This window comes from Citrobacter sp. Cpo109, assembly GCF_030332565.1.
Lineage (GTDB): Bacteria > Pseudomonadota > Gammaproteobacteria > Enterobacterales > Enterobacteriaceae > Citrobacter > Citrobacter portucalensis.
The window spans coordinates 57,672-115,342 of sequence record NZ_JAOWHQ010000056.1; the positions used below are offsets into that span (position 1 = coordinate 57,672).

At 53.0% G+C, this 57,671-nt stretch carries 53 protein-coding genes (2 of these 53 cut by a window edge); 27 read left to right on the plus strand and 26 right to left on the minus strand.

Features of this window, described 5'->3' with window-relative positions:
- On the minus strand, window positions 1-812 hold the 5' portion of the coding sequence (locus OGY71_RS09915) for a benzoate/H(+) symporter BenE family transporter (RefSeq protein WP_286613236.1). Its footprint begins 355 nt before the window's first position; only the first 812 of its 1,167 coding nucleotides appear in the window; it begins with the start codon at window positions 810-812; its stop codon lies beyond the left edge, outside the window.
- A gap of 105 nt (window positions 813-917) precedes the next feature.
- Between OGY71_RS09915 and OGY71_RS09920 the strand changes: the two genes are divergently transcribed.
- Both OGY71_RS09920 and rlhA read left to right on the plus strand, forming a co-directional pair.
- Window positions 918-1,454, plus strand: coding sequence for a helix-turn-helix domain-containing protein (locus OGY71_RS09920; protein ID WP_003833150.1), 537 nt, complete (start codon window positions 918-920; stop codon window positions 1,452-1,454).
- A 79-nt stretch (window positions 1,455-1,533) separates the two neighbouring features.
- The gene (gene rlhA / locus OGY71_RS09925) at window positions 1,534-3,495 is read left to right on the plus strand and encodes a 23S rRNA 5-hydroxycytidine C2501 synthase (protein WP_003833148.1); all 1,962 of its coding nucleotides are present in this window, start codon (window positions 1,534-1,536) and stop codon (window positions 3,493-3,495) included.
- Between the two features lie 3 nt (window positions 3,496-3,498).
- Here the strand turns inward: rlhA and OGY71_RS09930 are convergent, their stop codons facing one another.
- From OGY71_RS09930 to OGY71_RS09945, 4 genes are all read right to left on the minus strand, one after another.
- Window positions 3,499-3,729, minus strand: coding sequence for a DUF2554 family protein (locus OGY71_RS09930; protein WP_003020233.1), 231 nt, complete (start codon window positions 3,727-3,729; stop codon window positions 3,499-3,501).
- 189 nt (window positions 3,730-3,918) lie between these two features.
- The gene (locus tag OGY71_RS09935; RefSeq protein ID WP_003020230.1) at window positions 3,919-4,044 is read right to left on the minus strand and encodes a DUF2474 domain-containing protein; all 126 of its coding nucleotides are present in this window, start codon (window positions 4,042-4,044) and stop codon (window positions 3,919-3,921) included.
- Complete coding sequence (cydB, locus tag OGY71_RS09940; RefSeq protein WP_149280980.1) at window positions 4,044-5,054, minus strand: cytochrome d ubiquinol oxidase subunit II; 1,011 nt, start codon at window positions 5,052-5,054, stop codon at window positions 4,044-4,046. Before cydB ends, OGY71_RS09935 begins: the two co-directional genes overlap by 1 nt.
- Window positions 5,054-6,457 (minus strand): cytochrome ubiquinol oxidase subunit I, encoded by a 1,404-nt coding sequence (locus OGY71_RS09945; RefSeq protein WP_003833142.1) that lies wholly within the window; start codon window positions 6,455-6,457, stop codon window positions 5,054-5,056. Before OGY71_RS09945 ends, cydB begins: the two co-directional genes overlap by 1 nt.
- Window positions 6,458-6,767: 310 nt before the next feature.
- Between OGY71_RS09945 and OGY71_RS09950 the strand changes: the two genes are divergently transcribed.
- The 6 genes from OGY71_RS09950 (at window position 6,768) to patD (ending at window position 13,872) form a co-directional block, all read left to right on the plus strand.
- Complete coding sequence (locus OGY71_RS09950) at window positions 6,768-8,177, plus strand: aminotransferase-like domain-containing protein (RefSeq protein ID WP_148361941.1); 1,410 nt, start codon at window positions 6,768-6,770, stop codon at window positions 8,175-8,177.
- A 326-nt stretch (window positions 8,178-8,503) separates the two neighbouring features.
- Window positions 8,504-9,649: a putative ABC transporter substrate-binding protein YdcS gene (ydcS, locus tag OGY71_RS09955; RefSeq protein WP_003833138.1), complete on the plus strand. Its 1,146-nt coding sequence runs from the start codon at window positions 8,504-8,506 to the stop codon at window positions 9,647-9,649.
- A gap of 16 nt (window positions 9,650-9,665) precedes the next feature.
- Window positions 9,666-10,682: an ABC transporter ATP-binding protein gene (locus OGY71_RS09960; RefSeq protein WP_003833135.1), complete on the plus strand. Its 1,017-nt coding sequence runs from the start codon at window positions 9,666-9,668 to the stop codon at window positions 10,680-10,682.
- Entirely contained in the window at window positions 10,683-11,627 is a 945-nt protein-coding gene (locus OGY71_RS09965; protein WP_003833133.1) for an ABC transporter permease, read from the plus strand.
- Window positions 11,617-12,423 carry an ABC transporter permease gene (locus OGY71_RS09970; RefSeq protein WP_003833129.1) on the plus strand — a complete coding sequence of 269 codons (807 nt, stop codon included), beginning with the start codon at window positions 11,617-11,619 and terminating at the stop codon, window positions 12,421-12,423. Before OGY71_RS09965 ends, OGY71_RS09970 begins: the two co-directional genes overlap by 11 nt.
- A 21-nt stretch (window positions 12,424-12,444) precedes the next feature.
- Window positions 12,445-13,872 (plus strand): aminobutyraldehyde dehydrogenase, encoded by a 1,428-nt coding sequence (gene patD, locus OGY71_RS09975; protein ID WP_063940775.1) that lies wholly within the window; start codon window positions 12,445-12,447, stop codon window positions 13,870-13,872.
- A gap of 193 nt (window positions 13,873-14,065) precedes the next feature.
- On the opposite strand, the gene OGY71_RS09980 is transcribed toward patD, so the two are convergent.
- The gene (locus OGY71_RS09980) at window positions 14,066-15,193 is read right to left on the minus strand and encodes a multidrug effflux MFS transporter (protein ID WP_071445619.1); all 1,128 of its coding nucleotides are present in this window, start codon (window positions 15,191-15,193) and stop codon (window positions 14,066-14,068) included.
- Window positions 15,194-15,294: 101 nt separating this feature from the next.
- On the opposite strand from OGY71_RS09980, the gene OGY71_RS09985 reads away from it, so the two are divergent.
- Window positions 15,295-16,074 carry an AraC family transcriptional regulator gene (locus OGY71_RS09985; RefSeq protein ID WP_048214153.1) on the plus strand — a complete coding sequence of 260 codons (780 nt, stop codon included), beginning with the start codon at window positions 15,295-15,297 and terminating at the stop codon, window positions 16,072-16,074.
- 119 nt (window positions 16,075-16,193) lie between these two features.
- On the opposite strand, the gene yncL is transcribed toward OGY71_RS09985, so the two are convergent.
- Window positions 16,194-16,289, minus strand: coding sequence for a stress response membrane protein YncL (gene yncL / locus OGY71_RS09990; RefSeq protein ID WP_071524268.1), 96 nt, complete (start codon window positions 16,287-16,289; stop codon window positions 16,194-16,196).
- Window positions 16,290-16,481: 192 nt separating this feature from the next.
- Between yncL and OGY71_RS09995 the strand changes: the two genes are divergently transcribed.
- Window positions 16,482-16,655, plus strand: coding sequence for a GhoT/OrtT family toxin (locus OGY71_RS09995; protein WP_003020198.1), 174 nt, complete (start codon window positions 16,482-16,484; stop codon window positions 16,653-16,655).
- Window positions 16,656-16,674: 19 nt separating this feature from the next.
- Here the strand turns inward: OGY71_RS09995 and OGY71_RS10000 are convergent, their stop codons facing one another.
- From OGY71_RS10000 to OGY71_RS10010, 3 genes are read right to left on the minus strand one after another with little or no spacing between them, the layout of a single operon-like run.
- Entirely contained in the window at window positions 16,675-18,837 is a 2,163-nt protein-coding gene (locus OGY71_RS10000; protein WP_286613240.1) for a virulence factor SrfC family protein, read from the minus strand.
- On the minus strand, window positions 18,834-21,815 hold the full coding sequence (locus OGY71_RS10005) for a virulence factor SrfB (RefSeq protein WP_126957581.1): 2,982 nt from the start codon (window positions 21,813-21,815) through the stop codon (window positions 18,834-18,836). Before OGY71_RS10005 ends, OGY71_RS10000 begins: the two co-directional genes overlap by 4 nt.
- A gap of 4 nt (window positions 21,816-21,819) precedes the next feature.
- Window positions 21,820-23,127 carry an SrfA family protein gene (locus tag OGY71_RS10010; protein WP_206159549.1) on the minus strand — a complete coding sequence of 436 codons (1,308 nt, stop codon included), beginning with the start codon at window positions 23,125-23,127 and terminating at the stop codon, window positions 21,820-21,822.
- A gap of 282 nt (window positions 23,128-23,409) precedes the next feature.
- Between OGY71_RS10010 and OGY71_RS10015 the strand changes: the two genes are divergently transcribed.
- Together OGY71_RS10015 and OGY71_RS10020 are read left to right on the plus strand one after the other, a co-directional pair.
- Window positions 23,410-25,008 (plus strand): ABC transporter substrate-binding protein, encoded by a 1,599-nt coding sequence (locus OGY71_RS10015; RefSeq protein ID WP_149335307.1) that lies wholly within the window; start codon window positions 23,410-23,412, stop codon window positions 25,006-25,008.
- Between the two features lie 17 nt (window positions 25,009-25,025).
- The gene (locus OGY71_RS10020; RefSeq protein ID WP_003020183.1) at window positions 25,026-25,259 is read left to right on the plus strand and encodes a YdcY family protein; all 234 of its coding nucleotides are present in this window, start codon (window positions 25,026-25,028) and stop codon (window positions 25,257-25,259) included.
- A 64-nt stretch (window positions 25,260-25,323) separates the two neighbouring features.
- Here OGY71_RS10020 and OGY71_RS10025 read toward each other — a convergent pair whose 3' ends face one another.
- Window positions 25,324-25,773: a DMT family transporter gene (locus OGY71_RS10025; protein ID WP_149335308.1), complete on the minus strand. Its 450-nt coding sequence runs from the start codon at window positions 25,771-25,773 to the stop codon at window positions 25,324-25,326.
- Entirely contained in the window at window positions 25,770-26,288 is a 519-nt protein-coding gene (locus tag OGY71_RS10030) for a GNAT family N-acetyltransferase (protein WP_003833100.1), read from the minus strand. Before OGY71_RS10030 ends, OGY71_RS10025 begins: the two co-directional genes overlap by 4 nt.
- 37 nt (window positions 26,289-26,325) lie before the next feature.
- Here OGY71_RS10030 and OGY71_RS10035 point away from each other — a divergent pair, with 37 nt between their 5' ends.
- The 4 genes from OGY71_RS10035 to OGY71_RS10050 all read left to right on the plus strand — a co-directional run bounded on the left by OGY71_RS10035 (window position 26,326) and on the right by OGY71_RS10050 (window position 29,667).
- Window positions 26,326-26,901: a helix-turn-helix domain-containing protein gene (locus tag OGY71_RS10035; protein WP_213194275.1), complete on the plus strand. Its 576-nt coding sequence runs from the start codon at window positions 26,326-26,328 to the stop codon at window positions 26,899-26,901.
- A 58-nt stretch (window positions 26,902-26,959) separates the two neighbouring features.
- Window positions 26,960-27,994: an NADPH-dependent curcumin/dihydrocurcumin reductase gene (gene curA / locus OGY71_RS10040; protein ID WP_003833095.1), complete on the plus strand. Its 1,035-nt coding sequence runs from the start codon at window positions 26,960-26,962 to the stop codon at window positions 27,992-27,994.
- Window positions 27,995-28,246: 252 nt separating this feature from the next.
- Window positions 28,247-29,308, plus strand: a complete 1,062-nt coding sequence (yncE, locus tag OGY71_RS10045) for a 7-bladed beta-propeller protein YncE (protein WP_003833093.1) — start codon at window positions 28,247-28,249, stop codon at window positions 29,306-29,308.
- 137 nt (window positions 29,309-29,445) lie between these two features.
- A complete protein-coding gene (locus tag OGY71_RS10050; RefSeq protein WP_003833091.1) occupies window positions 29,446-29,667 on the plus strand; it encodes a YgdI/YgdR family lipoprotein in 222 nt (73 codons plus the stop codon).
- A gap of 41 nt (window positions 29,668-29,708) precedes the next feature.
- Here OGY71_RS10050 and ansP read toward each other — a convergent pair whose 3' ends face one another.
- Together ansP and OGY71_RS10060 are read right to left on the minus strand one after the other, a co-directional pair.
- On the minus strand, window positions 29,709-31,151 hold the full coding sequence (ansP, locus tag OGY71_RS10055; RefSeq protein WP_003833088.1) for an L-asparagine permease: 1,443 nt from the start codon (window positions 31,149-31,151) through the stop codon (window positions 29,709-29,711).
- A gap of 279 nt (window positions 31,152-31,430) precedes the next feature.
- Window positions 31,431-32,972, minus strand: coding sequence for a methyl-accepting chemotaxis protein (locus OGY71_RS10060; protein WP_267440853.1), 1,542 nt, complete (start codon window positions 32,970-32,972; stop codon window positions 31,431-31,433).
- A gap of 515 nt (window positions 32,973-33,487) precedes the next feature.
- Here OGY71_RS10060 and OGY71_RS10065 point away from each other — a divergent pair.
- From OGY71_RS10065 to OGY71_RS10090, 7 genes are read left to right on the plus strand one after another with little or no spacing between them, the layout of a single operon-like run.
- A complete protein-coding gene (locus OGY71_RS10065; RefSeq protein WP_286613243.1) occupies window positions 33,488-34,486 on the plus strand; it encodes an MsnO8 family LLM class oxidoreductase in 999 nt (332 codons plus the stop codon).
- Window positions 34,486-35,607 carry an amidohydrolase gene (locus tag OGY71_RS10070; protein WP_063940767.1) on the plus strand — a complete coding sequence of 374 codons (1,122 nt, stop codon included), beginning with the start codon at window positions 34,486-34,488 and terminating at the stop codon, window positions 35,605-35,607. Before OGY71_RS10065 ends, OGY71_RS10070 begins: the two co-directional genes overlap by 1 nt.
- A gap of 25 nt (window positions 35,608-35,632) precedes the next feature.
- On the plus strand, window positions 35,633-36,946 hold the full coding sequence (locus OGY71_RS23285) for an LLM class flavin-dependent oxidoreductase (RefSeq protein WP_003833079.1): 1,314 nt from the start codon (window positions 35,633-35,635) through the stop codon (window positions 36,944-36,946).
- 12 nt (window positions 36,947-36,958) lie between these two features.
- On the plus strand, window positions 36,959-37,891 hold the full coding sequence (locus OGY71_RS23290) for an ABC transporter substrate-binding protein (protein WP_003833078.1): 933 nt from the start codon (window positions 36,959-36,961) through the stop codon (window positions 37,889-37,891).
- A 10-nt stretch (window positions 37,892-37,901) separates the two neighbouring features.
- Complete coding sequence (locus tag OGY71_RS10080) at window positions 37,902-38,411, plus strand: GNAT family N-acetyltransferase (protein ID WP_003833076.1); 510 nt, start codon at window positions 37,902-37,904, stop codon at window positions 38,409-38,411.
- Between the two features lie 9 nt (window positions 38,412-38,420).
- Window positions 38,421-39,347 carry an amino acid ABC transporter permease gene (locus OGY71_RS10085; protein WP_126318042.1) on the plus strand — a complete coding sequence of 309 codons (927 nt, stop codon included), beginning with the start codon at window positions 38,421-38,423 and terminating at the stop codon, window positions 39,345-39,347.
- Entirely contained in the window at window positions 39,331-40,104 is a 774-nt protein-coding gene (locus OGY71_RS10090; protein ID WP_286613246.1) for an amino acid ABC transporter ATP-binding protein, read from the plus strand. Before OGY71_RS10085 ends, OGY71_RS10090 begins: the two co-directional genes overlap by 17 nt.
- A gap of 127 nt (window positions 40,105-40,231) precedes the next feature.
- On the opposite strand, the gene OGY71_RS10095 is transcribed toward OGY71_RS10090, so the two are convergent.
- The 3 genes from OGY71_RS10095 to OGY71_RS10105 are packed head-to-tail and all read right to left on the minus strand — an operon-like array spanning window position 40,232 to window position 41,519.
- Complete coding sequence (locus tag OGY71_RS10095; protein ID WP_003833070.1) at window positions 40,232-40,663, minus strand: hypothetical protein; 432 nt, start codon at window positions 40,661-40,663, stop codon at window positions 40,232-40,234.
- Window positions 40,660-41,016: a tlde1 domain-containing protein gene (locus OGY71_RS10100; protein ID WP_286613247.1), complete on the minus strand. Its 357-nt coding sequence runs from the start codon at window positions 41,014-41,016 to the stop codon at window positions 40,660-40,662. Before OGY71_RS10100 ends, OGY71_RS10095 begins: the two co-directional genes overlap by 4 nt.
- An 11-nt stretch (window positions 41,017-41,027) precedes the next feature.
- Window positions 41,028-41,519, minus strand: a complete 492-nt coding sequence (locus tag OGY71_RS10105) for an Hcp family type VI secretion system effector (protein ID WP_193134019.1) — start codon at window positions 41,517-41,519, stop codon at window positions 41,028-41,030.
- Window positions 41,520-41,771: 252 nt separating this feature from the next.
- Between OGY71_RS10105 and OGY71_RS10110 the strand changes: the two genes are divergently transcribed.
- On the plus strand, window positions 41,772-42,389 hold the full coding sequence (locus tag OGY71_RS10110) for a glutathione S-transferase family protein (protein ID WP_286613249.1): 618 nt from the start codon (window positions 41,772-41,774) through the stop codon (window positions 42,387-42,389).
- Between the two features lie 69 nt (window positions 42,390-42,458).
- Here OGY71_RS10110 and OGY71_RS10115 read toward each other — a convergent pair whose 3' ends face one another.
- Window positions 42,459-43,769 (minus strand): MFS transporter, encoded by a 1,311-nt coding sequence (locus OGY71_RS10115; RefSeq protein ID WP_286613251.1) that lies wholly within the window; start codon window positions 43,767-43,769, stop codon window positions 42,459-42,461.
- Window positions 43,770-43,843: 74 nt separating this feature from the next.
- Window positions 43,844-45,040, minus strand: a complete 1,197-nt coding sequence (locus OGY71_RS10120) for an L-talarate/galactarate dehydratase (protein ID WP_032943493.1) — start codon at window positions 45,038-45,040, stop codon at window positions 43,844-43,846.
- A gap of 319 nt (window positions 45,041-45,359) precedes the next feature.
- On the opposite strand from OGY71_RS10120, the gene OGY71_RS10125 reads away from it, so the two are divergent.
- Window positions 45,360-46,364, plus strand: a complete 1,005-nt coding sequence (locus OGY71_RS10125) for a LacI family DNA-binding transcriptional regulator (RefSeq protein ID WP_164562774.1) — start codon at window positions 45,360-45,362, stop codon at window positions 46,362-46,364.
- 34 nt (window positions 46,365-46,398) lie between these two features.
- Window positions 46,399-46,626 carry a tautomerase PptA gene (gene pptA / locus OGY71_RS10130; RefSeq protein WP_003833058.1) on the plus strand — a complete coding sequence of 76 codons (228 nt, stop codon included), beginning with the start codon at window positions 46,399-46,401 and terminating at the stop codon, window positions 46,624-46,626.
- A gap of 37 nt (window positions 46,627-46,663) precedes the next feature.
- Here pptA and OGY71_RS10135 read toward each other — a convergent pair whose 3' ends face one another.
- Window positions 46,664-48,640, minus strand: a complete 1,977-nt coding sequence (locus tag OGY71_RS10135; protein ID WP_286613253.1) for an alkyl/aryl-sulfatase — start codon at window positions 48,638-48,640, stop codon at window positions 46,664-46,666.
- A gap of 213 nt (window positions 48,641-48,853) precedes the next feature.
- Window positions 48,854-49,426 carry a flavin reductase family protein gene (locus OGY71_RS10140; protein WP_003833054.1) on the minus strand — a complete coding sequence of 191 codons (573 nt, stop codon included), beginning with the start codon at window positions 49,424-49,426 and terminating at the stop codon, window positions 48,854-48,856.
- Window positions 49,427-49,583: 157 nt separating this feature from the next.
- On the opposite strand from OGY71_RS10140, the gene nhoA reads away from it, so the two are divergent.
- On the plus strand, window positions 49,584-50,429 hold the full coding sequence (gene nhoA, locus OGY71_RS10145; protein WP_126318064.1) for an N-hydroxyarylamine O-acetyltransferase: 846 nt from the start codon (window positions 49,584-49,586) through the stop codon (window positions 50,427-50,429).
- A gap of 58 nt (window positions 50,430-50,487) precedes the next feature.
- Here nhoA and OGY71_RS10150 read toward each other — a convergent pair whose 3' ends face one another.
- From OGY71_RS10150 to OGY71_RS10170, 5 genes are all read right to left on the minus strand, one after another.
- On the minus strand, window positions 50,488-51,381 hold the full coding sequence (locus tag OGY71_RS10150; protein WP_286613255.1) for a PhzF family isomerase: 894 nt from the start codon (window positions 51,379-51,381) through the stop codon (window positions 50,488-50,490).
- Window positions 51,382-51,480: 99 nt separating this feature from the next.
- Window positions 51,481-52,161, minus strand: a complete 681-nt coding sequence (gene narI, locus OGY71_RS10155; protein WP_003833047.1) for a respiratory nitrate reductase subunit gamma — start codon at window positions 52,159-52,161, stop codon at window positions 51,481-51,483.
- Window positions 52,158-52,853 carry a nitrate reductase molybdenum cofactor assembly chaperone gene (gene narW, locus OGY71_RS10160; RefSeq protein ID WP_003833045.1) on the minus strand — a complete coding sequence of 232 codons (696 nt, stop codon included), beginning with the start codon at window positions 52,851-52,853 and terminating at the stop codon, window positions 52,158-52,160. Before narW ends, narI begins: the two co-directional genes overlap by 4 nt.
- Window positions 52,853-54,397: a nitrate reductase subunit beta gene (gene narH / locus OGY71_RS10165; RefSeq protein WP_003833042.1), complete on the minus strand. Its 1,545-nt coding sequence runs from the start codon at window positions 54,395-54,397 to the stop codon at window positions 52,853-52,855. Before narH ends, narW begins: the two co-directional genes overlap by 1 nt.
- On the minus strand, window positions 54,394-57,671 hold the 3' portion of the coding sequence (locus OGY71_RS10170) for a nitrate reductase subunit alpha (RefSeq protein WP_286613257.1). The gene runs 463 nt beyond the window's last position; only the last 3,278 of its 3,741 coding nucleotides appear in the window; its start codon lies off the right edge, out of view; its stop codon occupies window positions 54,394-54,396. Before OGY71_RS10170 ends, narH begins: the two co-directional genes overlap by 4 nt.

The following is a 57,671-nucleotide window of genomic DNA, read 5'->3' on the forward strand; positions in this document are numbered from 1 at the left end:
GTTATGGCGGCGATGCAGATGGAATAGACGCCAAACGGCGAAAATAGCAGTGCCAGCAGACCCGTAAAAACAATCAGGGGTGAAACGGGTAACGAATATCCAGATGCTTTCATGGTCGCAATACCTGGGGCATTTTGCGAAGCCATAGTAACCAGAAACAGCGGTAGCGCAATGCTGATACTGTGGGCTAATGAAAAGTGTGGGGCAATAAACGCTGGCAACACCGGTGACAGATTAACACCATCGGTGACAATGTCACCTTTAACCAGGGCGATGGCTATGCCTACCAACATTGCGGCGATTACGGCATACCGTGGGGCAATCACTTTTAGTACTAACCACGCCAGCAGCATGCTGCCGCACAAGATAAGCTCACTGTTCAGGCTATTGAACGCCTGCAAACCAAAACGCAGCAAGATCCCGGCCAGCATGGCTGATGCCAGCGAGTGGGGAATAATTTTCATCAGGCGAGCAAACAGCCCGGTTATACCGCACAGCACAATCAACGCATTAGCTACGATAAAAACACCGATAGCATCCTGAATCGATACCCCTTGCAGGCCCGTCACCAGCAGCGCGGCACCAGGCGTTGACCATGCGGTGAGTACAGGGGCGCGATACCACAATGTCAGCGCCAGCGTACTGACCCCCATTGCTAGCCCAAGTGCGGTCATCCAGCCTGCGATTTGTCCGGTCGTCGCACCTGCGGCGAGCGCCGCTTGCCAGATAATGGCCGCTGAACTGGCGTAGCCGACCAGGACCGCCACAAAACCCGACAAAACTGTAGGCAGGGGGATGGAAAATGTGCGCATAGCAACTCCGCGTGCGTTATAACGGTCAGTTACTGTAGCACTGTGCGTTATAGCGTACAAGTGCTAAGCTGTAGCCCCGAGAAAGGAGAGCGACGAAGGAGAAAAATGGACAACTTAACCCACTATCTGGCCACAACGCTCAAGACGCTACGTCACCAGCGTGAATGGAGCCTTTCGCGTCTGGCGGAGGAAACTGGCGTCTCAAAAGCGATGCTGGGGCAGATTGAGCGCAACGAATCCAGTCCAACGGTGGCAACATTGTGGAAAATTGCCACTGGACTGAACGTCCCGTTTTCAACGTTTATTTCACCACCAGAGTCAGACGGCACGCTAACATTCGATCCCCAGCAGCAGGCGATGGTCGTCACGCCGTTGTTCCCGTGGGATCCGCAACTGTGCTTCGATCATTTTTCGATACTGCTGGCACCCGGCGCGCTCAGTGAATCTACTCCGCATGAAACCGGCGTAATTGAGCACGTGGTGGTGATTAGTGGTCTGCTGGATATGTGTATTGAGGGGCAGTGGCGCACCTTTAAATCCGGTGAGGGTGTCCGTTTCGCCGGAGATACGGCACATAGCTACCGTAACAGTAGCGAGCAAACGGTGCACTTTCATTCGCTGATCCATTACCCGCGCAGTTAATCGGGAAAACTATTCCGAAACGCCGCGCTTGTGACTACAATAACCGCCATTTTTACCGCTTGTGGATGGTAACAACTGTATGCGCCAGCAGCCTCATCACCTTGAATTGTTAAGCCCGGCTCGGGATACCGCCATTGCGCGCGAAGCCATTTTGCACGGCGCAGACGCCGTTTACATTGGTGGACCAGGTTTTGGCGCGCGTCATAACGCCAGTAATAGCCTGAAAGATATTGCCGAATTAGTGCCTTTTGCCCATCGTTACGGGGCAAAAATCTTTGTGACGCTAAACACGATCTTGCATGATGATGAGCTGGAGCCCGCACAACGGTTAATTACCGATCTGTATCAGACCGGCGTTGATGCCCTGATCGTGCAGGATATGGGGATTCTTGAACTGGATATTCCCCCGATTGAACTGCACGCCAGCACCCAGTGCGATATTCGCAGCGTTGAGAAGGCGAAATTTCTATCTGATGTGGGATTCACCCAGATTGTGCTGGCGCGCGAACTGAGCCTTGAGCAGATTAACGCTATCCATCAGGCTACCGATGCGACCATTGAGTTTTTCATTCACGGTGCGCTGTGCGTTGCCTATTCAGGGCAGTGTTATATTTCACATGCACAAACCGGACGCAGCGCTAACCGCGGCGACTGTTCCCAGGCTTGCCGTCTGCCGTATACCCTGAAAGACGATCAGGGGCGCGTGGTGTCCTATGAAAAACATCTGCTGTCGATGAAAGATAACGATCAGACCGCCAACCTGGGTGCGTTGATTGACGCAGGTGTGCGTTCCTTCAAAATTGAAGGGCGCTATAAGGACATGAGTTATGTGAAGAATATTACCGCGCATTATCGCCAGATGCTCGACGCCATCATTGAAGAACGCGGCGATCTGGCCCGTTCATCAGCGGGACGTACCGAACATTTCTTTATCCCATCCACAGAGAAAACCTTCCATCGCGGCAGCACCGATTATTTTGTGAATGCCCGTAAAGGGGATATCGGCGCATTCGACTCGCCAAAGTTTATCGGTTTGCCGGTCGGCGAAGTCCTGAAGGTGGCGAAAGATCATCTCGATGTTGAGGTGACTGAACCGCTGGCAAACGGGGATGGCCTGAACGTGTTAATCAAACGCGAGGTTGTTGGATTCCGCGCCAACACCGTGGAAAAAACGGGGAACAATCGTTATCGGGTATGGCCGAATGAAATGCCCGCCGACCTGCACAAAGTGCGTCCGCATCATCCGCTGAATCGCAACCTCGATCATAACTGGCAGCAAGCGTTAACAAAAACTTCCAGCGAACGCCGTGTTGCGATCGATATTGAGCTCGGCGGCTGGCAGGAGCAGTTGATTCTGACGCTCACCAGTGAAGAGGGCGTGAGTATCACCCATACGTTGGACGGCCAGTTTGAGGAAGCGAACAATGCGGAAAAAGCGTTGAGTAACCTACAGGACGGACTGGCAAAACTTGGTCAGACGATGTACTACGTCCGTAATATTCAGGTGAATCTGCCGGGCGCGCTGTTTGTGCCAAACGGTCAACTAAATCAGTTCCGGCGTGAAGCCGTTGATATGCTGGATGCAGCACGCCTGCAAAGCTATCAGCGCGGTAGCCGCAAACCGGTATCTCAGCCAGCGCCGGTTTATCCACAAACGCACTTGAGTTTCCTGGCTAACGTCTACAACCAAAAAGCGCGTGAGTTTTATCACCGTTATGGCGTTCAGTTGATTGATGCAGCCTATGAAGCGCATGAAGAAAAGGGCGAAGTGCCGGTGATGATCACCAAACATTGCCTGCGTTTCGCCTTTAACCTGTGCCCGAAACAGGCGAAAGGTAACATCAAAAGCTGGAAAGCAACACCGATGCAACTGGTTAACGGCGATGAAGTCCTGACGCTGAAATTTGATTGCCGACCGTGCGAAATGCACGTGATCGGCAAGATGAAACATCACATTCTGAAGATGCCGTTGCCCGGCAGCGTCGTGGCTTCGGTCAGTCCAGAAGAACTGATGAAGACACTGCCGAAGCGCAAAGGTTAATCGTTAGCTCAGATGTGTATCGGGTTTGCGTGATTTTTGCCAGTGATGGTGTTCACGAAGATCGGCGGCGGATTCTTCCGCCGTCACTCGCAACTCATCGCTGTCGGCCGTGTGTCGTAGTAAATGATCGGCATCCTGCACCTGAAGATATTCATGTCCCTGATTAGTAGCGAAAAGTTGACCGGAAAAAAGCGCGCTGGCCAGCAATAACACCGTTAACCCTTTCTTAAACATCATGCACCCTCTGGTACGTTAGCTGCGGAATTGGCGATAATTTCGCCAGGTGACTATTCAATATTTTAATCGGGTTAATGACAATCTCTGTTTTGCCATTTCGATGTTTTTTACATATTTGTTTAGCCAGTGTTGGGATTTGTTACAACCGGGCAATACAGTGCAGCCCGGTTGTTTGCAAGGAGAGTATCAGGACTTAAATCCGGCAGCTGTCATCAGGAGACGAAAGAACATACCAACGGCGGCCAGGGCCAGCACGCTGCCCCCCCAGAGGATCACCAGCCACATCAGGCGTTTCCAGATTGTTTGTTGCATCAATGATACCCCTCACCATGTTGAACTTTGCCGCGGAAAACGTAGTAGCTCCAGAAGGTGTACACCAGAATTATCGGGATAATCAGCAGTGCGCCAACCAACATAAAGCCCTGACTTTGTGCCGGAGCCGCCGCCTGCCAGAGCGTAATAGACGGTGGAATGATATGTGGCCAGATACTGATCCCCAGCCCGCTAAACCCGAGAAAAATCAGCCCCAGTGTCAATACAAAAGGCAGCGTATGGCAGTTATGTTGCCCCAGCGAACGCCACAGCCAGAGACTGATAAGCGCAACCAGCAGCGGAACCGGCATCAGAAACCACAGGTTGGGCAGGCTAAACCAACGCTCGGCAATCGCGCTATGTGCCAGTGGTGTCCACAGGCTGATAATGGCAATCACAACCAACATTGCCAGCAGCAGTTTTTTGGCCACACTGCGCATTTTATGCTGCAACGGATTTTCGCTTTTCATCACCAGCCATGTCGCCCCCAGCAGGGCGTAAGCCACGACCAGACCAATGCCGCAGAACAACGTGAACGGGGTCAACCAGTCGAAAGGACCGCCGCTGTAGCTGCGTCCGGTAACGGAAAATCCGTTGAGTACGGCACCCACCACGACACCTTGCGTGAATGTCGCGAGGATTGAACCGCCGAGAAAGGCTTTATCCCAGAATGGTCGGTGCGCAGGTGTGGCTTTGAAGCGAAACTCGAACGCGACGCCGCGAAAAATCAGGCCGATTAGCATCAGGGTCAACGGGATCGTCAGCGCATCGACAATCACCGCATAGGCTAGGGGGAAAGCGCCGAATAATCCGGCTCCGCCCAACACCAGCCAGGTTTCATTGCCGTCCCATACCGGGGCGACGCTGTTGACCATCACATCGCGATCGTCAGCGTCCTGAATCGCTGGGAATAAAATGCCAATCCCGAGATCAAAACCGTCCATCACGATATACATCAGCGTGGCGAAGACGATAATCACAAACCAGATAACTGATAAATCGATACCCATTAGCGGTGTGCCTCCGGTTGAGAATCGAGGACGGCGGCTGAAAGCGGCCGTGCAGGTGTGCCTGTCGGCGGAATGGTCGGGTCATCTTCCTGTGGCCCTTTACGGATCAGGCGGATCATATAGCTGTAACCCACGCCAAACACTGAGCTGTACACCACAAAGAAAGACAGCAGGCTGATGCTCATATGTAAATCGCCATGTGCAGAAACCGCATCCGCCGTACGTTGCAGACCGTAAACCACCCACGGTTGACGGCCAACTTCAGTGGTCACCCAACCGGCAAGGATGGCAATCAGACCGGAAGGACCCATCCACAAGGCAAAGCGCAGGAAAGGGCGCGAGGTAAATAAACGCTGCTTATAGCGCAGCCACAGGGCAAAAGTACCCAGCAGGATCATCAGCATGCCTAGCCCGGCCATTATGCGAAACGACCAGAACACCATGGTGGAGTTGGGCCTGTCTTCTTTAGGAAACTCTTTTAGGGCCGGGACCTGTTTGTCCAGACTATGGGTCAGGATCAGACTGCCCAGCGCCGGGATTTCCAGCCCATAGCGGGTGCGTTCCTGCTCCATATCCGGCCAGCCGAACAACAGCAGCGGAGTCGGTTCACCGGGGCGATTTTCCCAGTGTCCTTCAATCGCAGCAATTTTTGCCGGCTGATGCTTCAGCGTATTCAAACCGTGCATATCGCCAATCAAGGCCTGCAGTGGAGCGACGATTAATGTCATCCACAGCGCCATCGAAAACATCGCTCGAATTGCTGGTGTGTTATTCCCGCGCAGCAAATGCCATGCCCCAGAGGCGGCAACAAACAACGCGCTGCTCAGGAAGGCGGCAACCGACATATGCAGCAGACGATAGGGGAATGAAGGATTGAAAATAACGGCGAACCAGTCGACGGGAACGACCTGGCCGTTAACTATTTCATAGCCTTGCGGTGTCTGCATCCAGCTGTTGGAGGCGAGGATCCAGAAGGTTGAAATAATGGTACCCAGTGCGACCATGCAGGTGGCAAAGAAATGAAGTCCTGGACCAACCCGATTCCAGCCAAACAACATCACCCCAAGGAAACCAGCTTCGAGGAAGAAGGCGGTTAATACTTCATAGGTCAGTAACGGCCCAGTGATACTCCCGGCGAACTCGGAAAAACCACTCCAGTTGGTGCCGAACTGATAAGCCATCACCAGCCCGGAAACGACACCCATACCAAAATTTACGGCGAATATTTTCGACCAAAAATGGTAAAGCGATCGCCAGGTGGGATTTTTCGTTTTTAGCCATAGCCCTTCCAGCACAGCCAGATAACTGGCGAGCCCGATAGTAATAGCCGGAAAGATGATGTGAAAGGATACCGTAAACGCGAACTGGATCCTTGCCAGGTGAAACGCGTCAAGACCGAACATGCTTAACTCCGCAGGCAAAATTGATTTAGCGCAATTCTAAGTCTGAGGAGCAATGGAAGGCAGAAACAGAACAGTTCTTTTTAACCATAACAGTTGCAGCGCTGTTATAAGTTGCACTCGCTGATATGAAATCTGGAAGCTTGATTCCTGTTATTGAATAGCGTTCTCTTCTTGAAATACGCGCCTTAGGCAAAGAACTGTCATTAACGATGTTGTAAAACTGTTAACTATAACAGTTATAAATAACACCCTGATTATGTAAACTGATATATACAGTGGTTGTCACCGACACCGGTAATCAGGACGAAAAATGAAAAAGTACCAGCGACTGGCAGAGCAAATTCGCGATCAAATTGCGTCTGGCGTATGGCAGCCAGGCGATCGCTTGCCATCTTTGCGTGAGCAGGTGGTCAGCAGCGGAATGAGTTTTATGACTGTCGGACACGCATACCAGTTGCTGGAAAGCCAGGGGCGGATTATCGCCCGACCGCAGTCGGGTTATTATGTCGCCGCGCGCCCGGAACGTGAACTGGCAGCGCCGCAGGTGCAGGTCATGCGCGATGAAGCGGTGGATATCAATACCTACATTTTTGATATGTTGCAGGCCAGCCGGGATGCGTCAGTGATGCCCTTTGCCTCCGCATTCCCCGACCCGCGGCTGTTTCCACTCCAGCAGTTGAATCGCTCGTTGGCGCAGGTGAGTAAAACTGCCACCGCCATGAGCGTGATTGAAAACCTGCCGCCGGGGAATGCTGAGCTGCGTCATGCCATTGCCCGTCGCTATGCTCAACAGGGGATGACCATTTCACCTGACGAAATCGTCATCACCACCGGCGCGCTGGAAGCCCTTAATCTGAGCCTGCAAGCGGTCACTGAACCGGGTGACTGGGTGATTGTCGAAAACCCCTGTTTTTACGGGGCGTTGCAGGCCCTGGAACGATTACGTCTGAAGGCGTTGTCGGTGGCCACCGACGTTAAAGAGGGGATCGATCTTGCTGCGTTGGAGCAGGCGTTGCAGGAGTACCCGGTAAAAGCCTGCTGGCTAATGACCAACAGCCAAAACCCACTGGGTTTTACGCTCAGCGCAGAGAAAAAGGCGCGTCTGGTCGCCTTGCTGGAAAAATACCACGTAATGTTGATTGAAGATGATGTTTACAGCGAGTTGTACTTTGGCCGCGAAAAACCGTTGCCTGCCAAAGCCTGGGATCGCGCCGACAGTGTTCTGCATTGTTCGTCTTTCTCGAAGTGCCTGGTGCCAGGATTTCGTATTGGCTGGGTAGCAGCAGGGAAACATGCCCGGCGTATTCAGCGACTCCAGCTAATGAGCACCTTATCTACCAGTTCACCCATGCAGCTTGCCCTTGTTGATTATCTTTCAACCCGGCGCTATGACGCGCATCTGCGGCGCTTGCGTCGGCAACTGGCGGAACGTAAACAACAGGCCTGGCAAACGCTGCTGCGTCATCTTCCGGCGGAAGTCAAAATTCACCACAACGACAGCGGTTATTTTCTGTGGCTGGAGCTGCCGGAACCGCTTGATGCCGGTGTGCTCAGTACCCATGCGCTGGCACACCACATCAGTATTGCGCCGGGGAAAATGTTCTCGACCTCGGGAAGCTGGACACGTTTTTTTCGTTTTAATACTGCATGGCACTGGGGAGATCGCGAAGAGCAGGCCGTAAAACAGCTTGGTAAATTAATTCGTGAAATGATGAAATAAACCATAACACGCTATTCAATATAAATGAATAGCGTGTTCTTATTTTCGAAATAGTGAATGCCGAACCACGGTATTATTTATATCGGGTGCGTCCATACAAAATATCAATAGTTAATACTTTGCCACCTCTGCGTCTAACTCCTTGTCTATACTCCAGAAGATTACCCCCTGGTCAGAGTCTGTAGCGTAATGAGCGTTAGCTCACAACCTGATTAAATTTCCTTGCGCCAGCAGGAACGCTTACAACACCCCGACTATTTTTAGAAAAGGACATATATTTACGGCAAGGCTGCCGCTCAATATTTTTTAGACAGGAGTAAGACGTTATGAGCAAGCAGTTTGCCCTCAGTAGCCTGTGCGCACTCAGTATGACGCTGATGACTGCGCAGGCAGCCGAACCCCCCACATCATTAGATAAACCGGAAGGCCGCCTGGATATTATTGCCTGGCCGGGTTATATCGAACGTGGGCAAACCGATAAACAATATGACTGGGTCTCACAGTTTGAGAAAGATACCGGCTGCGTGGTTAATGTAAAAACGGCAGCCACATCTGATGAAATGGTCAGCCTGATGGCAAAAGGCGGCTACGACCTGGTTACCGCTTCTGGTGATGCCTCACTGCGCCTGATTATGGGAAAACGCGTTCAGCCAATTAATACCGCGCTGATCCCTAACTGGAAAACCATCGATCCACGCGTGGTAAAAGGCGAATGGTTTAACGTTGGCGGAAAAGTTTATGGCACACCGTACCAGTGGGGACCAAACCTGCTGATGTATAACACCAAAATTTTCCCAACGCCGCCGGATAGCTGGAGCGTGGTGTTTGTTGAGCAAAAACTTGAGGATGGGAAAAGCAATAAAGGGCGCGTTCAGGCCTACGATGGCCCGATCTATATTGCCGATGCCGCGTTATTCGTTAAAGCCACTCAGCCGCAGTTGGGTATTACCGATCCCTATCAGCTCACTGAAAAACAGTATCAGGCGGTGATCAAAGTCCTGAGCGATCAGCACGCGCTGATCCATCGCTATTGGCACGATACCACCGTGCAAATGAGCGATTTCAAAAACGAAGGCGTGGTAGCGTCAAGCGCCTGGCCTTATCAGGCTAACGCCTTGAAAGGCGAAGGTCAGCCAATTGCCACGGTCTTCCCAAAAGAAGGGGTTACCGGATGGGCTGATACCACCATGCTGCACAGTGAAGCGAAACACCCGGTTTGTGCTTACAAATGGATGAACTGGTCATTAACCCCGAAAGTACAGGGCGACGTAGCGGCCTGGTTTGGTTCTCTGCCAGTAGTGCCTGAAGGTTGTAAAGCCAGCCCGTTACTGGGTGAAAAAGGCTGTGAAACCAACGGCTATAGTTATTTCGACAAAATTGCCTTCTGGAAAACGCCGATTGCCGAAGGTGGAAAATTCGTTCCTTACAGTCGCTGGACGCAGGATTACATCGCCATTATGGGCGGTCGTTAATTCCGCTGGGGGTTTTATGACGTACGCAGTGGAGTTTCATAACGTCTCGCGTTTGTATGGGGATGTTCGAGCAGTTGATGGGGTAAGTATTGCGATTAACGACGGTGAGTTTTTCTCTATGCTGGGGCCATCCGGCTCCGGCAAGACCACCTGTCTGCGCCTGATTGCTGGGTTTGAACAACTGTCAGGCGGCGCAATCACTATTTTTGGTAAACAGGCCAGCGAATTGCCGCCCTGGGAGCGGGATGTAAATACGGTATTTCAGGATTACGCGTTATTCCCGCACATGTCGATTCTCGACAACGTCGCTTACGGGCTGATGGTCAAAGGCATCGATAAAAAACAGCGCCACGCCAAAGCGCGAGAGGCGTTGGATAAAGTTGCGCTCGGTTTTGTTTATGAACGCAAACCGTCGCAACTTTCCGGTGGTCAGCGGCAGCGCGTGGCGATTGCCCGGGCGCTGGTCAATGAGCCGCGCGTCCTGCTGTTGGATGAACCGCTCGGGGCATTGGATCTCAAACTGCGTGAGCAGATGCAGCTGGAGCTGAAGAAATTACAGCAATCCCTTGGTATCACCTTCATTTTCGTCACTCACGATCAGGGGGAAGCCCTGTCGATGTCCGATCGTGTGGCGGTGTTTAATAACGGTCGCATCGAACAAGTGGATTCTCCGCGCGAACTGTACATGCGTCCGCGGACACCGTTTGTGGCAAGTTTCGTCGGGACGTCCAATGTCTTTGATGCCACGATGTCAGCGAACGTTTGCGGGCTACAGGGGATGTTCTCCCTGCGTCCGGAACATATTCGTTTGAATGATGCCGGGGGAGAAGTCCAGGCTACGGGAGTTATCCAGGCGGTGCAGTACCAGGGCGCGGCGACGCGGTTTGAGCTAAAACTGGCCGGTGGTGAAAAGTTGCTAGTTAGCCAGGCGAACCTGACGGGCGAAATGCTGCCCTCAACGTTGTCGCCAGGTCAGCAGGTGATGGCATCCTGGTCACGCGACGTGATGGTACCGCTGGTTGAGGAGAGGTGAATGGCTATGAACGTCTTACATTCGCCTCCACAGTCGACCAACCTGAACCGGATCTCAGGTTACTTCTGGCGTAATCCGGGGCTGGGGCTGTTTTTGCTGCTCCTCGGACCGCTGATGTGGTTTGGCATCGTCTACTTTGGCTCATTACTGACACTGTTGTGGCAAGGTTTTTATACCTTCGACGATTTCACCATGTCGGTCACACCAGACCTGACGCTGGCGAATTTGCAGGCGCTGTTTAATCCCGCTAACTACGACATCATTTTGCGCACTCTGACGATGGCGGTAGCGGTCACCATCGCCAGCGCGATTCTGGCGTTTCCGATGGCGTGGTATATGGCTCGCTATACCAGCGGCAAAATGAAGGCTTTTTTTTACATTGCCGTAATGTTGCCAATGTGGGCCAGCTACATCGTTAAAGCCTATGCGTGGACGCTGCTGTTGGCTAAAGACGGCGTGGCGCAGTGGTTTTTAACCCACCTTGGGCTGGAGCCGTTGCTGCTTTCGTTCCTGACATTACCTGCGGTAGGCGGCAATACGCTGTCGACTTCAGGGTTAGGGCGTTTCCTGGTGTTCGTCTATATCTGGCTGCCGTTTATGATCCTGCCGGTACAGGCCGCGCTGGAGAGACTTCCGCCGTCGCTGTTACAGGCTTCTGCTGATTTGGGCGCGCGTCCGCGTCAAACCTTCCGCTATGTGGTGCTTCCATTGGCGATACCGGGCATTGCAGCGGGTTCGATCTTTACCTTCTCTCTGACGTTGGGCGACTTTATTGTGCCGCAACTGGTGGGACCGCCGGGCTATTTCATCGGCAACATGGTGTATTCACAACAAGGGGCGATCGGCAATATGCCGATGGCGGCGGCATTTACTCTGGTGCCGATTGTGTTAATCGCACTGTATCTGGCGTTCGTGAAGCGTCTGGGAGCTTTCGATGCACTCTGAACGCGCACCCTGGCTACTCAAACTGGCGGCATGGGGCGGGGTTATTTTCCTGCACTTTCCCATCCTCATCATCGCCACCTATGCTTTTAATACTGAGGAGGCTGCTTTTAGTTTTCCACCCCAGGGATTAACGCTGCGGTGGTTTAGCGTTGCTGCGCAGCGTAGCGATATCCTGGAGTCTGTGACGTTGTCACTTAAGATCGCTGCGTTGTCCACAGCTATTGCCCTTGTTCTGGGGACGCTGGCCGCGGCCGCGCTGTGGCGTAGGGACTTTTTTGGCAAAAGTGCAATATCGCTGTTGCTACTGTTGCCGATCGCGCTGCCGGGCATTATTACCGGCCTTGCGCTGTTGACGGCGTTTAAAACCATCAACCTGGAACCGGGTTTTCTCACGATCGTGGTGGGCCATGCGACGTTTTGCGTGGTGGTGGTGTTTAACAACGTTGTGGCGCGTTTTCGCCGTACCTCATGGAGTCTGGTCGAAGCGTCTATGGATCTTGGCGCCAATGGCTGGCAAACCTTTCGTTATGTCGTGCTGCCAAATCTGGCATCGGCACTTCTGGCGGGGGGGATGCTGGCGTTTGCCTTGTCGTTTGATGAAATCATCGTGACAACGTTCACCGCCGGACATGAAAGAACACTTCCTCTGTGGCTGCTCAATCAATTGGGTCGTCCACGGGATGTGCCGGTCACCAACGTTGTGGCATTGCTGGTAATGCTGGTGACAACACTGCCAATTTTAGGGGCCTGGTGGCTAACGCGTGAAGGCGACACTCTCGCCGGAAACGGTAAATAAACGACGATATGGGAAATTGCTATGCAACATCAATTACTGATTAATGGCGAGCTGGTCAACGGTGAAGGTGAAAAGCAGCCAGTCTATAACCCTGCCACTGGTGAACTCATTCTGGAGATTGCTGAGGCGTCAGCCATGCAGGTTGATGCCGCTGTACGTGCAGCAGACGCCGCGTTTGCCACCTGGGGGCAAACCACGCCGAAAGTCCGCTCTGAACTGCTGCTGAAACTGGCGGATGCTATTGCTGATAACGCGCAAACCTTCGCTGAGCTGGAATCACTTAACTGCGGTAAACCGCTGCACTGTGTTCTCAACGATGAAATTCCCGCTATTGTCGATGTTTTCCGCTTCTTCGCCGGTGCGGCGCGTACCCTGCAAGGACAGGCGGCCGGTGAATATCTGGAAGGGCATACCTCGATGATTCGCCGTGATCCACTGGGCGTGGTGGCCTCTATTGCGCCGTGGAACTATCCGCTGATGATGGCGGCGTGGAAGCTGGCTCCAGCGTTGGCTGCGGGAAACTGCGTGGTGATTAAACCGTCAGAAATTACCCCGCTGACGGCGCTTAAATTAGCCGAATTCGCCAAAGACATTTATCCGGCTGGCGTGATTAACGTGCTGTTTGGTCGCGGTAAAACGGTGGGCGATCCGCTGACCGGCCATGAAAAAGTGCGCATGGTTTCGCTGACCGGCTCCATTGCAACCGGCGAACACATTATTCAGCACACCGCGCCGTCAATTAAGCGTACGCATATGGAACTGGGCGGAAAAGCTCCGGTGATCATTTTTGATGATGCCGATCTGGATGCAGTGGTGAGCGGCGTGCGGACCTTTGGTTATTACAACGCCGGGCAAGACTGTACCGCCGCTTGCCGAATTTATGCCCAGAAAGGCATTTATGATGCACTGGTCGAAAAACTTGGCGCCGCCGTTGCCAGCCTGAAAATCGGTCCGCCGAATGATGAATCGACCGAGCTGGGACCGGTGAGCTCGCAGGCACATCTCGATCGCGTGACTAAAGCGGTCGATGAGGCTAAAGCGTTGAGCCATATTAAGGTCATCACCGGCGGTAAAAAAGTGGATGGTTCAGGCTACTATTTTGCCCCGACGCTGCTTGCTGGGGCGAAGCAGGACGATGCCATCGTACAGCGGGAAGTTTTCGGTCCGGTGGTCAGCGTGACCGTATTTGATGATGAAGATCAGGTGCTGGCATGGGCCAACGATTCGAAATACGGCCTGGCATCCTCCGTCTGGACCCGGGATGTTGGGCGAGCGCATCGCTTTAGCGCTCGCCTGCAATATGGTTGCACCTGGGTCAATACCCATTTCACGCTGGTTAGCGAGATGCCGCACGGTGGGCAAAAACAGTCCGGCTATGGAAAGGATATGTCGGTTTATGGGCTGGAGGATTACACGGTTATTCGCCATGTTATGATCAAGCATGAGTAATATCTTAAGCGCGATCGGCGAATGGGGCACGGATAGCTAAATATTGGCATACGTGTGTCTATACTATTCGCGCCACTGGCCTCGTCGCCATCGGACGGCGGTAAGTTGGAAATATCCGCGAGGTCAGGCTAATTGATACAACAAAGCCCCAGCATATAGCCGGGGCTTTGTGCTTTCAGGATCGCCATCGGGTTTATCTGCGGCCCAGGCTGCAAAGCCAGGCGAGTAGGGCACAGACGCTCAGAACCAGCCCCAGTTGCTGCACCATGCCTGCTAAACCCAGCATCATCCCAAGTAACAGGTAATAGCTTAATCCGAACAAAGCACCGGCGGCCCCGACCTGTTCACGGTAGTGACGCAGCGCCTGACTCAGCACATTGGGAATGGCGATACCATAGGCAATCACCACGCCGAACACCGGAATCAGGATCCACGCGGAGTGCTGTAAACACCATGCGACGAGACCTGACAACACTGCCAGCACACAGGCATAACGTACCAGTCGCTCCGGCGTCAGAGCTGTCGTTAACAGTCTTCGGTTCAGCAGGCTACCTGACAGAGAAGCAAACGCAAGTAGCAACCCCGTCCAGCCAAAGGCTCTGGAGCTCCATCCTAATTGCCCAAAAAGAAACGGTGCCAGGCTGTAATAGCTAAACAGCATGGTGTTCAGCAGGGCAACCAGCATGGCGTTTTTCCGCAACTCACTGTCCCGCATCATGCGGGAAAATAGCGCGGCAAGCTTCGGGCTGAGCGTATGTTCGGGCCGGGTTTCTGGCAGCATGGTCGCTGTCAGTATTAGCAGTAGCAACGCCAACAGCACAAGGGCAACAAAGACACCGGTATGGCCGTACAGACTCACTAACCAACCTCCGCTTAGCAGGCCAAAAACCGGACTCAATGCCAGCGCGGCCCCCATCACGGAAAAGACGCGGGATAGCGCAGTTGATTCATAACTGTCCCTTAGCATGGTCTGTACCACGACCGACCCCGCAGCCGCACCGACGGCGGAGATCATCCGTGCCAGCAGCAAAACGCTGAAGTCGGTGGCAACAACGGCCAATGCGCAACCTGTTCCATAGCAGATAAGCCCTGCCAACATCGCCCAACGTCGTCCGATGCAGTCACTTAGCCAACCCCACATCGCTACGCCGACGGCAAAGGCAACAAAATAAACGGAGAGTGTTTGAGCCGCGCGCTCACTGCTTACGTGAAAAGAGGTAGCGATACCCGGCAATGCCGGGCTGTAAATGGTTTCCACCAGTTGTGGAAACATAATCAGTAGCGTAAGAAGCCACAGCGATGGGCGACGAAGTGTGTTCATAGCAATATCCAGAGAGACAGAAAACAGGCGGGCATTATTGCTGAAAGGGATATGTCGTATTACCATTATCAGGACTTTAAATATCAAATATCAGACAGATAATGAAAATTGCCCCTGATGATGCTTTTGATGCGGATAGCTTTGATAAACCGGTAATCGGTATTGCTGCCGATATGGGGGTACATGATTCCGGGCGGCACAGTCATCTTCGTCATCAGCTACTTTTTTCGGCAGCGGGAAGTATTACGATTGAGCTGGAGCAGGCCCTGTGTCTGCTACCGCCACGTCGTGCGGTTTGGATCCCGGCAGGCACGGTACATCGTGCCATAATGCGTGGTGTGATGGCTTATCGCTCTTTGTACTTTTCTACCGCATTGCCGTTATCTGAGTTACCGCTGCAGATAGTCGAAGTTAATCCGCTGTTTTTTGAAGTGATAGAACGTATGGCCTTCTGGCCATGGGAAATGCCTGCCGCACAGCAGTCCAGCCTCATTACCGTTTTTTGTGAGGAAATGCGTGCCGCCCGCACTGAAAACTGGACATTGCAGTATCCCTCAGATCCGCGGCTTAACGTGTGGCTCAAGGGATTACGCATGGGGGAATTGCCACCACGACTGAATCAATTGTCCCGACAGGTTGGGGCATGCGAGAGGACGATCAGCCGAATATTTATCAGGGATACCGGGATGAATTATCAGGACTGGCGGCAGCAATTTAGGCTGTTAAAAGCCATGGAGATGTTGGCTGACGGAGGCCATATCAGCCAGGTCGCGCAATATCTGGAGTTTGTCAGCGACAGTGCTTTTATTGCGTTCTTCCATCAACATACCGGCACAACACCTGGCCGATATTCGGGCAATATAATGCCGCAGAAGGATTAGGGGTATTACATATTAAGGATAATTTACCCAGTAATAGCAGAGTGGGAAGATCGTTTACTGATGGCAGAGAGAAGATCCTCTCTGCCAGCGGACGCTGCAATTAATCAAGAAGAGTTACATCAAGCAAACCAGCCGAACCTTGCGGATATCAGACTGAAAAGTCCTACAGCAGCAAATATATTTATCAGCACCACAGTTTTACTGGAAACATTCATTTTTGCCACCTTTCGTTTTAACCCTTATGGGTATAGTACGGCTTATAACTATCCGCAATAGTACGAATTCTGAACATAATGAAAATGGGTTGTTTTACAGCCGTTTTTCTTAAATTAATTAATAAAACTTGATGTGAGTCATGAAAAAGAGCATATTGCGCGCGATTTTCCCTTCTGGCCAGGATGCCTTAAATGTCCCTATACCAAAAAATGTTGGTTTTTTATGCGGTGATGGCCGTCATCACGGCAATCATCACCTGGTTTCTTTCCCGCGATAAAAAGCGGATCCGCTTTCTTAGCGCGGTATTAGTCGGGGCGACCTGGCCGATGAGTTTTCCCGTTGCGCTGATGTTTTCTCTTTTCTGATGACGGCGTATTCGCCGTTTCAGGAGAAAAGCAGGGCATCTAATCGTTTTTTGTCGGTTTCAGAGACATCCTGTGGGTGCTGATATCCCGCATTCTCATTCGCACGGGTGTACAAGGCAACCAGCCAGTCGTAAACGTAACGGCTTGCACCATGCGAGGGTTGTTCATCCAGCTTCGTCAGGCGTAACATCGGCGATTGCTTCGGCGCGCTAAAAATAGCCGATCCTTTTTGGATCCTGCTGGCAGGGCGCTGTTCCTCAGCAACGTCGGCAAATCCAAGCCAGGTAATAAAATCACCAATATCGGCGTGTAACTGCGCGGCACAGACATTTTCGCGCTGCATAATGCGCTGTAAGCGTTGTGGCATCTCCAGGCGATAGCTGGTGGTGACGAGAATGTCGGCAACCTGCCTTAACGTACGGGGATCGAGTCGTAAACGGCGGGCATTATTTTCATCGCGACACCACTGGCGCACGTGGTTAATCCACATTTTGTGTGCCTGATATCCGGTCTCCTGACTTTCCGGCGAGTGTAGTGTGTCACGCACCTCGGCAAACAGGTCAATCTCTTCATTAAATAAACCGCTTACCTGCTCCTCGCGAGGTTGCTGAATACGCAGCAGCGACTCAAAAATGCGCATCGGCGGGAGCAAACCATCCAGCAGTTCGCCATGTTTTGCCGCTTGCGCCTGTAACTGGCGGATCACCGACTCGTGGCTATCCGATTCAGCTTGAGCGGGATTAATCCAGCTTTTCAGAGTTTCGCGGATGCGCTGTTGATGCTGCTCGCGTAGAGAAGTCAACCTGGCCTGGCGCTGCTGTGGTGAGGTTGACTGAGTCAGCCATTCGACAAGACGTTGTAAGCTATGTTTATCCAGCGCCTGCAACGTACCCCAATGCAGCCCGGGCTTGCCCATTAATTGCTGCACGGATTCATCAAGGTTTTGCTGGGTACTAAAACGCGCATCCTGCGGGGTAATGGCCCAAACCACGCCCGGTAATGCGGCATCATGAACAGGTTGGGTATCGTTGACCCAGCCCAACAGCTTGCGGGTGATGGCGGGCGTCTGGGCGCGGGCAGAGACCGCGTTGCAGATTAAGAGCACATCCGGTTGCAGGTGCTGGCGATAATGTTCCAGCATCCAGCCTAATTTTGCCTGCCACAGTGGATGAGGATGAGCATCCGGGGCGAGGGGGATATCGAGCAGATCGACATTCTCCAGCACCGCGTCTTCAACCGTCAGGACCAGCTCGCGCGTGAGCAGCGCCAGTGACGACAAAGAAAGGCTGACCGCATTGAGCAACTGATGATTGTCAATGGGATGAACCACCACATCGCTTTGCGCCTCATTATTGCCGGTCAATGCCACCTGGGTCAGGAAACTTTCGGCCGGTAAACCAAAATGATCAACCAGCAGGCTCAGCGGGGCCGCTAATTCTTGCGCGTGTCCGGTTTGTTGCAACGTGTGCGCCAGCGCCAGCCACTGCTGCGTCAGCTCTGGTTGTTCTCCCCACAGTAACGCCCAGGCGTTTGCCCGGGTAGTCAGATCCAGTGCGGGCAGCAACGTGGCAAACTGATACCATAGTGCATCGTCAATTTGCTGCTGGTTTGCCGGTACGCAGGAGCGCCAGAAACGACCAATTGCCGCAACATCATGTGCGGTAATGCCCGGCACCGGGTGACGCTGACGCAGCGTTTGCCATTTTTCCAGGCGCGCCTCAATAATCGATTTCTCGACCTGTCGGTTGTCCGGGAGCGCGCTGAACTGGGCGATAAATAGCTGTACCAGTTCGGCTTCACTGAGTAACCGCAGACGCAACGGCCATTCGCTATCATGCGGATTTTCATCGCGCGTAAAGCGGATCGCCATATTGGTTGGTGCGTGGCCCGGATTAATATGCGAGAAATAATCAAAGCTGCGATCCGGGGTAACAATATTCACTTTGCCAGTGGCATTGCAGCACAATGCCGCCAGCAGATGTGCTTTTGCCGATTGTGAGTGTCCATATAACCCTATACATCCTTGCGATGAAAAGGTCGTCTTCAGCGCAGATTCACTCACTGCGGCTAGCGTAAGCTGTGCCAGCAGGGCATCCGCTTCATCATCAAGACGCACCGCACGTTGACGGGTATCAGCGACCCACTCTATGGCGGCCTGCGCGGTATTTAACATCTTACTCATTTCAGGTACACGCTCCCGCTATCAATCCAGTAATGGCTTCCGCTATGGCGACGGTCTGCCAGCGTATTCAGTTTTAACGTTAAGGCATTGGCGGCAACGGGGGTGCCATCCTGTAACCAGGCATCACTCAGGATGAAGAATTCCGGGCCACTTTCTTTGCTGCCGCCGCGTAGCTGCAGCCGAACATTCAACACGCCATCTCCGGCGATAGTTTTTGCCAGTTCGGCAGAGTTTATGCTGAGCGTATACAGCGGCGTGGCAGGCCAGCGGCTGTTTGCCAGTTGCCGGAATCCTAACGTCACGTTGCCACGTAACGGGAAATGCAGCCGGGCATCCAGTTTCGCCCCGGGTTTATCCAGATCAATATCGTGATACCAGATGTTCTCATCACGCAGGGTATTGACCGTATTATCCAGCACACCGAGGAAGCGTACGGTCGAGTAAGCGCCGATATCGGCAGCTTTAAAGTTAAATCGTGGCAAACGCAAATCCAGCGCCAGGCTGCACAGCATAGCGCCTACAGCAGCGGTGGATTTAGGGTTACCAATCCGCCCCTGTTGGCTGAACGGATACCACTCATGCACGCGGTAGTTATCCATCCAGATCATACGGTTAACCGGAACAGGTTGCAGATGGCGGATCAACGCCTGTACACCCGGTAAACAGGCGGGCCTGCCGGTCACTAATAAGATATCGCAGCGATAATGTGAAATGGCCTCACAAACCGCGTGCAGCGGGGAAGTCAGGGTAAATTGACCCGCTAACAGTGCTTCTTGTAACTGCCTGAACTGTACCTGTAACGGCACGCTCAGAACATCAAACGCTGGCGACCCTGCTGGCAACGCATGGTCGATAGCCTGTTGGATGTAGTTCATCACGTTGCGCGTGGGTTGTTGACTCAGGAGTTCGCCAAAGGTGGCATGTAGCCCGGCGACCGGATCGTTAATATCGCTTTGTTCCCAGGCAGAGAGGACCGCATGACCAAGCGGCATAAAGAGCTGCAACGCCGTTTGTTGACGCAAAATCGCCTGGGTGTCAATGCGCCCGGAATCGCCAAACAGCGTGGCCAGCAATGCGGCGGCGTCGGTCACGCCAGCCTGTTGTAAGCGGGTTTGCAGCGCAGGCAACACGCAGCGCTGAATCACGTCCAGCAGCATGTCATCGCCCGCAACTTTAAAACCTTCACGGAACAGCAGATGCGGGGTAATTTTGACATTCGCGCCAACGCCGTCATCAAGCTGGTAATGAACGACAGCCATATCCGTTGTCCCGCCGCCAATATCGATCGATGCCACGCGCAGTGCTCGACCTTTAGTCTCACCAGGCTCCGGCAAACGGTCCGGGCGGGCAAGGGCGTTAAAGAACGATTCGGTGTGGCCATCGTAGTGTGAGATAGCCTCGTTATACAGCCACACCAGTTGCCCGCAGCTGGCTTCATCCCATTCCATCTGAATTTCAGGTACGGGAACCACACTCTTTTCCTGCTGCTTACGGGTGGTGAAGTCTTCATCCTGCGGGTGCCAGCCCATCGCTTTCCAGACCAGGGCAATAGCTTCAAACATGCGCAGGCGGAAAATCTCGCGCTCCTGTTTGGGCATCGCCGACGGTAGGGTCAGGATCAGCGTCCGCAACTGACGAGGAGACGCCGGGAATCCGAGGCGCAAACGCGTCGCTACGCTGTTAATTTGCCCCAGCGCCTGGGCCAGTATTTCGCACAGCATATGCGTCATCAGCGTGCTGCGGCTGTATTGTGGTGAGAACACTGGTAGACGATCGTCCTGCGGCAGGCTGAACAGCGGTTGCCCGTCATCGTTCATCAGGTTCATCAGCGGGAAGGCGGTAGCCAGCGGTTCGCGCTGGGTTTTGCCATTCATCTGGCTAAAGCGCCAGTCATGCAGCACCGGCGTTTCATCCCACAGATAGCGGCGCGGGCTTGAGATCCCACTGTTGCCCTCGGTGCCCATACGCTGCATCGCCAGCTTACGGGCTTCATCACCCACACGCACAATCGACGGCCAGATAAAGGCGTCATCACGTCCGCTCTCAACGGAAAAGTGCTGCTTACCAAAGCGCGCTTCGGAAAACTCCAGCCGACTGGTGAATAGCGGATCGTTGAGGAACTGCGGCTCGCTTAACGAACGGACCTGCAATTCAGCGGTCTGACGCAGCCCGTCATTGGCATCCCCGTGATCTTCAATCAGGACACCACAGGTATGGGTATTACCGATATCCAAAATAAGATCGACGGGAATGGCGGGTGTGCTAAGGGTGTGCGTAACCAGTTTCACTTCCGGGACAGAAAGCTGCTCACCTAACAGGGTCAGCACATTCAGCCAGTGCGCCTGGTATTCAAAGTTACGCAGCGCCTGCTGGATCTCTTGTTCTGAGCGGTTCTCATGTTGGGTGACATGGTGCATAAAAGATTCGCGCAACCAGCCGTCAATCCAGGTCTGGTCAAGGAAATCAGCAATTTCGTTGTCATGCCAGGCCAGCGCAAACCGTGTACCGTTAAGCAGATCATTTTCGTTGGGGGTTAACGCCGCAGGGGCATTTTCAGTAAGCTGGCTGTCCAGCGCTACGGTAACACGGTGGGTGTTGCCCGCGCTGTCCGGCTGCGCCAGCTTTCGCACCTGCACGCGTGCCCAGTTATCCGGACCTTCAACAAACGTACGCGGCGGGTTAAAGCGCAGAAACGGCAGCGGCAGCCAGACGCCGTCGAGCACGTCCAGCGAATAATGTAACGTCTGGGTACTTTCCGGCTTCACCACTTCGGGTTGTGCGCCGGTGCTGCCCGGTAGGGTATAGCGTCCTGACGTCAGATCGAAGTCCAGTCGCAGTAGCGGACCGTTTGCCGTTTTGCGCACAAAGCGTCCATGGTGCGCAGATTCCTGCGGCGTGAGGCCGAAATCCAGAAATTGTACACCGCTATTGGCGATGAGCGTCACGCTCTGTTTGTAATCACACAGATTCACCAACATAAAATCAGGCACCTATCTTTTTGATCGTCAGAGGGATTTCCGCGTGATCGTCATAACGCGCGGTACAGGCGGCGACGTCGTTGGTTCCCGCTTTACAGGTAATTTCAGGCATCGGATAACGTGACCCGTCGGTACAACGGGCATTGCCGCGACTCTTAATCATTAATTCACCCGACTGGTGCAAACCGGAGAAAATCTCGGCACGACAAACAATATTGTCACCATGAACCACGCGTGCAGTGCCTTTATTGGCCTGGATCTGATAGCGCAGGGACGGCGCTTTGCCGCTCACCGGATCTTTAACATCGACCATGACGCGCCAGTTACCGTTGAGAAAACGTGTCGTTCCTGCCTTCATCTGGTTGGCATCCATCACCAGTGCATCTTTTGGAATTGCGGCAATCACCACCGGTCCTTCGGCAGGTTTCTCTTTCTTCACAGCGGGAGTCACTTCAGCACGATGCAGGGGCAGTGCAGATGTCAGTGCTGGCAGCGGTGCCATATCAACCTTAGCGACTTCAACAGCGGCGACTGCGGGTCCGGGCTGGGCGGTCTGTTGCTTCCACAGCAGCGGCCCAACGATGGCTGCAATAATCACTGCGGCAACGGGCAGGCTCCACAGCGGCAGGCGGCGTATGGGCTTCTCCTGTAACGGGGGCGCAGTAACTTCAGGTTCGTTAACAATGACCGGGGGTTGAGGTTCAGGTTCAGTCGGTTTTGGCAGATCAACGACCGGCGTCAGTAAGGGGGCATCGGCCTCGGCAAAGGTAATTTCCGGTGCGATTTCTTCTTCCTGTTCTGGCTCTGCTACGGTAACCACAGGAGGAACATCGGCAATGCGCAGGCAGTCGAGGACATCGTCGCGGGGATTTTCATTCAAATTGACGAAGCCCCAGAACGTGATAACGGGTTTGCCATCAACCAGAAATACGTGGTTTTCACCGGGAAACTGGATGGCTTTTTCGAGCAGCGAGCCAAATAGCTGTAGCGAGGTTTTCCCCGATTGCAGACTTTTACGGCTCAGGGTCGCCGCATTTTCCAGCGTGCTTCCCAGATAGCGCAGCGCACGAAAACGTGCCTCTTCATCAGCGGCTTTCCACGCCACGGCTTTCCCTTCTATCGGGGAATACCAGTCAACCCGATCGCCGCTGTCGTTAATTTGTGGGATCGCCAGACAATCCACCATCGCCTGCTGTTTACGCAGACGAAGCGTTTCACGAATTTGCAATGCTGAATCAAACACGGCCTGACCACCGCCGCCCACGGCCTGATAGTCATCCAAATTGCCGCTGCGCAAGAGAGTTTTTGCCACGTTGTTACCCCTTAGACTTCTTCACGTATCTACTTTACGTTTTATAAAAACGAGCAAACGGCGAAAGAGAGGCAAAAAGGGGCTAATTTTCATGGCATAGAGTGCCGGGAAAAATCTTGACGTTTTGAAAAAGACTTAAGGGAAATTAATTCGCTTAGGGTGATGAATTATTCAGCGAAATACACCGGATTAGAATAACCTGATAGTGATTTGTTATTGGTCAGTTTTTGTCAGCTATGCTCTGATATCCCTGTTAATAATAAAATAAGAAGGCTTATAACCATGATTGCAAGGAAAACGATACTCGCGCTGGCTCTCAGCGCCGTCTTACCGTCAGGCGCTGCGTTCGCGGCCAATACTGACACCATCATCTATTGCTCTGAAGCATCGCCGGAGTCATTTAACCCGCAAATCGCCAGTTCAGGTCCTTCATTTGTGGCCAGTTCACAGGTGCTCTACAACCGACTCATCAACTTTGATCCGGTAAAGAATACCCCGATACCGTCTCTGGCAACGGACTGGACGATTTCCCCGGACGGTAAGACTTACACGTTTACCCTGCGTCAGGGCGTGAAATTCAACAGTAATAAATTCTTTAAACCGACCCGCGACTTCAACGCTGATGATGTGATTTTCTCGGTATTACGGCAGAAAGATGCCGATCATCCGTATCACAAGGTTTCTCAGGGAAGCTACGAATACTTTAACGATGTCGGTCTGGATAAACTGATTAAAGAAGTGAAGAAGGTTGATGATTTTCACGTTCAGTTTGTCCTCAATGAACCTAATGCCGCGTTTCTTGCCGACTGGGGTATGGATTTTGCCTCCATCCTTTCTGCGGAATATGCCGATGCGATGCTGAAAAAAGGCACCCCGGAAAACGTCGATAACTGGCCGATTGGCACCGGGCCTTACGTGTTGCAACAGTACAAGCAGGACTCGCAAATCCGCTATCTTGCCAACCCTAACTACTGGGATGGCGCCGTTCCAACGAAGCACCTGATCTTCTCAATCACGCCAAACGTCCAGACGCGGCTGGCAAAACTGCAAACCAATGAGTGCCAGATAATCCCGGCGCCAGCCCCCGTACAGTTTGACGAGATTAAAAAGAATAAAGATTTGACGCTGCATTCGGTTGAAGCGCTGAACGTCGGATATCTGGCGTTTAATACTGAGAAAAAACCGTTTGATAACGTACTGGTGCGTCAGGCGCTAAACTACGCGACCGATAAAAAGGCCATTATTAACGCCGTCTTTTTAGGTTCCGGTACGGTGGCAAAATCGCCGATTCCGCCGAATATGATGGGCTTCAATAAAGATCTGCAGGATTACACTTACGACCTGCAAAAGGCGAAAGATCTGCTGAAGCAGGCGGGGCTGGAAAACGGCTTTGAAGCGACGCTGTGGTCAATGCCGGTTCAGCGCCCTTACAACCCGAACTCCCGACGGATTGCTGAGATGATCCAGAGCGACTGGGCAAAGGTGGGCGTGAAGGCGAAAATTGTGTCGTACGAGTGGGGGGAATATCTCTCCGGAATGCGTAAAGGTGAGCATGACACCGCGTTGTTTGGCTGGATGTCAGACAACGGCGATCCGGATAACTTCGCCGATGTGCTGCTGGGCTGCGACAGCATAAAAACCGGATCTAACGCCGCGCGCTGGTGCGATAAAGAGTATAATTCGCTGGTTCAAAAGGCGAAGCTGGTGAGTAAACCGGAAGAGCGCGCCGCGCTTTACCAACAATCGCAAGAGATTTTCTACCAGCAGGCTCCGTGGATAGCCCTGGCAAACGGTAAAACGTTCTACGCTACGCGCAGCAACGTCAGCGGATACAGCGTCAGTCTGATGGGCAGTGATTTTTCAAAAGCAAAATTAAATTAATGAGTTAAGGAGAGGTTATGTCGCATCTGGATGAGGTCAGCGCACGTGTTGATGCCGCCATTGAAGAGAGCGTCATTACGCATATGAATGAATTGCTGATTGAGCTCAGCGATGATGTCGCGTTGAGCCGGGAAGACCGCTATACCCAGCAACAGCGTTTGCGTACGGCGATCGCACATCATGGCCGTCAGCATAAAGAAGATATGGAAGCCCGTCGCGAACAGTTGACCAAAGGCGGCACAATCCTCTGATATTTCCCTTATCCGGCCTGCAGACACGCTCTGTAGGTCTGATAAGCGAAGCGCCATCAGGCAATTAAAACGAACGTCTCGCCACCAGCCACGCCCCGATGACCAACAGCACCGCGCCACAGACCGGACCTACCAGCGCCCGCAGCGGCACGCCGTGACTACGTAGAATATCCAGCATCAGCCCGCCGATTAACTGGCTAGCCACCAGCACCGCGATAGTGGTAGCGGCCCCCACATTTTGGTACCCATTGATGCTGGCAAAAACAAAGAACGATCCCAGCAATCCGGGGATGAGCGTCCACCAGCGCACGCTGGATACCAGTTCTCCAAATCCCGCAGCTCCTTGCTTAAACCACAGTATGCTGACAAACAGCACGATCCCGACCAGCGAGTTAAGCAACATGGCGATGAGGATCGTCGAGGACGTCTGGGTGATGCGTACCATCAAGGTATTTTGCACCACCAGACCAATACCCGCGGCAATCAGAAAGGAGAGGGTCAGCGTCTGGTTCATCTACGGGCATCCGGATCGCGGCGATCGTCTAACTGTAACTGCATGAAGGTCAGATCCAGCCACCGCCCAAATTTGGTGCCAACCTGCGGCATTTGCGCGGTGGTTTTAAAACCCAGCAAGCCGTGCAGATGCAGTGATGCCTGATTCTGAGATTCAATACCTGCCACCATCACATGCTTGCCGCATGCGCGGGCTTCGTCTATCAGTCTGCTGAGCAGTGCCCGTCCTAGCCCTTTTCCCTGATGTTCAGGATGAACATACACCGAATGTTCAACGGTATGACGGAAGCCATCAAAGTTACGCCAGTCGCCAAAGGAGGCGTATCCCGTAACCACGCCATTCTCTTCACTCACCAGCACCGGATACCCCATCAATTGTCGGGCTTCATACCAGGAAATACGGTTTTCGGCATCGACCGTTTGATCGTTCCAGATAGCCGCCGTATGCAGTACCGCATGGTTGTAGATTTCTGCAATGGCGGCGCAGTCTTCCTTGCTGGCAAATCGAATTGACATGTTGAACCTCAGGGGTTGTTCACTATAGTATTACAATATGAATACTATTGAAGACAGCATAAATCAACGGATCAGTGCAAGAATTCGCATCGAGCGGGAATCTCGCGGTTGGTCACTCACGGAACTTGCCGAGCGCGCGGGTGTGTCGCGGGCCATGATCCATAAAATAGAACGCGGCGAGAGTAGTCCAACGGCTACGCTGCTGGGTAGGCTTTCCGGTGCGTTTGGCATCAGCATGTCTACCCTGATTGCGCGGGCTGAAATGCAGGAGGGCAAGCTGCTGCGCTTCGTCGATCAGCCCGTCTGGCACGACCCGCAAAGTCACTATCTGCGCCGCCATGTTTCACCGCGCAGCGATCTGCCTATCGATCTCGTGCAGATTGAATTACCCGCCGGTAGTGATATCCCGATGCCTGCCTCTTCCTATGTGCAGGCCAGACAACTTATCTGGTTACAGCACGGGGAATTAGTCTTTGTCGAAGGGGACGTACGCCATGAAATGCAGGCAGGTGATTGCCTGGAACTTGGCCCGCCGAATGACTGTCGGTTTATCAATGAAACCGCGCAACCCTGCGTTTACCTGGTTGTGCGGTTAAACCACGTCGTCAGCTAAATAGCAGGCACAGACTGCTACTATTGATGGATTCATGCCAAAAGCAGAGGAGCACATCATGGGTCAACAGACTAATCGTAACCGTCGCTGGGTACTGGCTTCACGCCCGCATGGCGCGCCAGTCCCGGAGAACTTCCGTCTTGAAGAAGATGAGGTGGCAACGCCAGGTGAAGGCCAGATTTTGCTGCGCACCGTTTATCTTTCCCTCGATCCCTACATGCGTGGCCGTATGAGCGATGAGCCATCTTACTCACCACCAGTAGAGATTGGTGGTGTTATGGTGGGGGGGACCGTAAGTCGCGTGGTGTCATCCCACCATCCGGACTACCAGCCAGGCGAATGGGTATTGAGCTACAGCGGTTGGCAGGACTATGACATCTCCGACGGTAACGGGCTGGTGAAGCTTGGCGATCATCCCGAACATCCCTCCTGGGCGCTGGGTGTTATGGGTATGCCGGGGTTTACCGCTTATATGGGCCTGCTGGATATCGGTCAGCCGAAAGCGGGAGAAACGCTGGTGGTAGCCGCCGCAACCGGGCCGGTTGGCGCAACGGTCGGGCAGATCGGTAAGCTTAAAGGTTGTCGGGTGATCGGTGTGGCGGGTGGAGCAGAGAAATGCCGACATGCCACCGAGGTATTGGGCTTTGATGTCTGTCTCGATCACCACACACAAGATTTTGCACAACAACTGGCAAAAGCCTGCCCGCAGGGTATTGATATTTATTACGAAAACGTCGGTGGAAAAGTATTTGATGCCGTTCTGCCATTGCTCAATACCTCAGCGCGCATCCCGCTTTGTGGCCTGGTCAGCGGTTATAACGCCACGTCGCTTCCGGCCGGACCTGACAGATTACCGCTGTTAATGGCAACGCTGCTGAAAAAGCGTATCCGCATGCAGGGTTTTATCATTGGTCAGGATTATGGACACCGTATTCATGAGTTTCAGCGGGAGATGGGGCGCTGGGTTAAAGAGGGCAAAATCCACTACCGCGAGCAGGTGACCGAAGGTCTGGAAAATGCGCCACAAACCTTTATCGGTCTGCTGACCGGCAAAAACTTCGGCAAGGTAGTTATTCGTCTTGCTGAGGATTGATGCGTAAAGGTGGAAGACGGTGAATGCCTGTAACCAGGCCTGCTTCGTACAAAATCTAGGCCTGGTAAAATGCCAATGTCGTTAACTGGTATTCATGGAGGAAATAAGAAGGTTACTACATGAAAGCGAATAAACACTCCACATTGAGATAAATAATGATTACTATTCTCATTCTTAAAAAGGCAAAACCATGATTTTGCTCATTGAAGCTATGTGAAGCAGTAACAAACGAATTTATCAAAGGGAGTCGTCATGTCTTTACGTCATCTGTTTTCACCGCGTCTGCGTGGTTCTTTACTGTTAGGTTCACTGCTCGTTGCATCATCTTTTACTACGCAGGCCGCAGAAGAACTGCTGCGCAAAGCCGTCGGCAAAGGCGCCTATGAAATGGCGTACAGCCAGCAAGAGAACGCGCTGTGGCTGGCGACCTCACAGAGCCGCAAACTGGATACCGGCGGGGTGGTTTATCGTCTTGATCCGGTCACCCTCGAAGTGACCCAGGTGATTCATAACGATCTCAAACCGTTTGGTGCCACCATCAACAACGCCACGCAAACGCTGTGGTTCGGCAACACGGTAAACAGCGCGGTAACGGCGATGGATGCCAAAACGGGTGCGGTGAAAGGACGTCTGGTGCTGGATGCGCGAAAGCGCTCTGAAGATGTTCGCCCGCTCCAGCCGCGTGAGCTGGTCGCCGATGATGCTACCAACACGGTATACATTAGCGGTATTGGTAAAGAGAGCGTGATTTGGGTGGTGGACGGTGAGACGATCAAGCTGAAGGACACCATCCAAAATACCGGCAAAATGAGCACCGCTCTGGCGGTCGACAGCAAGGCTAAACGCCTGTACACCGCCAATGCGGACGGCGAATTCATTACCATCGACACCGCCACCAACAAAATTCTTAGCCGCAAAAAACTGCTGGATGATGGGAAAGAGCATTTCTTTATCAACCTGAGCCTGGACACAGCGGGCAACCGCGCATTTGTCACAGACTCTAAAGCGGCGGAAGTGCTGGTCATCGACACCCGTAATGGCAACGTACTGGCAAAAGTCGCCGCGCCGGAATCTCTTGCTGTGCTGTTCAACCCAACGCGTAATGAAGCCTACGTGACTCATCGCCAGGCCGGTAAAGTGAGTGTGATCGACGCGAAAAGCTATAAAGTCGTCAAAACATTCGAGACCCCAACGTTCCCGAATAGCCTGGCGCTCTCCGCCGACGGTAAAACCCTGTACGTCAGCGTGAAACAGAAATCTACCCGCGAGCAGGAAGCTACCCAGCCGGACGATGTTATTCGTATTGCGCTGTAAAAAATCCGGAGGGGGAAACCCCTCCTGTCATTTCTCTAAACCCCACGATACGCCTCGTTACACCCCGCCAGTAGCCCGACCCACTTCAGGGACTTACACTACGCCCTCAACGGCTAACTGAATAACACGGGAATACCATGAAAAAGCCATTTATCTGTCTGTGTGCAGGCGTAATGCTGTTTACCCTGGCAGGATGCACCACCGATTACGTCATGACGACCAAAAGCGGACAAACCATTACCACCCAGGGCAAGCCAAAACTGGATAAAGATACGGGAATGACCAGCTATACCGATCAGGATGGAAATGCGCGGGAAATTAACAGCAGCGATGTAGCGCAGTTGATTGAAGCGAACTAAAAAAGAAGGCCTGAAGGGTTAACCTGTCAGGCCTTCAGCCATTATGGCGCGGTGCGGTGGATTTCCGCGACGCGTTTACGCACACCGAACCAGCCTGCAACCAGCAGGATGGCAATCAACGGTAATGACGCGATGGTGTAGGTGCCGTTTGGATAGTCAAACGCCATCAGCACCAGCACACTCAGCAGGAACAGTAGGGTTAGCCACGAGGTAAACGGAGCGCCCGGCAGTTTAAAGCTGACGTCTGCCGTTTTACCTTCTTTTATGGCCCGGCGCAGACGCATCTGACAGACCATGATAAAGCCCCACGACGCAATAATGCCCAACGACGCGAAGTTCAACACGATCTCAAACACCTGCGACGGCACCAGATAGTTCAGGAATACCCCGACGACATAGACGACCAACGTGGCGAGGATCCCAGCCCAGGGTACCTGTTGACGGCTCATTTTAGCCATGAATTTAGGCGCCGATCCGCCCATCGACATGGAACGTAAAATACGCCCGGTGCAGTACAGCCCAGAGTTAAGGCTGGAAAGCGCCGCGGTGAGCACCACAATATTCATGATACTGCCGATATACGGCACGCCCAGTTTGGAGAAGAAGGTAACAAACGGGCTTTGCCCCGCCTGATAGGCATTCCATGGCAGTAACAGAACCAGCAGCACCACAGAACCGACATAGAACAGACCAATACGCCAGATAACGCTATTGATCGCTTTTGGCACCATGGTTTGCGGATCTTTGCACTCACCAGCGGCAGTGCCCACCAGTTCAATAGAGGCAAATGCGAAAACCACCCCCTGAACCAGTACCAGCGCCGGCAGCAGGCCATGTGGGAAGAATCCACCGTTGTCGGTGATCAGGTGAAAACCGGTGGCGTTACCATCCAGCGGCTTTCCAGTGCCTAAAAAGACGGTACCCACCACCAGGAAAATCACAATCGCCAGCACTTTGACCAGTGCAAACCAAAACTCCATCTCCGCGAACCACTTCACGCCGATCATGTTCATGGTGCCGACAATAGCCAGCGCGCCGAGGGCGAACACCCACTGCGGTACATCCCCAAATGCGCCCCAGTAATGCATATACAACGCCACCGCGGTGATATCGACAATGCCGGTCATCGCCCAGTTGATGAAGTACATCCAGCCAGCCACATAGGCGGCTTTCTCACCTAAAAATTCACGAGCGTAGGAGACAAAGCTGCCGCTGGAAGGGCGATGTAAAACCAGTTCACCAAGCGCGCGCAGTATAAAGAACGAAAAAATACCGCACACCAGATAAACCAGCGCCAAAGCGGGGCCCGCCATCTGCAAGCGTGCTCCAGCCCCTAAAAACAACCCGGTACCAATTGCGCCGCCAATGGCGATCATTTGTACCTGTCGATTACCCATCGCTTTGTGATACCCCTCTTCGTGGGCATTCAACCAGCGTCGTTTCGCCGCATGTTGTTCCGCGGCTTGCGTGTTGTTTGTGTTCATTACTTTTCCTGTTGACCTGACAAAAATACAAAATCCTTTTTGCCGCACCAGCTGCGGCGAAAACAGCCTTACCCTTCATTGTGTTATGGGGGAAAACTGCCGGCCGAGCATCCTACATTCAATTGTTCGGTTCCGCAAAGCCCCGATAACAAGAATTCAGCATTTTGTACAGCCAGCACTGGCGCGGTGTGGCCTCGATTCAGCCAATAAAAGAGAAGGGTGTAAATACGTGGAGAGGTGTGCGCTTATCGAGACATTCATCCGATAAGCGCCGTAAGGTTATGCTGATACGCCAAAGACCTGAACAGCCTGCTGTAAGCGCGATGAACGTTGAGTCAGATCGGCGGTAGCATCGGTGACACGCTCCACCATCTCGGCGTTATTGTGTGTCATGGTGCCAACGCGTGAAATCGAATCGTTAATCAGATCCAGCGCCTGGGTTTGCTCACGCGTCGCCAGACTAATATCTTTGATCATCATCGACATCTGCAGGACATCGCCAATCATCCCAGTGAGATGCGTTTCCGTTTGCTCCACCATTTTGACGCCGCTATTGACGTTGGCGACGTTCTTCTCAATCAGTTGTTTGATCTCTTTTGCTGCAGACGCCGAGTGTTGCGCCAGATTACGGACCTCTGCCGCCACAACGGCAAATCCACGCCCGGACTCCCCGGCTCGCGCGGCCTCAACCGCGGCATTGAGCGCCAGAATATTAGTCTGGAAAGCAATACTGTCGATAACGCCGATGATGTCGACTATCTGCCCGTTGTCACGCGATATCGCCTGCATCATGGCAATAGTTTGTTTCATAATATCGCCGCCTTCTGCCGCATTGGCGCTGGTTTTATCGGCCATGGTCATAGTATGAGCCGCAGTCTCAGCAGTTTGCTGTACCGCGCTACCAATTTCTTCAATGGCGGCAGCGGTTTGTTGCAGGTCGGCAGAGGTTTCTTCTGAACGCTTGTGCAGCGCCGTACCTTCTTTTGATACCCGCTGACTGATGGCGCGAATACCGGATATTTGCGTACTGACATCATCGACCAGGGAATTCAGATTAAGCCCGGACTGATTAACCAGACGCATCAGCATTCCGATCTCATCCACCCGATTTAAATGACAGTTATCAGGTTTTCTCCCGGAGACCACTTTCTTCATTTGCGTCAGTAGCGTATTAACTGGCTGACAAATTTGATACTTAAGGTAAATAGCAAGCATCAGAAATAAGAACAGCAACCCTCCCGCCTGAATAAATGGATTAACAGGAGCGAAGAGAAATAGAACAGCGAGCAGGGCGATTACCCCTAAAGAATAATTGACGCGCTGGCTAATGTTCAGCCATTTAAACATTGATGCCCATGACAATATTCCGCGACGAATGACAATGCCTTTAAAAAGTCGAAATCCTTTAAGCTGCTGATTATTAATTTTATGATATAAGCTTTCGCTTTGAGTTATTTCATCGCGCGAAGGAACGGTACGCACCGAGATGTAGCCGGTGAGTTTTTCATTGTGCCAGACCGGCGTAACGTTGGCGCGAACCCAGTAATGGTCGCCATTCTGCCGGCGATTTTTCACCATCCCCGTCCAGCTGTCTCCCTGCTGTAGCGTGTACCACATATCGGCGAACGCCGCGGGAGGCATATCGGGATGGCGAATAATATTATGCGGTTCGCCCATTAATTGCTGTTCGTTAAATCCGCTGGCATCAATAAACGCGGAGTTAGCGTAGGTAATATGACTTTCTTTATCCGTCGTAGAAAGCAGCGTCGCTTTATCGTTAAGTGCGTGCTCAATTTGTGTAACGGGCATGTTACTTTTCATAGAGGTCCCATGGTGCTATGTATAATCCATACAAAAATCCCCGCAATAAAATCGGGGGATATTAAAATCTGTTTTAAACCGTTTTAATAAGAAACGTTGCATTCTCTACTAATCATCAATTCTGTGGAAGTAGTTAAAATAAAAATTCCTATGTAAATCATTCATCCTGTGTCATAAAAGTGAAACAATTAATACAAGCGCATAACGTGACAAGTCGTTTAAACTGACTTAACGTAAATCGCGTTAAAAAACCTTTTCGTAAAAAGAAAACTGGCATGAAATGATTTTGATGCTATTACCGTGATGCCAACGACCCTATTATATTTTGTAGGCTATTAATTGCGGGTGTTTTTCTGTTTAGCGTTACAACCAGTACTGGGCGATCCAAATTTTAACCCTGGCAGCGACAGGGGCTGTTATCTACTTTTTAGCTGAGTAAATGTGAATTAAATGTTTCAGTATGGCTATTTGATAAATTAATAATAAAGACATGTTAACAAACATAGGCTCGTAACATGTCATATCGCCTGAGTATTCTGGATAAAAGCCCCATCGGGGAAGGTGAAACTGCCGCGACCGCGCTTTCCCGGACGTTGCGCCTGGCGCAACAGGCAGAAGAGTGGGGGTACCATCGTTTCTGGATCGCGGAACACCATAATACGCCACAGCTGGCCAGCCCATCGCCGGAGCTGGTGATCGCCTGGGTCCTCGGGCAAACTCAGCATATCCGCGTAGGTTCCGGCGGCGTGATGCTGCAACATTACAGCCCGTACAAAGTGGCGGAAAACTTCAATCTTCTGGCATCGCTGGCTCCTGGACGTGTCGATCTCGGCGTAGGGAAAGCCCCTGGCGGCTTACCGCTGTCGACCCAGGCGTTACAGCATGGGCTGCATCAGAAAGAAAAAGGCAGTTTTGCCGACCAGCTTTCTTTGCTTAACGATTGGCTGGCGCTGAGCGGAACGGAAAGCGGGGAAACGGTATTCCCGACGCCAATTCCACCGATACCACCGGAAAAGTTTGTACTGGGAGCCAGTGTGCAAAGCGCGCAGTTAGCTGCGCAATCCGACTGGAATTTCATCTTCGCAGCGCACCTCAATGGTGACAAAGCGTTATTGCATGACGTTTTGTCCTTCTGGCAGACCCACAGTGCACGCCCGACGATAGTCGCCGTGCAGGTGATTGTGGCTGACAGTTACGACACCGCTGCGCAACTGGCGGAAAACGTACAACTCTGGGGCGTGGAGCTGGAAGATGGTCAACGTGTCACGGTAGCCAGCGAAGAACAGGCGCTGGCGTTTGCCGCTCAGTCTGGCAGCCCACCACGCAAAATCGAGCGTCGTGAGCAGGCGTTGCTACACGGCACCGCTCAGGAGGTGATGGCAAAGCTGAATGCTCTGCATACGCAATTTGGCATTGACGAATTCATTATCGACACGCCAGTGGCGCAAGGGCATGCGCGTCTGACATCGCTGCGTTTGTTGGCGCAAGCCCATAATGCCGTGGAGGTGCTCTGATGACTCTCGGCTCAACGCTTATCGACTGGCGTCGTGAATTACATCAGCATCCGGAGCTTTCTCTACAGGAGGAAGCAACCACGGCGCGCATTCACGCCTGGTTGCACGCTGCGGACGTCGACATTCTGCCATTCGAGCTGAAAACCGGTCTGGTCGCTGAAATTGGTCAGGGAGAAGATGTCATCGCGCTGCGGGCGGATATCGACGCGCTACCGATAGAAGAAAGCGCCGACGTTCCGTTTCGCTCCCTCACGCCGGGCGTGATGCATGCCTGCGGGCATGACGTCCATACCAGCGTTATGCTTGGTGCAGCACTTCTGCTAAAACAACAGGAAACAACCTTACCGGGGCGAGTACGTATTTTGTTTCAGCCAGCTGAAGAGAGTTTCGGCGGCGCAAAAACGTTGATCCGCGCCGGTGCGCTGCAAAACGTAGCGGCTATTTTCGGTATGCACAATGAGCCCGGTTTGCCGGTGGGTGAATTTGCCACACGTGGCGGCGCATTTTATGCCAATGTTGATCGCTTCGTGCTGCGCATAAATGGCAAGGGCGCACATGCGGCGCGTCCTCATGAAGGTAAGGATGCCATCCTGCTTGCCAGCCAACTGGTAACAGTGCTGCAAAGCGTTGCCAGCCGCGACGTTAACACGCTGGATTCGGTGGTGCTCAGCGTGACCCGTATTCAGGGAGGAAACACATGGAACGTTCTGCCGGAGTCCGTTGAGCTGGAAGGGACACTCAGAACGCACCGAAACCAGGTACAGCAGCAGGTTAAGGCTCGGGTTAATGACATCGCCGCCGGATTTGCCCACGCCTTTGGCGCACAAATCGACGTAATCTGGCATGCGGGACCAACCGCATTGGTAAATGACGATCGTTGGGCCGATATTGCCACCGCGGTGGCGAAACAGTCAGGCTATACCACCCACCATGCCGACCTGCATATGGGCGGGGAGGATTTTGCCGTCTACCTGCAAAATACGCCTGGCGCATTTGTCAGTATTGGCAGCGCCAGTGAATACGGATTACATCACCCGGGATTCAATCCGGACGAGCGTTTAATTGAACCTGCCGCGCATTACTTTACGCAGTTAGCAAAAACGGCATTCGCACACCTTTAAGTTTACCTGTTGGGTAGGGGTTATTATGGCTGAAAATCGACAACTACGGCTCGGCACTATTCTGCATGGCGCATCGGGAAATATGTCCGCATGGCGCCATCCAGCGGCTCAGGCTGATGCCAGTATTAATTTTGATTTTGTCAAAGAGACGGCGCTTATTGCGGAAAAAGGGAAGCTGGATTTTATTTTTGTCGCCGATGGTCTGTATATTAATGAAAAATCAATCCCGCACTTTTTAAATCGTTTTGAGCCGCTGACAGTATTATCCGCTTTGGCCAGCATCACTCAGAATCTGGGGCTGGTTGGCACAGTGTCCACATCATACAGCGAGCCGTTTACGACCGCACGGCAGTTCGCTAGCCTGGACCATCTCAGCCAGGGGCGCGCCGGGTGGAACGTGGTTACGTCTCCTCTGGAAGGATCGGCAAAAAACTATTCTCGCGCTCAGCATCCAGAGCATGCCCAGCGTTATCGTATTGCCGATGAATATTTACAGGTAGTGAAAGGGCTGTGGGATTCCTGGGAAGACGATGCGTTTACCCGTAATAAAACAAGCGGGGAATTTTTTAATCCGCAAAAACTACACACGCTTAACCATCATGGAGATTATTTCCAGGTCGCCGGACCGTTAAATATTGGGCGTACGCCACAAGGCCGTCCGATTATATTTCAGGCGGGAGCTTCAGCAGATGGCAAGAAATTAGCGGCGCAGCATGCTGATGCCATTTTTACCCATCAGGAGTCGCTGGCAGAGGCTAAAGCGTTCTATCAGGAAGTAAAAAGCCAGCTGGAAGTGGCCGGACGACATCCCGATCAACTGCATATATTCCAGGGCGTCAGCGTTATTGTTGGCGACAGCGCAGAGGACGTTGAGCAGCAGTATCAGACTACCGCTGCGCTGGTCTCCGTTACTGACGCGCTGAACTATCTTGGCCGCTACTTTGAACATCATGATTTTGCCCAATATCCGCTGGACGCACCGTTCCCGGATCTGGGCTCTCTCGGACAAAACAGCTTTCGCAGTACGACTGATGAGATCAAGCGCAACGCACGCGAGCGTGGTTTAACACTTCGTCAGGTTGCTCTGGAAGCGGCAAGTCCTCGTCCGCGTTTCAGCGGCACGCCACAACAGGTTGCCGACGGACTGCAGCAGTGGTTCGACGAAAAAGCCGCAGACGGTTTTATCATCCAGGGTGGCACGCCGGATACCTTTCCGCGGTTTGTCGAACAGGTTGTCCCCGAGCTTCAGGCGCGCGGTCTGTTCCGCCATGAATATCCCGGTACGACCCTGCGCGCAAGCCTGGGATTAGCGACACCTGCAAATCAATTCACACAATAAGAGAAAAACGCTATGCAGAAAAAATCACTATTCCTCGCGCTGTCACTGGCTTTCAGCGCTACCGTCTGGGCAAATGAGGTGACGATTAACGGCACGGGCGTAAGCCTGGAAGCGAATAAAGCGCCGATTAATACGGTAAAAAATCCGCAGGCGATTGCGCAGTTACCCGCAAACCTGCACCTGGCCGTACCGGGTAAATTCACCGTGGCGATTGCCGGGCTCAGCCAGCCGCCGCTGACCGTCTTTGCCGATGACAATAAAACGCTGATCGGCAGCGAGGCGGATATCGCGCGTCTGGTGGCTGACAGTTTGGGGCTGGAACTCAACGTTGTACCTACGTCATGGGAAGACTGGCCGCTGGGCGTCACTTCCGGCAAATACGATGCCGCGATCAGCAATATTACCGTCACCAAAGCACGCAAAGAAAAATTCGATTTCGCGACGTATCGGAAGGACTCTCTTGGCTTTTATGTCAAAACCGGTAGCAAGCTGAAGAAAATCGAGCAGGCGGAAGATATCGCAGGACTACGCATTATCGTCGGTTCGGGGACAAACCAGGAAGCCATTCTGTTGGCCTGGAACGATGAGAACGTGAAGAAAGGGTTACAGCCGTTTACGCCGGTGTATACCAAAGATGATGCCGCGCAAACCCTGGCCCTGCAGTCAGGCCGCGCCGATGCCTACTTCGGTCCTAATGTAATCGGCGCGTGGAAAGCTGCACTCAACGGTAAAACGCGATTAGTGGGTAGCGTTGATGGCGGTTGGCCAAAAGCGGCACATATCGCTGTGACGCTGAAAAAAGACAGCGGTCTGGTTCTGCCGGTACAAACCGCCCTCAACGGCGTGATTGGCAACGGCGACTATGACAAGGTTCTGAATCGCTGGGGAGAAGGGGTGGAACGCATTCCACAATCTGAAATCAACCCGGCCGGTTTAGGCGACTAAGGAGGTCATCGTGAGCGATCAATTTCGCGTGCTCTCACCGGAAGCCAGCGAGCTGCAGCCCATTTTGAACGGTCTGTTCGGTGAATATGCCGCCCGCTATGGCGATTACTTTTCTCGCGACGCTGAAGTGGAACTGACCGAATGGTATCTGGCGCCGCAGGGACTTTTTGTGGTACTGGAGCGCCGCGGCGAAATTATCGCCACCGGGGCTTACAAACCTTACGACAAGGACACCGCCGAGATTAAGCGTATCTGGACAAAAAGCAGCCTGCGTCAGCAGGGGCTGGCGGCGCGCGTGGTGCAGGAACTGGAACGTAGAGCGCTGCTCGCAGGCTACAGCCGGATTTATCTGACCACGGGATTTCGCCAGCCGGAGGCCGTCAGACTTTATTTAAGCCAGGGCTACGATCCGCAATTTGATACGACGCGCGATCCCGAAGAGTACAGCCTGCCGCCGTTTGATGGACGGCTGCGCTTTACCAAACTGCTGACTATTGCCGGTCAGGCCAGAATCGCCTGAGGAGAGAAAATGAAAACGACAGATAGCATTAGAGTCGTACCGGCACGTTATCCCATGCGTACCGTAGGCGCGGTCATTGCCTTATTTGCCCTTGCGGTAATTCTCCAGTCCGTGGCGTTTAATCCGCGCTGGGAATGGAGCGTGTTTGCCCGCTGGTTCTTTGATCCGGTTATCTTGTCCGGCCTCGGGCAAACGCTGTTACTGACGCTGATCGGGACGCTGTTGAGTATTCTCATCGGCGGTCTGCTGGCGTTGGCGCGGCTTTCATCTTCCTGGCTGTTGAACGGTCTGGCATGGGGATACATCTGGCTGTTTCGTTCGTTACCGCTGATTGTAGTGCTGATCGTTTTGTACAACTTCTCCTATCTGTACGACACGTTGACGATTGGTATTCCGTTCACTCCCATTCAGTGGGGAAGTTTTGAGACCATCAATGTACTCGGTCAGTTTTCCACTGCGGTGGTTGGCCTGACGCTGGTACAAAGCGCCTATACCGCTGAAATTATTCGGGGTGGATTTTTAGGGGTCGATCACGGTCAGTACGAGGCAGCGGCAGCACTGGGCTTACCAGCAGGGCGACGTACGCTGCGGATCATTCTGCCGCAGGCGCTGCGTACCATTTTGCCTGCTGGATTCAATGAAATCATCAGCCTGGCGAAAGGGACGGCGATGGTATATGTGCTGGCAATGCCGGAGCTGTTCTACACCATCCAGATGATCTATAACCGCACGCAGGAAGTGATCCCGCTGCTGATGGTGGGTGCGGTGTGGTATCTGGTGATCACCAGCGTCCTGTCGTTAATTCAGCACCTGGTTGAACGTGCGTTGGCACGCAGCGAACGACGTTCAGCGATCAACACAGCCCGGGTGAGTCGTGCAGAAAAACGCAGTCGTCAACGTCCACAGCAGGAGGCCGTCCATGTCCCGCTCGCCTGAAGGCCATATTTCTATTACCGGCGTTAGCAAATACTTTGGTCGCCACAAAGCGCTGGATAATGTGTCGCTGGAGATCCCTCCCGGTACGGTAACGGTTATTCTTGGCCCGTCCGGTTCAGGGAAATCCACACTCTTACGAACCATCAACCATCTGGAACGCGTCGATGAGGGGTTTATTCAAATCGATGGCGATTACATTGGCTATCGTCGGCAGGGAGACAAACTGTATGAGCTGAAAGAGGCGGAAATTTTGCGCCAGCGCGTTAACGTCGGCTATGTGTTCCAGAACTTTAATCTGTTCCCGCACTTAACGGTTCTGGAGAATCTGATTGAAGCGCCCATTGCGCACGGACTGGCAACGCGTAAAGCCGCCACCGAGCGGGCATTAACACTGCTTGATGCGGTAGGGTTACGGAATAAAGCCGATGCCTGGTCGCGTCACTTATCCGGCGGTCAGCAGCAGCGTATCGCTATTGCCCGTGCGCTGGCGCTAAATCCGCGCGTCATGCTGTTTGATGAGCCTACATCTGCACTGGATCCTGAACTGGTCGGTGAAGTACTGGATGTCATTAAAGCGCTGGCGAAGTCGGGAACCACGCTGGTTGTGGTAACGCATGAGATTGGCTTCGCCCGAGAAGTCGCAGATCAGGTGGTGTTTATGGTCGATGGCAAAATCGTCGAGCAGGGCAGCAGCGAGCAGGTGCTGAATCATCCATGCCACACGCGCACTCAGCAGTTTTTGTCGAAAGTGCTTTGAGATACATTGCGGCACAATGCTGTGCCGCACAGAGGTTATACAGTGACGACGATTTTGCCTACCTAAAAATCAAAAGTAAGCGGAAGAAAAAACGGCCATGTGATGACCAATGATCGGGTTGGCTATCTTACTTAACCTTGCGGGCGTTGTCTGTCTTCAGTTCGTCATAAGAGGCTTCAAGAATCCAGAGGCATTTTGCCCCAGCAGCCGTGCTCAGTAGTGCCTGACGCGTCCGCTGGTAAAATGCGTCCACCTTGTCCGGGGTTTCCGTCGGCGGGGTGCATACGATATCGGAGCCAATCATGTGGGGCCAGTGTCCGGCGTCGAGAACGTCTAACGCCCTCAGTGCGCCGGTGGTGTTTGCTGTCAGTGCCGCCGCGAGCGAATCCTCAAGTATCTGAGCCTGTTTAACGTCGGCAACTGCTGCTAGTGCCGGAACCTGCTCAAGCCATTGAACCTCACCAGCAGCAATGCCTCGGAATGCGTCCGGCCAGTCAGTGGCTCCTGCCATCGCAGGGAGTGACAGCGCTGCCAACAGTAGAATGGACAGGCGCTTCATCGGACGACCTCAAGGTCGCCACCATCGCGGAGTATCAGTCGTCGGGTGGTCAAGGAGAGGATAATACAACCCTCCGAGGCAAAGCCCGCTGGACCGTGCTTGCGCTCGTCGTGAATGCGGAATTCTGAACGTCCGAAAGTCTCCCCGGAGGTCTGCTCCAGAATGATGGTCACAGGTCCTTTAGAGGTTGAATGGCCCGCTATTTTATACGTTCCACGCGGAAGCGGCCCAAGTCCTTTAACCTGCTGGCGGTCCGGGTTGTTTTTATTGGTAAGTGAACCGGAGTAGCCGCTCTCTATCAGTTTACCGTCTTTATACATGTTGCCGGTCGACTGCTCATACTTCCATCCCATAGTATTTCTCCTTATGCGGTCGCGCGTTCGTTCCAGCTATCTGAGTGCATGATGTTACCGTCGGCATAACGCCAAGTGATTTTTTCGTACAACAGCTCGACCAGCTCAATGTGATTATGTTTCTCATAGCACGGGTCTTTGATGTCCAGCATCATCGGGCAGACGCTGACAATCGTCACGCCTTCCATCAGGGTGGAAAAGTATTCAACCTCCTGACCGGCATTATTAATACGGTAAAATTTCACCTCGGCGGATTTGAGTTTCTGGCCAGAGCTAACGGCCTTGTAGAGATACGGGCTAGAGGAGTCGATCTCCTTGTCGAACGAATAAGGAGAATGGACGCGGAGACTGGTTGCCTTGCCATTGTGTTTATCGGTGGGCTGCATGACGCCATGATTCAGGCCAATAATTTCGATACTTCCTTCACGGCCATGAATGTCGACAGAGCCTTTGATATCAGCGCCGCCGTCGTCTTTTAGCCACAAATACGTGGGAATTGCCATTTGTTTAAAACTCCATTTAAGAAAATTCTATTTAAAGTCCTGTAGTGTTAATCAATTACGCGCCGCACCCACGCTATCGCCTATAAAATCACCCGTCAATCTTGTGCGATGAGGATACAAAGCGATCTAAATTTTCGTTGATACAAATAAAAAAAGCCGGAATAGTCCGCTCCCTATTTCTGAAAAGTTGGTCCAGAATTGATCACCTCCCCACATGCTCTACACTTAGGGTTTTAACTTTGGGGTTGCAGCATGATTAAGGTCTATGGGGTGCCGGGCTGGGGATCGGCCATCAGTGAAGTGATGCTCACACTGGCGGATATCCCTTACAGCTTTATTGATGTGGACGGTTTTGACTGCGATGGCCCTGCACGAGAGTTGCTTAAAACAATGAATCCACTGTGTCAGGTGCCCACGCTGGTACTGGAAAATGGCAGCGTGTTGACGGAAACGGCAGCGATCGCGCTGATGATCCTCGATCGTCGCCCCGAACTTTCACCACCCGTTGGACACGCCGAACGCCAGCAGTTTCAGCGTCTGCTGATATGGTTGGTCGCAAATGTCTATCCCACGTTTACCTATGCCGATTATCCTGATCGATGGGTACCGGACGCCCCGGCTCAGTTGAAAAAGAACTGTATCGAGTACCGTAAATCCCTCTATATGTGGCTGAACAACCAGCTAAGCGCCGAGCCGTACGCATTTGGGGATCAGCTAACACTGCTGGACATTTACATTGCCGTTATGCGCACCTGGGGACCAGGGCATGACTGGTTTCAGGACAACACGCCGAATATTAGCGCCATCGCCGATGCGGTTTGTCAGCATCCGAGACTGCGTACTGTACTGAAAAGCAATAAGATTATTTGAATAAAAAAACGCTGTTCCGCAGGAGTGCAAATCCCGGAACAGCGGGCGAACTATCGCCATAAGTTTAAATTACGCGACAGAAGGGGTCAGCGTAATACGATCCAATGGACCCACGATAAACAGATAAGAAATCAGGCCAATCAGCCCCATCGAACCGACGTACAGAATGGCGTAATCAAAAGACTGGGTATTCGCCAGAATGACGCCAATTACCAGTGGCGTGATGATACTGGCCATATTGCCGCACATATTGAATACGCCGCCTGCAATACCGAGCACTTCTTTTGGCGAGGTATCGCTAAGTACGCACCATCCCAGATTGCCAAAGCCTTTGGCGAAAAACGCCAGACTCATCGCCGCGATCACCACAAATTCTGACGAAGTGTAGTTGGCGATAACGATGACGCAGGAAAGTAACATCCCGCAGATAACCGGCAGCTTACGGGCAATCGTCAGGCTGTAGCCGCGTTTTAAAAGCCAGTCGGAGAAAACGCCGCCTAATAATCCACCGATAAAACCGGCAATGGCAGGGATACTGGCGACAAACCCCACTTTGAGGATCGACATGCCTTTCGCCTGATACAGATAGGTAGGGAACCAGGTCAGGAAGAACCAGGTAATTGACGTTACGCAGAACTGTCCGATGTAAACGCCAATCATCATGCGGTTGACGCAGACGCTTTTAATTTGCGCAAAGGTAATCTTCTGTGGTTCTTTTTTATTACCCAGCGACGGTTCACCACCGCCTTCCCGGATATAGTCAATTTCCTGCTGGTTCACCTTTGGATGATGCATGGGATCTCTGACTTTGACCAACCAGAAGATGCCAAGAAGAACGCCTATTGCCCCAATGTAATAAAACACAAAGTGCCAACTGAGATTATGCAAAATAATCGTCATTAACGGCGTAATAATCCCTAACGAGATATATTGCGCGGCCTGATAGACTGAGGTAACAAAGCCCCGTTCGTTATTAGGATACCACTGCACGCTTAATCGGCTATTGGCCGGAAAGGCCGGAGCTTCAATCGCCCCCATCAGTAATCGTAAGATAATCAATACGACAAGCGGGCTGGCGTACAGATAAATGGTGCCCTGAAACATAGTCACCAGCGACCAGCCAATCAGTGCGCAGCCGTATACCAGACGCGAGCCATAGCGATCCAGCAGCCAGCCGCCGGGTAGTTGCATAATGACATAAGAAATACCGAAGGCAGAAAAGGCCAGCCCCATAGCTTCAGGATCAAAACCTAATTCTTTGCTCATAATCGGCGCCACGACGGATAACGTCGCGCGATCGGCATAATTAAATACGGTCGCAAGAAACAGAAATATCAGAATGCCGTAACGCACTTTTGTGCGCTTTATTATTGTGTTCATCACCCACTCCTTTCATAAGGTTGAGAGCGTTTTTGTAGGGGAGGAGGGCGGGTATTGCTTACCCGCCAAATACATTAAGGTCGTTTGCCAAACTCGCAGGTTAATTGCGTCCAGCGGCGCGCCTGCTCGCTAATGCTGAAGCCCAGACCGTGACGATCGGAAACCCACATCCGGCCATCACGCAGCTCAAGTTGTTCATTAAATAACGGGTTCAGCCATTCGAAATGCTCCAGCCATGGTTCGAGTGGATAAGCGGCGGACAGATGCAGGTGAACTTCCATAGCGAAGTGCGGAGCCAGTTTGCGACCATGTTTAGCCGCCAGGTCCATAATTTTCAGGAACGGTGAAATCCCTCCCACACGCGGTGCATCGGGCTGCACAAAATCGCTGGCATTGCCGAGGATCAGCTGTTCATGTTCGCGGAAGCTGGTCAGCATTTCACCGGTGGCAATCGGGGTATCAAGCGCGGCGGCCAGTTGGGCGTGGCCTTCAACATCGTAGGCGTCCAGCGGCTCTTCAATCCAGATTAGATTGAACTGCTCCATTTTGCGTCCCATACGGATGGCGGTTTCCCGATCCCACTGCTGATTGGCATCGACCATTAGCGGGAAGTCATCCCCCAGCGCTTCACGAACCGCGGTCAAGCGGCGAATATCCTCAGCGCAGTTTGGCTGACCAACCTTGAGTTTGATACCACCAATGCCATTTTCACGGGAAATAACCACGTTTTTTAGCACCTGATCCAGCGGCGTATGCAGGAATCCCCCGGAGGTGTTGTAGCACTGCACAGAGTCCCGATGCGCGCCAAGCAGTTTTGCCAGCGGCAATCCTGCACGCTTGGCTTTCATATCCCATAATGCGATATCAATAGGGGAGATGGCTTGTACCGCCATGCCGCTGCGCCCCACGGAAGCGCCAGCCCAGAGCAACTTGGTGTAGATCTTGTCAATATCGTTTGGATCTTCGCCTAACAGGTTATCGGCAATTTCTTTGGCATGCGCATAGATCCCCTGGCCGCCAGCCCGCTTGGAGTAACTAAATCCCACACCTTCAAACCCGTCGCGGCTGCGGATCTCGGCAATGATTATGGCGACTTCGGTTAGCGGTTTCTGGCGACCAGTGAGCACTTTGGCATCGCTCACGGGTGTTGCCAGCGGAAGGAAAGCCAGAGACAGTTTTACCCATTCAATACGGTCACCGGTTTCTGCTGCGGTTTTGGCGTTGGCCGATTTGGCATAGGTCACGGCATCGGAATTGGCACTTAAAGACATATTGTTCTCTCCTGGTGATAACAAATGATTGCGCTAACATTAAAAATGATAGCGCAATCACTGCGCCAGCGAATTGACTGCGATTTGAACAATTGCTCACAAATACAGAGAGAAAAGGGTGGTAAATTATAAACGACGTCACATTCCAGTACTTTATGGAGAAATGCACAAACCTTTGTGATTGCGCTATCATTTTAATTAACGATAATTAACTAAGCTGCTGTTTTCTCAGCGTTATCGCCGAGAGTCGCTGGCAATAGCCCTAATCATGATGAATAATGCCAGCATAAATCAGCGATTTTTGACAAGGGCATCGACAGTGAAAAATCCCAAACCTCCGCGCGCCCCCACGCTGGAAGATGTTGCCCGTACCGCGGGATTGTCACCCATGACGGTGAGCAGGGCGTTGAATACCCCGCAGATGGTGCGCCCGAAAACGGTTGAAAAAGTGATGCAGGCGGTGCGCGCCACCGGCTATATTCCCAACGCACTGGCTGGGGGACTGGCGTCTCGTCGCAGCAAGCTTATCGCCGTGGTTATTCCGCAAATTAACAACAATATGTTTGTCGATACCATCCAGTCATTAAGTGATGAACTGGCAGAACGCGGATACCACATTTTGCTCTGCGTGTCGGGTTATACGCCGCAAACAGAGGCGGAGCTGGTGGCGACGCTGCTTTCTCGTCGCCCGGATGGCGTAGTACTTACCGGTATTCATCATACCGCCGAGCTGAAAAAGGTGATTCTTAATGCGGCCATCCCGGTCGTGGAAATCTGGGATTTAACCCCAACACCCATCGATATGCTGGTCGGCTTTTCGCATGAAAAGGTCGGGCAGGCGGTGGCAGACTATCTGTTGGAAAAAGGTTATCGACGTCCGGGGTTGTTATGGACAGCCGATCGCCGGGCAGGCCAGCGTAAACAAGGACTGTGCGATGCGTTGAGTCGTCATGGTATTGCGGCTGACGCACAGGTGGATGTCCCGCTTCCGGCCTCTCTGGCATTGGGGCGCGCAGGATTGACGCAGCTATTGGCGGATCGCGAGTTTGATGTCATTGTCTGTAGCTCAGATACGTTAGCTCAAGGGGCGATCATGGAAGCCGAGAGCCGCGGTATACGCGTGCCGCAAGAGTTAGCGGTAATCGGTTTTGGCGATCTGGATTTTGCTGCCAGCAACCGGCCCGCCATCACCACCGTCAGCGTCGACAGACGGGCCATCGGGCAACGCGCCGCCTCACTGCTTGCCGATCGTATCGAACAAATTCCGCGTGAAGACGATATTATTGATGTCGGTTTTCATCTGGTAGAACGAGAGTCCGCATAAGTTACCTGCAATCCAAAACTATAAGGAATCTGCTATGCCGCACGTTGATATTAAATGTTTTCCTCGCGCTCTTACCGACGAACAAAAAACCGCCCTGGCGGCGGATATTTCCGAGGTTATTATTCGCCATTTGCAAAGCAAAGACAGTTCAGTCAGCGTGGCGCTCAATGAAGTTGAGCCAGAGGCGTGGCAGGGCGTGTGGGATACGGAAATTGCGCCGCAGATGGCGAGATTAATTAAAAAACCTGGCTACAGCATGTAAGAAAAAACGGGCGGATTTCCGCCCGTTTTCGTTGTGCTTATGGTGTAACGATGTTGAACCAGAATTCGAATTTATCCATATAGCCGAGCATGGCATCAAGCTTGGCGCCGTCACCGGTAATCTTCACATCACCACTGTCTTGTGCCTGTTTCAGCGTCACTTCTTTGAGGATGATTTTGTTCAGCGTGTCGCGATTAAGCGTGACAGTGGCGTCGGCATCTTTCGCTTCGGCATTGGCGGTATGGTTCAGGACGCCATTCTCCAGCTCAAGCTTATATTTACCGCCATCACTGCCAAGATCGATGTTAAACACCGACTTCGCATCACCCGCTTTTTGTCCGTTAATATGCACTGCCAGATAATCGAAGAACATTTCCGGCGTCATAGCACGAACGGTATCCGGGCTGGCGGTATTCGGGGTTGGGCCTTTGACTACGCCGTTTCGCAGCTCTTGCGCCCCGGTCAGATAGAAGTTACGCCACGGGCCGGATTCAGCCTGATAACCCAGTTGCTCCAGCGCATCCGCTTCCAGATTACGCGCGGCCTGGTTATTTGGATCGGCAAATACCACTTTGCTCACCACCTGAGCCACCCAGCGATAGTTACCCTGGTCATAGTCGGTTTTGGCTTTCTGCAAAATGGCGTCAGCGCCGCCCATGTAGTCGACAAATTTCTTCGCAGACTCTTCCGGCGGCAGCTCATCCAGCGTTGCCGGGTTGCCGTCAAACCAGCCGAGGTAGAGCACATAGGTCGCTTTTACGTCATGGCTCACGGAACCATAGTAACCGCGGTTAGCCCAGGTATGGGCCAGTGAGTCCGGCAGCTTAAAGTTGGCGGCGATTTCATCGCGGGTCAGACCTTCGTTAGCCATGCGTAACGTCTGGTCGTTGATGTAACGATACAGATCGCGCTGGCTTTTCAGCAGGCTGACCACCTTGTCATTACCCCAGGTTGGCCAGTGGTGCTGCGCCATCAGCACTTCGGCTTTATCACCCCAGCGCACAATCGCTTCGTTGATGTATTTGGACCACGGCAGCGGCTCACGAATTTTGGCCCCGCGCAGGGAGTAGGTATTGTGCAGGGTGTGGGTGACATCTTCAGCGGATTCAATCAGTTTCTTCTCTTCGATGTACCACAGCATTTCCGACGGTGCTTCGGAACCCGGGGCCAGCATGAAGTCATAGGTCAGGCCGTCGATGACCTCTTTTTGTCCATCTTTCTCAATGATATTTGTTGGCGCAATCAGGGTAACGGTTCCCGCTGAGGTCGTGGTTCCCAGTCCCGCGCCGACCTGGCCTTTGGCATCAGGTTTTAGCAGGTTGCCGTACATGTAGCTCGCGCGGCGGCTCATGACGTTACCGGCCATGATATTCTCAGCGACCGCAGCTTCCATAAAGCCAGCTGGCGCATAAATTTTCACTTTGCCCGCTTTAACGTCGGCTTCATCGACAACGCCGCGTACGCCGCCGTAATGGTCAACGTGGCTGTGGGTGTAAATCACTGCGACAACCGGTTTTTGACCGCGGTTTTTAAAGTAAAGATCCATCCCGACTTTGGCTGTTTCTGCCGAGACCAGCGGGTCAACAACGGTGATGCCTTCTTTACCTTCAATAATGGTCATGTTTGACAGATCGAGGTTACGAATCTGGTAAACGCCATCCGTTACTTCAAACAGCCCGCTGATGTTGATCAACTGAGATTGACGCCACAGGCTCGGGTTTACCGTATCCGGGGCTTTGTCGCCTTCTTTGATGAACGCATATTGCTGCGGATTCCAGATAACATTTCCCTGTTCGCCTTTGATCACGTCCTGCGGGAGTGGAGCGATAAAACCTTTGTGGGCGTCGGTAAAGTCGGTGTTATCGGAGAAGGGCAGTTGGTTGTAAAGCACGTTGTTGGCTTGTTGCGTGGCGGCAGTTGCGTCTTTAGGGGCTTCAGCGGCCATAACGGGAACAGAAAACGATGTGAGTAACCCAGCAAGTATAAAACTTTGTGCGATTCTATTAAGTTGCATCGTAAAACCTCTCTGACACTTCAAAAGTCCAGTTGGGGATGCTGCTTTGACGGATAGCGTTTTGATTAGGTATTTGCGTTAGTGCAAGATTAACTATAATTCACATGAATGATTCAGCAAGGAAGGGCGAGTAATTTATCTAACTGGTTTTTCAGAAGTTTTAAGAAAACAGTTGCGGATGACAGAGCAGAACTGCCATCCGTTAGCATACTATCATTCACCTGCGATAATGCGTTTCCCGCTGGAGATAAACGTTCCTGCCCCAAGGTGATGCAGAGTATTGAGCTTGCCATCATCAAACTGCCAGCGTCCTTCCACGAAGGCTCGCTCATCAGCGGCAGCGGAGACCACTTCCCCAAACAGAGTGTCATATTTTTCCTGTGCCGCCGTGGCTGGCAACAGGCGACACTCCATCCAGGCCAGACATTTCGCTTCTATCAGCGGTAAACCTAGCACTGGTCCTTGCACCACGGGAATGCCGTAACAGTTGAATTTATCTTCCACGCGACCGGAAACGCTGCCTACGGCCCAGGTCCAGTTGACGGCGGCGATACCCGGAATAACGATGCCGAATTTACCGCTACGTTCAATGAGATCCCGCGACCAGGCGGTCTTATCAACAACAATTGCTACCCGCGGCGGCTCAAATTCCACGGGCATTGACCACGCCGCAGCCATCACATTTCGCCGCTCGGTATGCTCATCCCGGCTGGTTATCAATATCGTTGGGCCATGATTGAGTAGCCGACTGGCATGTTTTAATTCGATCGGACGAAAATGGCTCATGGATGCTCCTTGGCTGAGAGATAACACACCACAATAAACATAGATATTAACGGTATTAGCGATTTTGTCGCCTCACAGGAATTAACAACGCACAAAATCGACAGCGTAAAACGAAAAATACGTTATAAGTACTGCATTAATCGAACAGGAACTCCGTATGACGCCTTTTTTAACCGCTTACTTTGCCCGTATTGGCTGGTCAGATTCGGCCAACGTCAACATTGAAACCTTGCAAGCGCTGCATTTACTGCATAACGCCGCGATTCCATTTGAAAACCTGGACGTATTACTGCCAAGAGAGATGCAGCTTGACGATTTGTCGCTGGAAGAGAAGCTGGTAACGGCGCGTCGTGGCGGTTATTGCTTTGAACAGAACGGCGTGTTTGAACGCGCGCTACGCGAAATCGGTTTTAACGTACGTAGCCTTCTCGGTCGCGTGGTACTGGCAAATCCGTCAAGCCTGCCGCCGCGCACGCATCGTCTGTTGCTGGTTGAATTGCAGGGAGAGCAGTGGATCGCCGACGTTGGTTTCGGCGGACAAACGCTGACGGCGCCGATTCGTCTGCAGGCTAACACTGAGCAGAAGACGCCACACGGCGAATATCGGCTGATTCAGGAAGGTGAAGATTGGATCCTCCAGTTCCGTCATCACGAACACTGGCAGTCAATGTATCGTTTCGATCTGGTCGTGCAGCATCAGAGCGATTATCTGATGGGCAACTTCTGGTCCGCACACTGGCCGCAATCACATTTTCGCCATCATCTGCTGATGTGCCGTCATCTGCCCGACGGCGGGAAATTAACGTTAACCAATTTTCACTTTACCCATTATCAGGATGGACATGCGGTAGAGCAGATTAATTTGCCTGACGTCGCCAGTTTGTATGCGTTGTTGCAAGAACGATTTGGACTGGGTGTGGATGACGTGAAGCATGGGTTTACCGAAGATGAGTTAGCGACGGTAATGGCGGCGTTTGATACGCATCCGGAGGCGGGGAAATAGGGGCATCGGAAGTCATGCCGGATGCGGCGTCATCGCCTTATCCGGCTTTCGGGAACAATTAAAAATCTATCGCCCATTCTGCGTGAAACAGGATCACCGCCGAACCGGTAATGGTGACTTTTTTCGGCTGGTTTTCACAGATAGTCACCGTCACATCAACAACCCCGTCGCGCCCGAGCGCACGGCCCTGATGCCCCTGAACACGTAACGTTTTCCCATCATGCGCCATCAGCCCATGGTGGACCAACCATGCGCCCATTGGACCGTTGGCATTGCCGGTAACCGGGTCTTCCACAATACCAATAGCAGGTGAAAACATGCGGCCATCAGTGGCGTTTTCGCCCTCGCGGATTTGAAAAGGGAAGAAACCGTTACAGCCAATTTGTTGGCTGATGGCGGTCAAAGCCGGTAAATCAGGGGAAAGGGCGTCGAGATCCACCTCAGGTTTCAGTGGAATCATCACTTTCGAATGCCCGGTCGTGGCAACCTGAATGGGTAAGCCTGCCAGCATATCGTCTTCGCTCAGGTGCAGCGCATCGAGAATCGCAGTACGAACAGCGCCCTCCAGCGGAGGTTCAAAACCCGGTTCACCTTGCTCAAGGCTAATGCGATAGTCGTTCCCGGTAGCGTCAATATCCACGCGATGACGTCCGGCCAACGAGGTTTGCCAGACCGTGCAGTTACCCAGACTCAGCACCCTGGCCCGCACGTAATGCGCGGCGACGGTAGCATGCCCACAGATAGGAACTTCGACCGTCGGGGTGAAATAGCGGATGCGAACATCGCTGTCGTCACTGGTCAGCAGAAATGCGGTTTCTGAATGACGCAGCTCGCGAGCGATGAGCTGCATCTGCGCGTCGCTCAGTCCATCAGCATGTAAAACCACACCTGCTGAGTTGCCGCGAAAAGGGACCGGGGTAAAGGCATCGACGTGGTAAACCTGTGGTTTCATTAGCGTTCTCCCTGAAATGGAGAAGCATCATAACGCACAAAAAGCGGGATAGCGATGCAGGCCCGGTAAGCGCAAGCGCTACCGGGCATCAGAGTTCAATTATCGGCGGGAACGCACTATTTGGTAGCGACGGGTAAAGTACTCAAACGGCGCACTCCAGACGTGGACCAGGCGAGTGAACGGGAACAGCAGGAAGATAGTCATCCCAAGAACCAGATGCACACGGAAAATCAACGCCACACCATCCAGATGCGCAGATGCGCCGCCCTGGAAAGTCACCACCGACTGCGCCCAACCGACCAGTTTCAGCATTTCACTGCCGTCTGGATGTTGCGCAGAGAACGGGATGGTGGTTAAGCCGAGGATACACTGAATCAACAGAACGCAGAGGATCAGAATATCGGCGGTGGAAGATGTCGCACGAATACGCGGGTTGGTCAGACGGCGCACCAGCAAACCTGCGCCACCAACCAGCGTCAGTACGCCACAAAGTCCACCGGCAATCATCGCCATCTGTTGTTTCACCGCAATCGGCAGGAACCAGGCATACATCCAGTGCGGCGTTAGCATGCCGAACAGGTGACCGAAAAAGATCCCCAGAATGCCGATGTGGAACAGGTTTGACCACAGCACCATGCCGCGTTTGTCCAGCATCTGGCTGGAAGAGGCGCGCCAGGTATATTGCCCGTAGTCATAGCGTAGCCAGCTGCCGAGGATAAACACCGTACCGCACAGGTACGGGTAGATATCGTAAAAAAAGACGTTCAGGTACTGTATCATTTCGGGCCTCCCGCGCTGACGTCGACATACTGCGGCGCCACGTCCTGGCTAAAGCGTCGTTGATAGTTTTGTAACGGTGAACTGTCGCAGGCGGTGGCGTTATCCTCGATAAACTTCACCTGTTCCTCTTCCCACACCGCATCCAGCGCCTGACGGGTATCATCGCGGGTTTCAGCACCAACCTGCTTAGTGACACTGTCACTCGAAAGAGGGCTTCCGGCAAGCAGCAGCAGGGCGTCAAACAGTTGATACCACGGCGTATCGCGCTGTTTTAAGCGCCCGCCCAGCAGAGCCAGAATCGGTGCAACGTTCTGCAGCCCTTCTTTGGCCTGGTCCTCCGGCAACACGCTCAAATACTCCAGATACAACGGCAGATGATCAGGCAGTTCGCGGCAGTCGAGCTGTAGCCCGACCTTTTCATACTGAGCCAGCAGATCAACCATCGCCTGACCCCGGTCACGGGACTCGGCGTGCACGTGCTCAAACAGCAGCAGAGAGGTGGCCCGGCCCCGGTCAAAGATTTCGCACCATTCCGCTTGTTTATCCAGCAGTGGCGCATTGAGCAATCCCTGGCTAAATTCGGTAAGCATGGGGGCATCGCTGGCCACAAGCGCCAGCGCGTCGTCTTTACACTCCCACAGCAGCTCGTCGGGATATTCCATCAGCAGGCCGATAACCTTCAGGATTTGCATTATTCACCCTCCGCTTTATCGCGCACTTCGGTGATGTCGATCGCATCAATACGGCTACTGTTAAACAGGTTGAATTTGGTATCTGAGCCATGGCAGCCGTCACCGAAGGTAAATCCGCAGCCGTTTTTCTCCGGGAAGGCATCGCGCGCCATTTCACGGTGGCTGGTCGGGATCACAAAGCGGTCCTCATAGTTGGCGATGGCCAGATAGCGATACATCTCCTCAACCTGCTCAACGGTCAAACCCACTTCCTCAATCGCGCGGGTGTCCGTCACACCTTCCACTGTTTGCGCACGCATATAGTGACGCATGGCCATCATACGTTTCAGCGCGCGCAGCACCGGACCGGTATCACCCGCACTGAGCATGTTAGCGAGGTACTGAACCGGAATTCGCAGCGACTCAACCGCCGGCAAAACGTTACCATTGTGCGGCAGTCCGCCCGCGTCGGCGACCGACTGAATCGGTGACAATGGCGGTACATACCAGACCATCGGCAGGGTGCGATATTCCGGGTGCAGCGGCAGCGCCAGTTTCCAGTCCATCGCCATTTTGTAGACTGGCGAACGTTGGGCCGCTTCGATGACGTTATGCGGAATACCTTGTTTTAACGCCTCTTCAATGACCGCCGGATCGTGCGGGTTGAGGAATACATCGCACTGACGCTCATAGAGATCGGTCTCATGCTCGGTGCTGGCCGCTTCTTCGATGCGGTCGGCGTCGTAGAGCAATACGCCGAGATAACGGATACGCCCAACGCAGGTTTCCGAACATACCGTCGGCTGGCCGGACTCAATACGCGGGTAGCAGAAAATGCACTTCTCAGACTTACCGCTCTTCCAGTTAAAGTAGATTTTTTTGTACGGACAGCCGCTGATGCACAAGCGCCAGCCGCGACATTTGTCCTGGTCGATCAGCACAATGCCGTCTTCTTCACGCTTATAGATAGCACCGCTTGGGCAGGTGGCGACACAGCTTGGGTTCAGGCAGTGCTCGCACAGGCGCGGTAAATACATCATGAAGGTGTTTTCGAACTGGCCGTACATCTCCTTTTGCATCTTCTCGAAGTTACGGTCGCGGGCACGTTTTGAAAATTCGCCGCCAAGCAGTTCTTCCCAGTTTGGACCCCAGATAATCTTGTCCATCCGCTTTCCATCAATCAGCGAACGCGGACGCGCGGTGGGCTGATTCTTGCTTTCCGGCGCGCTATGCAGATGCTGATAATCGTAGGTAAACGGCTCATAGTAATCATCGATTTGCGGGATCACCGGGTTGGCGAAAATTTTGGTGATGACGCCCATCTTACCGCCCAGACGCGGTCTTATCTTGCCGTTAACATCGCGAACCCAGCCGCCTTGCCACTCTTCCTGATCTTCCCAGTTTTTTGGATACCCAATCCCCGGTTTAGTCTCGACGTTGTTAAACCACGCATATTCCATCCCTTCACGTCCGGTCCAGACGTTTTTACAGGTGACGGAGCAGGTGTGGCAGCCGATGCACTTATCCAGATTAAGAACCATGCCTACCTGTGAGCGTATTTTCATTTTTTCGCCTCCTGTACCTGATCGCGACCTTCATCATCCAGCCAGTTAATATTTTTCATTTTTCTAATCATGATGAACTCATCGCGGTTAGAGCCGACCGTACCGTAATAGTTGAAGCTGTATGCCAGCTGCGCATAGCCACCTATCATGTGCGTGGGTTTCGGGCAGACGCGGGTCACCGAGTTATGGATCCCGCCGCGCATCCCGGTCACCTCTGAGCCAGGGATATTCATGATTCGCTCCTGAGCGTGATACATCATGGTCATTCCCGGTGGCACGCGTTGACTCACCACTGCACGCGCGGTGAGCGCACCGTTGGCGTTGAAGGCTTCAATCCAGTCGTTATCCTCAATACCCAGCTCTTTGGCATCGGTTTCACTGATCCAGACAATCGGCCCGCCGCGCGACAGCGTCAGCATCAGCAGGTTTTCGCTATAGGTGGAGTGGATCCCCCATTTCTGGTGCGGCGTCAGGAAGTTGAGCGCTTTTTCCGGGAAGCCGTTAGGCGGAACCTCGCGCATTTCACTGACGCTGCGGGTATCGATAGGTGGACGATACGCCACCAGACTTTCACCAAACGCACGCATCCACGCATGATCCTGATACAGCTGCTGGCGACCGGACAGGGTACGCCATGGGATCAGCTCGTGGACGTTGGTATAGCCTGCGTTATAGGAAACATGTTCACTTTCCAACCCGGACCAGGTGGGGCTGGAGATGATTTTGCGCGGCTGCGCCTGGATATCGCGAAAACGGATCTTCTCGTCTTCTTTGTTCAACGCCAGATGCGTATGGTCGCGTCCGGTCATCGCCCCCAGCGCTTCCCAGGCTTTCACCGCCACCTGACCGTTTGTTTCCGGTGCCAGGGCAAGGATCACCTCAGAGGCATCCAGCGCGGTGTCAATCAGCGGGCGTCCTTTTGCCGGGCCTTCGCGCTTGGTGTAGTTCAGCTTGCCGAGAAAATCGACTTCCGCCTGGGTATTCCACGCAATGCCTTTCCCGCCATTACCGAGTTTGTCCATGAGCGGGCCAAGTGAAGTAAAGCGTTCGTAGGTGGCGGGGTAGTCACGCTCCACAACGGCGATATTCGGTGCCGTTTTGCCTGGGAGGAGATCGCATTCGCCTTTGCGCCAGTCCTGAATGTCAAACGGCTGCGCCAGCTCTGCCGGAGAGTCGTGTTGCAGCGGTTGCAACACGACATCCGTTTCTTGTCCAAGGTGTCCGACGCAAACCTCAGAAAATACTTTGGCGATGCCTTTATAAATTTCCCAGTCGCTCTTCGATTCCCATGCCGGGTCGACCGCCGCAGACAACGGGTGAATAAACGGATGCATATCCGAGGTATTCATATCGTCTTTTTCATACCAGGTAGCGGTTGGCAGAACGATATCGGAGAACAAACAGGTGCTGGACATACGGAAATCGAGCGTGACCAGCAGATCGAGCTTGCCCTCTATCGCCGCCGACTGCCATTCAACCTCTTCAGGTTTAATACCCTCGCTTGAACCGAGCGCTTCCCCCTGGATCCCGCTTTCGGTACCCAGCAAATATTTGAGCATGTATTCATGCCCTTTACCGGAGGAGCCGAGCAGGTTAGAGCGCCAGACGAAGAGGTTGCGCGGATGGTTTTTGCCGTTATCCGGTTGTTCGCAGGCAAAACGAATATCACCCGACTTCAGCGCCTGTGCGGTGTATTGCGCAGGAGATAGTCCTGCATGTTCGGCTTTTGCTTTAACGGTCAGAGGGTTGAGGTTAAGCTGCGGCGCAGACGGCAGCCAGCCCATTCGTTCAGCCCGCACGTTAAAGTCAATCAAATGTCCGCTAAACTTCGACGCATCGGCCAGCGGAGAGAGGAGTTCCTGCGCGGTGAGTTTTTCATAACGCCACTGGCTGGAGTGGTTGTAGAAAAACGAAGTGCTGTTCATCTGACGCGGCGGACGATTCCAGTCCAGCGCAAAGGCCAGCGGCAACCAACCGGTTTGCGGACGCAGTTTCTCCTGACCCACATAGTGCGCCCAGCCGCCGCCGCTTTGTCCCACGCAACCACAGAACACCAGGATGTTAATCATGCCACGGTAGTTCATATCCATGTGATACCAGTGGTTGACGCCAGCCCCGAGAATGATCATCGAACGGCCATGCGTTTTGTGCGCAGTATCGGCAAACTCACGGGCGATCTGTTCGATATGACGGCGTGGCACACCGGTAATTTGCTCGCCCCAGGCCGGGGTGTAGGCTTTCACTTCGCTGTAATCTTGTGCGCTATGAACGTCATCCAGACCACGGTCGAGGCCATAATTCGCCAGTACCAGATCATAGACGCTCACTACCGGGCAATGGCTACCGTCAGCGAGGGTAAGATGTTTTACCGGCAGTTGACGGATCAGCACCGGTTCTTGTTTTACACTGCGAAAATGTGGGTTTTCGTTGCCGCCAAAATAGGGGAATGCGACGCCGGTCACTTCATCATGCAGACCGAGCAGCGAAAGAGAAAGTTCAGTTTCAGCGCCAGCCGCCAGGGGTTCCAGGTTCCATTTGCCTTTCTCCCCCCAGCGAAAACCGATAGATCCGTTCGGGACAACCAGTTCACCTGCGCTGTTAAAGGCTACCGTTTTCCACTCTGGATTGTTGCTTTCGCCCAGACCATCGACAAGGTCTGAAGCACGCATCATGCGTCCAGGCACGTAGCTGCCATCTTCCCGGGCATCCAGTAAAACCAGCATCGGCATGTCGGTATAGCGACGGCAGTAATTGAGGAAATAATCGCTGGGATTGTCGAGGTGGAACTCTTTCAGGATGACGTGGCCCATCGCCATTGCCAGCGCGCTGTCGGTCCCTTGTTTAGGTGCCAGCCACTGGTCGCATAGTTTAGCGACTTCCGAGTAGTCCGGCGTAATGGCAATCGTCTTGGTGCCTTTGTAGCGTACTTCTGTGAAAAAGTGCGCATCCGGGGTACGGGTCTGCGGCACGTTAGAGCCCCAGGCGATGATATAGCTGGAGTTATACCAGTCGGCGGATTCAGGAACGTCGGTCTGCTCGCCCCAGGTCATCGGTGACGCGGGCGGTAAGTCGCAGTACCAGTCATAGAAACTCAGACAGGTTCCGCCGATTAGCGAGAGATAGCGTGTGCCGGCGGCATAGGAAACCATCGACATCGCCGGGATCGGGGAGAAGCCGACCACGCGATCCGGGCCGTAGGTTTTCACCGTCCAGACGTTGGCGGCAGCAATCAGCTGATTAAGCTCTTTCCAGTTGGAACGGATAAACCCACCGC

Bases quoted from the DNA above. Each gene is read 5' to 3' on its own strand.
- OGY71_RS09920 (WP_003833150.1), top strand. From the start codon at position 918: ATGGACAACTTAACCCACTATCTGGCCACAACGCTCAAGACGCTACGT.
- rlhA (WP_003833148.1), top strand. From the start codon at position 1,534: ATGCGCCAGCAGCCTCATCACCTTGAATTGTTAAGCCCGGCTCGGGAT.
- OGY71_RS09930 (WP_003020233.1), bottom strand. From the start codon at position 3,729: ATGTTTAAGAAAGGGTTAACGGTGTTATTGCTGGCCAGCGCGCTTTTT.
- OGY71_RS09935 (WP_003020230.1), bottom strand. From the start codon at position 4,044: ATGCAACAAACAATCTGGAAACGCCTGATGTGGCTGGTGATCCTCTGG.
- cydB (WP_149280980.1), bottom strand. From the start codon at position 5,054: ATGGGTATCGATTTATCAGTTATCTGGTTTGTGATTATCGTCTTCGCC.
- OGY71_RS09945 (WP_003833142.1), bottom strand. From the start codon at position 6,457: ATGTTCGGTCTTGACGCGTTTCACCTGGCAAGGATCCAGTTCGCGTTT.
- OGY71_RS09950 (WP_148361941.1), top strand. From the start codon at position 6,768: ATGAAAAAGTACCAGCGACTGGCAGAGCAAATTCGCGATCAAATTGCG.
- ydcS (WP_003833138.1), top strand. From the start codon at position 8,504: ATGAGCAAGCAGTTTGCCCTCAGTAGCCTGTGCGCACTCAGTATGACG.
- OGY71_RS09960 (WP_003833135.1), top strand. From the start codon at position 9,666: ATGACGTACGCAGTGGAGTTTCATAACGTCTCGCGTTTGTATGGGGAT.
- OGY71_RS09965 (WP_003833133.1), top strand. From the start codon at position 10,683: ATGGCTATGAACGTCTTACATTCGCCTCCACAGTCGACCAACCTGAAC.
- OGY71_RS09970 (WP_003833129.1), top strand. From the start codon at position 11,617: ATGCACTCTGAACGCGCACCCTGGCTACTCAAACTGGCGGCATGGGGC.
- patD (WP_063940775.1), top strand. From the start codon at position 12,445: ATGCAACATCAATTACTGATTAATGGCGAGCTGGTCAACGGTGAAGGT.
- OGY71_RS09980 (WP_071445619.1), bottom strand. From the start codon at position 15,193: ATGAACACACTTCGTCGCCCATCGCTGTGGCTTCTTACGCTACTGATT.
- OGY71_RS09985 (WP_048214153.1), top strand. From the start codon at position 15,295: ATGAAAATTGCCCCTGATGATGCTTTTGATGCGGATAGCTTTGATAAA.
- yncL (WP_071524268.1), bottom strand. From the start codon at position 16,289: ATGAATGTTTCCAGTAAAACTGTGGTGCTGATAAATATATTTGCTGCT.
- OGY71_RS09995 (WP_003020198.1), top strand. From the start codon at position 16,482: ATGTCCCTATACCAAAAAATGTTGGTTTTTTATGCGGTGATGGCCGTC.
- OGY71_RS10000 (WP_286613240.1), bottom strand. From the start codon at position 18,837: ATGAGTAAGATGTTAAATACCGCGCAGGCCGCCATAGAGTGGGTCGCT.
- OGY71_RS10005 (WP_126957581.1), bottom strand. From the start codon at position 21,815: ATGTTGGTGAATCTGTGTGATTACAAACAGAGCGTGACGCTCATCGCC.
- OGY71_RS10015 (WP_149335307.1), top strand. From the start codon at position 23,410: ATGATTGCAAGGAAAACGATACTCGCGCTGGCTCTCAGCGCCGTCTTA.
- OGY71_RS10020 (WP_003020183.1), top strand. From the start codon at position 25,026: ATGTCGCATCTGGATGAGGTCAGCGCACGTGTTGATGCCGCCATTGAA.
- OGY71_RS10025 (WP_149335308.1), bottom strand. From the start codon at position 25,773: ATGAACCAGACGCTGACCCTCTCCTTTCTGATTGCCGCGGGTATTGGT.
- OGY71_RS10030 (WP_003833100.1), bottom strand. From the start codon at position 26,288: ATGTCAATTCGATTTGCCAGCAAGGAAGACTGCGCCGCCATTGCAGAA.
- OGY71_RS10035 (WP_213194275.1), top strand. From the start codon at position 26,326: ATGAATACTATTGAAGACAGCATAAATCAACGGATCAGTGCAAGAATT.
- curA (WP_003833095.1), top strand. From the start codon at position 26,960: ATGGGTCAACAGACTAATCGTAACCGTCGCTGGGTACTGGCTTCACGC.
- yncE (WP_003833093.1), top strand. From the start codon at position 28,247: ATGTCTTTACGTCATCTGTTTTCACCGCGTCTGCGTGGTTCTTTACTG.
- OGY71_RS10050 (WP_003833091.1), top strand. From the start codon at position 29,446: ATGAAAAAGCCATTTATCTGTCTGTGTGCAGGCGTAATGCTGTTTACC.
- ansP (WP_003833088.1), bottom strand. From the start codon at position 31,151: ATGAACACAAACAACACGCAAGCCGCGGAACAACATGCGGCGAAACGA.
- OGY71_RS10060 (WP_267440853.1), bottom strand. From the start codon at position 32,972: ATGAAAAGTAACATGCCCGTTACACAAATTGAGCACGCACTTAACGAT.
- OGY71_RS10065 (WP_286613243.1), top strand. From the start codon at position 33,488: ATGTCATATCGCCTGAGTATTCTGGATAAAAGCCCCATCGGGGAAGGT.
- OGY71_RS10070 (WP_063940767.1), top strand. From the start codon at position 34,486: ATGACTCTCGGCTCAACGCTTATCGACTGGCGTCGTGAATTACATCAG.
- OGY71_RS23285 (WP_003833079.1), top strand. From the start codon at position 35,633: ATGGCTGAAAATCGACAACTACGGCTCGGCACTATTCTGCATGGCGCA.
- OGY71_RS23290 (WP_003833078.1), top strand. From the start codon at position 36,959: ATGCAGAAAAAATCACTATTCCTCGCGCTGTCACTGGCTTTCAGCGCT.
- OGY71_RS10085 (WP_126318042.1), top strand. From the start codon at position 38,421: ATGAAAACGACAGATAGCATTAGAGTCGTACCGGCACGTTATCCCATG.
- OGY71_RS10090 (WP_286613246.1), top strand. From the start codon at position 39,331: ATGTCCCGCTCGCCTGAAGGCCATATTTCTATTACCGGCGTTAGCAAA.
- OGY71_RS10095 (WP_003833070.1), bottom strand. From the start codon at position 40,663: ATGAAGCGCCTGTCCATTCTACTGTTGGCAGCGCTGTCACTCCCTGCG.
- OGY71_RS10100 (WP_286613247.1), bottom strand. From the start codon at position 41,016: ATGGGATGGAAGTATGAGCAGTCGACCGGCAACATGTATAAAGACGGT.
- OGY71_RS10105 (WP_193134019.1), bottom strand. From the start codon at position 41,519: ATGGCAATTCCCACGTATTTGTGGCTAAAAGACGACGGCGGCGCTGAT.
- OGY71_RS10110 (WP_286613249.1), top strand. From the start codon at position 41,772: ATGATTAAGGTCTATGGGGTGCCGGGCTGGGGATCGGCCATCAGTGAA.
- OGY71_RS10115 (WP_286613251.1), bottom strand. From the start codon at position 43,769: ATGAACACAATAATAAAGCGCACAAAAGTGCGTTACGGCATTCTGATA.
- OGY71_RS10120 (WP_032943493.1), bottom strand. From the start codon at position 45,040: ATGTCTTTAAGTGCCAATTCCGATGCCGTGACCTATGCCAAATCGGCC.
- pptA (WP_003833058.1), top strand. From the start codon at position 46,399: ATGCCGCACGTTGATATTAAATGTTTTCCTCGCGCTCTTACCGACGAA.
- OGY71_RS10135 (WP_286613253.1), bottom strand. From the start codon at position 48,640: ATGCAACTTAATAGAATCGCACAAAGTTTTATACTTGCTGGGTTACTC.
- OGY71_RS10140 (WP_003833054.1), bottom strand. From the start codon at position 49,426: ATGAGCCATTTTCGTCCGATCGAATTAAAACATGCCAGTCGGCTACTC.
- nhoA (WP_126318064.1), top strand. From the start codon at position 49,584: ATGACGCCTTTTTTAACCGCTTACTTTGCCCGTATTGGCTGGTCAGAT.
- OGY71_RS10150 (WP_286613255.1), bottom strand. From the start codon at position 51,381: ATGAAACCACAGGTTTACCACGTCGATGCCTTTACCCCGGTCCCTTTT.
- narI (WP_003833047.1), bottom strand. From the start codon at position 52,161: ATGATACAGTACCTGAACGTCTTTTTTTACGATATCTACCCGTACCTG.
- narW (WP_003833045.1), bottom strand. From the start codon at position 52,853: ATGCAAATCCTGAAGGTTATCGGCCTGCTGATGGAATATCCCGACGAG.
- narH (WP_003833042.1), bottom strand. From the start codon at position 54,397: ATGAAAATACGCTCACAGGTAGGCATGGTTCTTAATCTGGATAAGTGC.